Consider the following 57671-nt stretch of genomic DNA (forward strand, 5'->3'; position numbering starts at 1 on the left):
ATAAAAAAGAAAATGTATTTTAAGATTTTCATAGCTTTTAAATTTATCTTTTTTATTAAAAAAACTTTAATAATAGCTAAAGTAGCTTATAGATAATAGATTAAGAAATTAAAAATCGCTATCAGTAACGATTTGGTAATGGTTCTAAATTCATTAGAGCTCTTTCAATTTCCTTGTAAATCAGTACACAAAGATATAAAATTTAGAATAAATTCTATTAATCCGAATTTTCATTTTATCAAGGAAAAATGTCCCCTCCTCAATTACTCTATTTCTATTCCGAAAACCATCATCATTTATTCATATAATTTCTAAAAACTAACGTTTGTATAGAATTACTATGAGCATAAGTCTTTTACTGACAGAATTATTTATTAAAATATATTCCTCGATTGAGGAATTGTTGTTTTAAAAACATAATGTTGAAAAGTAATTACAAAGCATTTAAAATCAAATATAATTGTGGTTTAAATTGATTTTGATTAAAATTCAAAATAGTAAAGTTATAAAAAACATATAAATATATCTCCAATTAAGGAAAATAAAATTAAGTTAAGTGTTTGAAATATTATTCACTTAAATGTTTTTATCATGGCTAAATTTATTTACAAAGATGTATTGTCACAGATACAAAAAGAAGAAAGAAAAGTTGCCTTATCTACGGATAACATTATTGAAGAGTGTTATAAAATGATAGGTTACCTACAAGAATTACTCCGTCAACTAAAGATGGATGTATTAAAACATGGTTTCGCTAAAGAAAATGAAGAAATAGATTTCTTCAAAAGAATCAAACCTCAGATTTTGGGCAAAATTGTATATTACAATAAGGTATCAAGAATTGAAACTACCTGCCCTGTTAGTGATGGTCATCTTTATTTAAACTATTATTCAAACCAAATGAAAAAGTTGAATAAAGAATTCAAAGACCACATTCTTATATCAGATTTTTATCGGTATTACAAATCAGGTAGAGTTGATAAAGATAATATTTACTTCAGATTAGGAAATATAAATTTCTATGATGGTCTAAATAGCTTTGTTTTTGAGATTGACACTCATTTTTCTACTTACTATGATTATAAAACTGCAAGAATCATAGCAAACGAAAATCTATACTTTTATTTGAATTCAAAAATTTGCAACAATGCACAGGAAGGACCGTCAACTGTAAATCTTATTTTGGATAATAGTGATATTCACTGGACAGATTCTAAGAGTGCCCTTATTGAATTGATTTATGCATTGTATGCTTCAGCATCAGTTTCAAATGGACGTATTAGTTTAACAAAGTTAAGTGCAATAGCCCAGGAATTGTTCAATGTGCAACTTGGAGACATTCATCATGCTTTTCACAGAATGAAGGACCGTGCTGGAGATAGAGCTTCATTTCTGAATCATCTTAAAAATTCTCTTGAGCAATATATGGATAAAGAATCTTAATGAAGTATATCTTACAGAGATAACGGGTGGTTTTGTTTAAATCCACCCGTTTTTTCTTGCCAAGTAGTTAGATATATACTACCAATATCCAAATTATTAAATGAGATAAATACAATCTCAACAACCTCTATATCAATCGATAATTAAAAAGTTAAAATTTGTTAAATATTCATTTTTAACATTATTTCTTGCTTGATACTTGGCTTTTCCTTGCACGATTTTTCAAAAAGTACTCTTCAATTTTGCCATGATAAACTATTGCAAAATGAAAATAATAACTATCGAAGAGGAAGCATGGAAACAGCTTAATAGCCGTATAGGTGCAATTGCCGAGTATCTGAAAAGATTAGAGAATACCAGTCATGATGATTTATGGCTTAACAACCATGAGGTATGCCAATATCTGCATATAAGTGAAAAGACTTTATGGCGTATGCGTACCAAAGGTGAAATAGCTTATTCAAAAATCTACGGTCAGTATTTCTACACTATTGGAGCTATAAAGGATATGCTCAATGCCAATGCTATACAAAGCAGCAATGAATATGTTGAGGAGCTTATGGCAAAAGGAAAAAGCTATATCGAGAAAGGCAGAAAACTAAAGGCAGATAAAAGATAGGTATAAACCCTTAAAGAATATCCCTATGAATATTGATAGAATGGAATTTTTGGCGTGGATGGAACGCATTATGGATCGCTTTGATATGCTTAGCGAACACATTGATGACCTTCAAAAACAACGCAACAGCATTGATGGAGAGGAATTACTCGATAATCAGGATTTAATGCAGATGCTTAAAATAAGTAATCGCTCCCTCCAACGTTACCGTACAATTGGCAAACTACGCTATTATACTATCAGCGGTAAATTGTATTACAAATTATCCGATGTACATCAATTCATTAGAGAAAGTTTTACTAAATGAACGCCAATGAACGCCAAATGCTGCCTTTGACGGCCACTTGATGCAAAGCAGCCAATACTTCTTTTACTTTCGGCACTGAACTTCAAAATATTAAAGAAATGAGTGAGCAAACAATAGACAAACAGAACGTTCCGGAACAATTATCGGACATACTGCTGGTACTGGATAAAGAGAAAAAGAAAATCCAGGCTGTAAAGAGCATCGATGAAAATGGAAAAATGGTAACCGTTGATCCTGACAAAAAGAATCAAAGTCAATTTATGCATGTAGACAAAAGTGGCGATTTCTTTTCCAACTTCTTTTCCAATTTTCTCAGCCAGTTAAAGAACCCTACAAACTTCTCCTTTTTCAAAGTTCCTGCACCTATCGCTATTGATATGGCAAATGAAATGCAGAAGCAGGTAGATAAGCCAACTCACGAAGGTGAAAAAGTAATGAAGGAACATGAGGTGAAAACAGAAACGAAACAGGATAGTAAACAAGAAAATCAAAATAATATGGAAACAACATCACAAACAACACCGGAAACAAGCGAATACCGCTTTAAGCCGGAACAGATCGATTGGGAAACCATGAACAATCTTGGATTAGGCAAAGAACGCCTTGAAAAAATGAACCTTTTAGATCCTTTATTAAAGGGTTATAAAACCAACGAACTGGTTCCTGTAAGCGTGAACCTTGATGGTGCTATTGTTCGTACGGATGCTCGTTTATCCTTACAAACAAATCAGGAAGGAAAAGTAGTAGCGGCAGTACACGGTATCCGTAAAGAACCCAACTTAAACTTTGAATTTTTCGGGCATAAGTTTACCGATGAAGACAAGAAAAACCTTCTCGACAGCGGAAATATGGGACGTGTGGTTGATCTCAAAAATACCAAAACAGGAGAAATGATGCCCTCCATTATCAGTGTAGACAGGCTGACTAATGAATTGGTTGCTCTACGTACAGATTTTATAAAAATTCCAGATGAAATCAAAGGAGTAAAATTGGATGATGCCCAGAAGCAAACGCTGATGGAAGGAAAACCACTTCAGTTGGAAGGAATGATTTCTAAAAAAGGAACTGAGTTTGACGCAACGGTACAGTTCAATGCGGACAAACGCTATGTAGAGTTTATGTTTGACAGAAGCAATACCAATCAACAAGCCCAAGGAAATAAACAAACAGAGGGCACTCAGCAATCACAATCTAAAGAGCAAGGTCAATCACAGGAAGCTCCGAAATCATTCAGAGGTAAAGAGCTGGACAATGAGCAATACAACAAATTCAAAGACGGTCAAACGATTTATATCAGTGGCTTAGTTGATAAAAAAGGTAAGGAATATAACGGTTATATCACTTATAATAAGGAAAGCGGAAAAACAGGCTTTGAATTTCCTAACCAGTATAAAGAACGTACACAACCTACCGAAGCCCATAAAACACAAACTGCGGTTAATTCTGAAGGTAAAACCAATGAAGCGACCAAAAACCTTAAAGAACCTTTGCAAAAAGGACAGCAAACACCGAAGGACAAAAAACAGCAGGAACAACAGGAGAAACCAAAAGCTCCTGCAAAATCCAAAGCAAGAAAAATGTAAACAAATATGAAGACAATCATTGCAGAAAAACCTAGTGTAGCAAGAGAAATAGCCAGCCTGTTAGGAGCATCCGATAAAAAGGACGGTTACCTGACGGGCAACGGCTATTTTGTTACATGGGCATTCGGTCATTTAATCGGATTAGGAATGCCCGAAGATTATGGAATCTCAGGATTTCAAAAAGAAACTTTGCCTATATTGCCCAATCCATTTATACTAACCGTTCGTAAAGTCAAAAAAGACAAAAGCTATACCGCCGATACAGGAGCATTAAAACAATTGAAAATTATTGAGCAGCTTTTTAATAAGAGCGATAGCATTATTGTAGCTACCGATGCAGGTCGTGAAGGCGAACTCATATTTCGCTATATCTATGAATATTTCAAATCCAATAAACCTTTTGAAAGACTTTGGATAAGTTCTCTTACCGAAAAAGCCATCAAACAAGGCTTTGATAATCTGAAATCCGGAAAAGAATTTGATGGATTGTATCAGGCAGCACAAGGCAGAAGCCGTGCCGATTGGCTTGTAGGCATCAATGCTACACAAGCACTTTCTATCGCTGCTGGGAATGGTATCTATTCTCTTGGTAGAGTACAAACACCAACACTGGCTTTGATATGTAAACGTTACTTGGAAAACAAAAATTTCTCGGTAAAGAAATACTGGCAGATACAGCTATTGCACCACAAAGAGCTGATAGATTTTAAAAGCCTTTCTCAAACCAAATGGGAAGATCAAACATTAGCCAATGAAACGTTGAAATCCATTCTACGAAGCAATTCGGCTATTGTTACTTCGGTAGAAACCAAAAGTATTACAGAGCAACCACCTTTATTATTTGACCTTACGGGATTACAAAAAGAAGCCAACAAAAAGTTGAGCCTGTCAGCTGAAGAAACGCTTAATATTGCTCAAAGCCTTTACGAAAAGAAGTTTATTACCTATCCACGTACAGGAAGCAAATACATTCCTGAAGATATGTGGGCAGAAATCCCCAACCTTGTGAGATCCTTGCTAGACAGGGAAACTTGCAAACAAGCTGTAACCAAAATGAAATGGGGACGTTTCAATAAGCGTATCGTAAATGATTTGCGTGTAACTGATCATCACGGGTTACTAATTACAGACAAAACACCATCTGCATTAAATGTAAAGGAAAATGCAATTTATGATATGATTGCCTTTCGCTTGCTTGAAGCCCTTTCCGGGGCCTGTATCAAAGAGATTACCGATGTTGCTTTACAGGTAACCCATTATGATTTCACTACAAAAGGCTGTAAGATTATTGAAGCTGGATGGAGAGCCATTAGAGGTAGTTTTTCTGATGAAGATACCGAAGCCATTCAAGACTTACCCGAACTGAAAAATGGCGATGAACTTAAAATAAATGATGCTACAGTTCTTGAAAAGAAAACCAAACCGCCAGTACTTTATACCGAAGCGGGACTTCTATCAGCTATGGAAAGTGCCGGAAAAGAAATCGAAAAAGAAGATGAACGGAAAGCTTTACAACATATAGGTATCGGTACTCCGGCTACCAGAGCAGCCATCATCGAAACATTGTTTACCCGTAATTATATCCAAAGAGATAAAAAATCATTAATCCCAACCGAAAAAGGGTTACAGGTCTATGAATTGGTTAAAGACCGAAAAATTTCCGATGTAGCAATGACTGCCGAATGGGAACTGGCATTGCAGAAAATAGAAAATAACGAAACCGATGCAAGTGCGTTTCAAAAGGAAATGGAAACTTATGCTTCCACTATTACCGATGAATTATTGCAAACTTCCATTGCTCAAAACAACCTGCCTAAACTGGTTTGTCCGAAATGCAAAAGCCAGCAACTCATTATCCGTGATAAGATTGTCAAATGCCCAGATGAGAATTGTGATTGGGTACAGTTTCGTAATGTATGTAGTGTGCAAATCGGTATAGGCGATATTGAAAAACTTGTCAATAATGGAAAAACTTCCCTTATCAAAGGAATGAAAAGCAAAGCCGGAAAGAAATTCGATGCCTATATCGTGTTGGATGAGGATTGCAAAACCTCCTTTGAATTTGAAAAGAATAAATCTAAACGGAAATAATGGAAAATAGTATCATTCCACAAAAAGATATAGAAAACAGAATTTACAGCATCAGAGGAAAACAAGTAATGCTGGATACCGATCTCGCTAATATCTATCAGGTTGAAACAAAGGTTTTCAACCAAGCAATAAAGCGTAATGCAGAACGTTTTCCCAAAAATTTCTGCTTTCAGCTCACTTCCGAAGAATGGGAAGTTTTAAGGTCACAAATTGTGACCTTAAATACAGGAAGAGGTCAGCACCGAAAATACTTACCCTTTGTATTTACGGAACAAGGAATAGCAATGCTTTCAGGTGTACTAAAAAGTACCGTTGCTATTAGAGTGAGTATTGAAATAATGAATGCTTTCGTAGAAATGCGAAAAATGCTAATCAGTAATGCTGCTTTATTTCATCGCCTGGATAAAATAGAACTAAGGCAATTAGAATCTGACCAAAAATTTGAAGAAATCTTTAAGGCTTTGGAAAGCGACAAGCTTCACAGCGAAAAAGGTGTTTTCTACAACGGGCAGGTTTTTGATGCTTATACCTTTGTTTCCGATATTATCCGACGTGCTAAAAGTTCCATTATTCTTTTGGATAATTATGTGGACGATACGGTACTTACTTTATTAGGCAAACGTAGTGATAATGTTACTGCAACAATTTACACCAAAAATATCAGTAACCAGTTAAGGCTTGATTTGCAACGTTACAATAGTCAATATCTACCTATCGAAGTGGAAATTTTCTCCAATGCACACGACCGCTTTTTAATTATTGATGATACCGAACTTTATCATATCGGGGCATCACTCAAAGACCTTGGCAAAAAATGGTTTGCCTTTTCGAGAATGGATATTGAAGTAGCCAGAATGCTTCAACTTTTAAATCCATAACAAATAACCCTCCGAAATTTGGAGGGTTTATTGTTTTAAGCTTTTGATGCTTCTAAAGACGCCTTTCTAAATTCTTTCAATAGCTTTTCAAGCTCCAAAGATGATTTTCTTGCTCTTGTACCTGCGGCTTTGTTTCCTTTTTCTGCCTGTAATTCTGCATCAGCTTTTAATGCTTCAAAGCTTGTACTGATTTTTTCGATTAGTTCTTTCATTATGATAATGGATTAAAATTTGACAATACAAAAATAGAGAATTAATTCAATTCGGTTATTCACCCGTGGATTGGTTTTCATTGCTTATTGGTTCAAAGTCCAAACGATTGCTTTTTCTTTCGTTGCCCTGAAAATGGTATTATGCTTTTCTTGGGGTTCGTCAGAATAATTCCATTTGATATTTGGATAATTTTATGTTTTAAAAATGCTGGCTAACTCTTTCGTATAAGGCGAAACATCCTCTGCGTTCGAGCCTGCAAACCAAATTCGTTTTCCCGTAGTAGGAAATTTTGTTAAATTCTCTTTTGCTGTTCTTACCAAATAATGATTGTTCCACCAAAGTGAAGGGTCAAATGCGATATAGTTATCAAACATTTCAGGAGTAAGGAAGAAAGTTTCCATTACAAAAAGCCCTGAAGCAGATTCGCCAATGATACTTTTTTCGCTTGTAGTTCTGTATTTTTTGTTGATTTCGGGAAAAAGTTCATCTTTTATAAATGCTCTGAATTTTTCCGAACCTCCCACAATTGGGGCAATTTCTTTGTTTTTTTCCACTTCGGTATAACCTGTCAGATCTCTTCTTCTCTGGGTGTTCTCAATGCCTACAAGAATAAGTGGTTTTATTTTTTTCTCCTTAATAAGTTCAGCCAGTGTGTTGGCTATGTGCGGAAAATCTTCTTTAATTCCACCGTCAGCCATATACATAACCGGTAAAGAGTCGGAGGTTGTTTTGTAATCTTCAGGTGTCCATATATTGATGGTTCGTTCCTCGCCAATTTGTTGGGATTGAATTTTAAAAGTTTCGTGTTCCGGAATCGGGTCGTTTGGCTGTGAAGCATTAGAACAGCTTGTCAGAAAAAGAATTGCTGACAAGAAAGCGAAATAAATGTTTTTCATATTTTTTGAAATTTGCTTTAGTAAAAATACAAATTAAATCCCTCGTTATTTAACTTCTTTACGCCAAATCCTGCCTCTTAACGCCAAACACTACCACTTTTTTAGAAGCACTTATCTGTTGCTATAATTTTAGGTTTTCATCAAAATTCTAAACAAAATATAGCATGGATACACAGCAAAAAGACCTTTCGTATTTTAAGTTACGACTACAGGAATTATTAAATACCAGTTTTCCCGAAAAAGCCTTTGACACAAAATTTATAGACCAGCGTTCCTCATGGGCTGCCAATGCTTATGAGGGTGCTTTTCAATCAGGAAACTCCATTGAGCAATGTAATGAAATAGCCAATTACATACTTTTTGAAGGCTTGCACTTCTCCAAGTTTGACACCATATTTCAGGTGGTTTGTAATGAGTTCGATACCATCATGGCAGATGAAGAGTTGCGACCATTTGCCCTGAAAATGTTTTCTGTCTGTGAACCCGTTTTCAAAAACTATCAACTAACCGATGATTTCGCTTATAACACAGAGTACGACCTGCTCTATACCGAAATAACAGGAACCATCGCAATATGGATTGAGGAAAATGGGCTTCAGTAAAAAGTTCCATCTCCAACAGAACATTTATGCCCTAAGAACAGCTTTTAAACTTGATAAGGAGAAACGGACACCCACATCGGGCGAAAGACTGCTAATGATGCAATACAGCGGATTTGGCGGTCTAAAGTTCGTTCTGAATCCTGTAGCAAACGAAATAGACATCAACAATTGGAGGAAAACAGACCACCAATTCTTTGAAGCTACAAAAGAATTGCATCAGCTTTTAAGAGAAAATTCAGCACACGAAAAAGAATACCGCCGCTATGTGGACAGTATGCGAAACTCTGTACTTACCGCTTTTTACACACCTCCGCCACTGATCAAAGCATTGGCAGATGTGATGAAAGAAAACGGCATTACCGTCAATAAAATGCTGGAACCTTCTGCCGGTGCCGGTGCATTTATAGAAACGTTCAAGGAACGCTTTGGAGCTATACGGGATATTTCTGCTTATGAAAAAGACCTGCTTACTGGAAAAATTCTAAAACATATTTACCCGGATGTGAATACACACGTTCGGGGTTTTGAGGACATACCTGAAGCAGATAAAGAAAGCTATGATTTGGTTACCAGCAATATTCCTTTTGGTACCGCTTCCGTCTTCGACCTTTCCTATACAAGAGGAAATGATCCCGCAAAAGCATTAGCAGCAAAAGCCATTCACAACTATTTCTTTCTTAAGGGAAGCGATATGTTGCGTGATGGTGGTATTCTGGCATTCATCACTTCGCAGGGTGTATTGGACAGTCCTGCCAATCAGCCGATACGTGAGGCACTGATGAAAGAAAACAATCTGGTATCCGTTGTCCGGTTACCAAGCAACCTCTTTACCGACCATGCCGGAACCGAAGTAGGCAGTGATCTGGTCATCTTACAAAAGAATAAGAACAAAAAAGAGCTCACCGAAAACGAAAAAGATTTCTGTCAATCCATTGATGCTAAAGACGACCGGAAAATAAACGCCTGGGTCATGTACTCAGCTTGTACGGTCTTTGATGAGATTATCGAAAGTACAGACCAGTACGGACGTAAACAGCCTATCTATCTGCACAGCGGAGGTGCCCAAGGTATTGCGGATGATGTAACAAAATTGCTCAGGGAAGATTTCGGGAACTATCTGAACCTTGACTTATACAACGGTAAAAAAACGGACACTCCAATACAACAAGCAAAGGTTCCGCTACCTGCCCCTAAAATTGAACCAATTATTCAACCGGAAGTTGCAAAGCAACCTTTGCAGGAACAACCTAAACCAATTCAATCAAAAAATGTAGCTCCTCAACAGGAGGTACAACTGAATTTGTTCGACCTTTTTGAAAGTCCACAGCCCGTTGCAATGGTTCCCTCGACACCAACGGTCAAAAAGAAAACAGCTACCAAAAAGAAAGCGGTAAGGAAAAGCTATCAGGGCAATCTGTTCAACGGAACGATGCAGCAAACCTACACACCAAACCAAAATATCCCAAAAGCAGAAACACCCTCAAACGGACAGCAAGAGGTTATAGGCGATCTGTTTTCAGGGTTGAACGGTAACGGCAAATCTGAACAAATCCCCATACAAGTTATACCAACAGAACCCGAACCATACACCGAACCGTTGCAGGCTTTTCACAGAAACGATAGCCTGGTATCGTTCAAAGGGGCGGTTGGCTACCTGAAAAATATAAATGTTTACAGGGAAAACGCTGTGTTTCATCCTTTGGCTATACCGCAAAGCCAAAAATTAAGAATGGAAGCCTATGTCAACCTGCGTGATACGTATATTAATCTCTATCATAAAGAAGCTGAAAAGCAAACTGAACAGGAGGAAGAACGAGACAAGTTAAACAGTTTATACGATGCCTTTGTAAAAAAATATGGCAACCTGAACAATGCAGATAATATCAAACTCATCAAAACCGATAGTGCAGGAAAGGAAATTCCTTTCCTGGAACGTGTGGTAGGCGGTGTTGTACACAAATCGGATATATTCCACCGTCCGGTAAGTTTTTCTACGACCACGCTTGCAACTGATAATCCCGATGAAGCCTTATCTGCATCGCTCAACCGATACGGAACGGTTGATTTGGATTATATGTCGGAGATCAGCGGAATGCCTGCTGATGAACTGAAGAATGCCCTGCACGGGCGTATCTATTACGATCCTTTGCAGAAAGGTTATGAAATAACCGAAAGATGGATTGCCGGAAACGTGGTTGAAAAAGCAAGCGATGTACGCAACTATGTAGAGAACTATCCTGAAGACAAAGAAGCAAAGGAAAGTCTTTCGGCTTTGGAAGAGGCTCGACCGAGGCGTATCGAATTTGAAGAACTGGATTTTAACCTCGGAGAACGCTGGATACCGACAGGGATTTATGCCCGCTTTGCTTCGCATCTGTTCGATACGGATGTACGTATCCATTACTCCGAAACTACGGATGATTTCAATATCAATTGCAATAGTAAGAACGTCCACATCTGGGATAAGTATGCCATCAAATCGCAAAGCCGTACCTATGACGGTATTGCCTTGCTGAAACACGCTTTGGTCAATACCACACCTGATATTACCAAAAAGGTTACGATTGATGACAAAGAAGTCAAGGTGCGGGATATGGAAGCCATCCAGATGGCGAATACCAAGATTGATGAAATCCGTACGGCTTTTACCGACTGGTTGCACGCACAGAACGATGAGTTTAAAAATCGTCTGACAGACCAATACAACGATACGTTCAATTGCTTTGTACGTCCGCAATATGACGGCAGTCATCAGGAGTTCCCCGGACTGGACAGAAAAGGTCTGGGCATTGAAGACCTGTATTCAAGTCAAAAGGATGCCGTATGGATGATAAAACTGAATGGCGGAGCGATTTGCGACCACGAAGTAGGTGCCGGAAAAACCCTGATTATGTGTACCGCTGCCCAGGAAATGAAGCGGTTGGGAATGGTACATAAACCTATGATTTTAGGACTGAAAGCTAATGTACACGAGATAGCGGAAACATACCGTAAAGCTTACCCTCATGCTAAAATCCTCTATCCGGGAAAAGAAGATTTTACCCCACAGAAAAGACAACGGATTTTTGGCGACATCAAGAATAATGATTGGGATTGCGTGATACTCACGCACGATCAGTTCGGGATGATCCCCCAATCACCCGAAATGCAAAAAGAGATATTGGAAGGTGAGCTACAGAACGTGGAAGACAACCTTGCTTCTCTTGAAGCACAGGGCAATGAAATTTCAAGGGGAATGCTTAAAGGCGTACAGATACGCAAGCAGAACCTTGAAGTAAAACTGAAAACACTCGAACACGATATTGAAAACAGAAAGGATGATGTAGTTGATTTTAAAATGATGGGCATTGATCATTTGTTGGTTGATGAAAGCCACCGTTTCAAAAACCTGATGTTCAATACCCGCCATGATCGGGTTGCCGGATTGGGAAATATGGCAGGCAGCCAAAGGGCAATGAACCTGCTGTTTGCCATCCGTACCATTCAGGAACGAACTGGAAAGGATTTGGGAGCTACTTTTCTATCAGGTACTACTATTAGCAATTCGCTGACGGAATTGTATCTGCTTTTTAAATACCTGCGACCACAGGCATTGGAAAAACAGGGCATCAATTGCTTTGACGCCTGGGCAGCGATCTATGCACGAAAAACCACCGACTATGAATTTTCGGTAGCCAACAATATTGTCTCCAAAGAGCGTTTCCGCTTTTTTATCAAAGTACCGGAGCTTGCCCAGTTCTATTCCGAAATTACGGATTACCGTACCGCCAAAGATATTGGTATAGACCGACCGGAAAAAAATGAGATACTCTACAACATACCACCGACACCGGAGCAGGAAGTATTCATCAAAAAGCTGATGGAGTTTGCCAAAACGGGCAATGCAGAACTGTTGGGAAGACCACCATTATCACAGAGTGAAGAAAAGGCAAAGATGCTGATCGCTACGGATTATGCCCGTAAGATGTCACTGGATATGCGGATGATAAACCGTAAGTATGAAGACCATCCCGACAATAAAGCTTCTCATTGTACCGCCAATATTGCCAAATACTACAACAAGTTCAATGCACAGAAAGGAACGCAGTTCGTATTCTCCGATCTCGGCACCTACAAGCCGGGCGAATGGAATGTGTATTCGGAGATTAAACGCAAGCTTGTAGAAGACCACGGTATCCCCGCACATGAAGTCCGCTTTATTCAGGAAGCCAAAAACGAGAAACAGCGTAAACAGCTTATCAGCGATGTCAATGAGGGAAAAATCAGAGTACTGTTCGGTTCTACGGAAATGTTGGGAACTGGTGTAAATGCACAAAAACGTGCCGTTGCTGTGCATCACCTTGATATCCCTTGGCGACCATCAGACCTTGCCCAAAGGGACGGACGGGCTATCCGAAAAGGAAATGAGATTGCGAAATTCTTTGCCGATAACAAAGTGGATATTTTCATCTATGCTGTTGAGAAATCACTGGACAGCTATAAATTCAATACACTATACAACAAGCAGGTTTTTATCGGTCAGCTAAAGAGTAACAGTATGGGTAAACGTACCATTGATGAAGGGGCTATGGACGAAAAAACCGGAATGAATTTCTCGGAATACGTGGCGATTCTTTCGGGAAACACAGACTTATTGGAAAAAGCAAAATTGGAAAAACAGATTGCCGGACTGGAAAGCGAAAAGCAGGCGTTCAATCGTTCCAAATACAGTTCTAAATACAAATTGGAGGATGTTACTTCCATGCTTGATGGTGCACAATCGAGATTGGAACGGATGAGCCTTGACTGGAATAATCTGGAACAACGGATACAGAAACATTCGGACGGCAGTATTGTCAATCCTGTTCAGTTAGATGGTTTGTCGGCAAATGCCGATGTAAAACAGATTGGTGCAAAGCTCAACCAGATAGCGGATAAAGCCCGAACCGGTGGCGATTATCAGGAGATAGGCAGTCTGTATGGATTTCAATTATTGGTCAAAACCGAAGTTTCTGAAAAAGAGGGCGTGGATATTCGGGTAAACCGTTTTTTGATACAGGGTGAAGGCAATATCAAATACACCTATAACAACGGTATCATGGCAAAAGATCCTGAAACGGCAGCGATGAATTTTCTAAAGGCATTGGAAAAACTGCCCGGATATATAGAGCAGGAACAAAAGAAAATAACCGAACTTAAAAAAGATCTTCCTGTACTTCAGGAAATCGTAAACGGCACTTGGAATAAAGAAACCCGACTAAGCGAACTCAAAACAGAATTGGCTGCGGTGGATAGAAAGATCATGTTATCTATTGCTCCTGAAGGCAAAGAAGAGCAAACCGAAAAAGAAGAGACTACAAAGGTTTCAGAAAGTATTGTCCGTACAAAAGGTGTTCACTTGTCAAGAGGTGTGTTGTAAGAAAATTGTATTATTCCTGCAACACACCTGCATTCTGCTTATTAAGATTGAGTATTTGTTCAAATGCAATTGCAGCGTTGTGTACCTGAACCGCCCAGTCCTCAGCAGCATTGTCATCAGCTCCGTCAGAAATATATTTAAGGCTAAGAAAAGGAATACTTTCTTTCATAGCCACCAAAGCCAATGCATAAGCTTCCATATCCACAACGTTGTAAATTGTTTCGGAATGTGCCATTTCAAAACTATCACCGGTACCACAAATTCCTTCTGATAATCCCTCCATTTTCAGACCGTATTCAAGAATGGGCGGTAATCCGGACAAAGGTGTTTCGTATTGCACATATCCTAATCCCCTTACATCCATATCCCTTTGTACAAATTTTGTACAACATACTATATCGCCTTTTTGAAAGTGATTACTTCCGGCAGAACCCAAATTGATAATTACCGAAGGTCTTTTCTGTTGTATGGCTTTCATCAGCTCATAAGCGGCACTTACTTTACCGATTCCGCATATCAGATGCGGATAGGTATTAAATACTTCGGCTGCTTCAGATGCCAGTGCAAATGTGAACAAAACATCTTTAACAGGAAAAGTGTTCTCAGGATTTATTATTATCATAATAAGACAATCATTACATTAAAGGATTAGCTTAACAGTACGAGTACAATACCGATTAATGCAGGTAATGCCTGTTTTACAAATATACTAGTAGATGCGGTAACGGCTCCAAAAGTACCCGCTACAAAAACACATATCAGAAAAAACAAAGCAATATTATGTTGCCATACAATATCCGATATTAAAAGCGACCACAATAATCCTGCTGCGAGAAAACCGTTATAAAGCCCCTGATTGGCAGCCAACCCCTTTGTTTCGTGAAACAAGTGGCGAGGTAACGTCTTGAATGTTTTTTTGCCTTTTGTTTCCCAGGCAAACATCTCTATCCACAAAATATAAAGATGTTCCAAAGCGACCAAACCAATCACAACTTTGGCTATTGTTCCTATAATTCCTTCCATTTAAAATAGTGTCTGTAGTATGATATTTGATGTTTAAAAGGAAAATCCGACTTTAAAGCCGGATTTCTAAATCTATTTATTCACTCCCGCTTTTTCGTAAGCTTCAAAAATAATATCTCTTATGGCATTTTCGATGCGTTCCTTTCCGGGATCTTCATTGATGTCGATTCCACAAAATGCACTACCATTGGTTTTAGCATGTAACGAAAGATAATAGATACCACCAATAAGCAAAGCTAAACGGGCTCTCAGGTCAGTATTGGATTTCTCAAAATCAGGCATGATAAGTGAAAATAACTGTTCACCAATGTCTTCACGTCGGTCAGCTATTTTTCGTAACATTTTATTGGTTTCACCTAATTCCCAGTGGATAATCTTTTGCAACACTTTGTCTTTTAAAAGAACATCTAACTGATTTTGTAATAAACCTTCAATTTCATTTTTGCCTATATCCTCCGGATTTTTCAACAAATCATCTATATATCCCTTTGCTGCAAATTTCCAGAAATCTTTCTGACGAACGTATTCTTCAATCAAATTGTCAATTCCACCAAAATATGTCCATACCAATTTCTTATCCACACCAGCAGCAATAGCGATGTTGGGAGCAGTAAGCCCCGGATAGCCTTTTTTTTGAATTACTTTCCCTACGGCAGCTACCATCCTTGCCATTGTTCTGGATTTGTCCCGAAGGGGACCTGATAAGGTTTTTCTTGTTTTAGGGGTTGTATCTTCTGTATTTTCTATTTCAGTTTTTTTCTTTCGTCCCATTATTTCTCTTTTATACAGACTTTGCAATATCTAACTTTTTATTGACATAATCAAATACATTCAGCGCTTTATCAAGATGTTCTTTTGTATGGGTTGCCATCAGACTCATCCGTATGCGTGAATCTTTCAATGATACTGCGGGATACATGATAGGATTGGTATAGACACCATTTTCGAGCAACATTTTCCCTGCAAGGCTATTTTTATAAACATCCCCGATTTTTACCGGAATAATTGCTGATTCGGTATCTCCGATTTCCAGACCAATATCCAAAAGTCCTTTTTTATAATAATTAATATTTTCCCATAATTGCTTTTGCCATTGTGGTTCTTCATCTATCAGGTCTATGGCACGGCTTACACCGATTACGTTGGGCGATGCTGATGCTGAAAAGGCATATTGACGTGATTGAAATTGCAAATAAGAAATCAGATCAGGATTATTAGCCACCAAATAACCGCCTACATTACCAAATGTTTTACTAAATGTACCGGTGATGATATCTACCTGATCCAGTACATCAAAATATTCCATAGCACCTCTTCCGGTTTCTCCTATGACACCTATACCATGTGCATCATCTACCAATAATACACCACCGTATTTATGTGTTATCTCTAATATTTCTTTTAGCTTGGCAATGTCGCCATCCTGCGAATAAACTCCGTCTATGATGACCATCTTGGTTCTGTAAGTATCTTTTGATGCTGCAAGGATACGTTCAAGGTTTTCAATATTATTGTGTAGAAAACGTTTTACAGTAGTTCCCATTATACCTTCATATACGGAAGAATGCACAGCCATATCCACAATGGCAATATCTTCTTTTTTTAGCAGACAAAGCAGAGAAGCACTGTTTGACGTATAACCGGTAGTATATACAATAGACGAACCTTGCGGACGTTTGAAGAAAGCGGATATTTTATCTTCCAGCTCTTTGTGGTAATCAAAATAGCCACCAATAAGTGGCGAAGCTCCTGCACCTGTTCCATATTTTTCAATACCGGCAATCACCGCTTTTTTTACTTCGGGATGCTGGGTAAAGCCCAGATAATCGTTGCAGACAAAACTGATGTAATCTCCTTTCTTGATGTAACCATCTTCCGCCAGTTCTATTTCGGGACCGCAACCTGAAGTGGCAAGCAGACGGTAGTTCATAAATTCGTTTTCACGCAGGTAGTTCAGGTATCCCTCGTGAGCTTTTGCTCTTTCAAAAATGTCAAAATCCGGAATGTTTTCAAAATCTTTAAAACTTGCTTTAGTAAAGTCAATATCCATGCCTAATGTTTTATAAAAAGTTAACAGGTATAAATTTATATTATTTTCCTTTTACGGGGAAATAAAATTAAATAAAATTCAACCTTAAATTACTGATTTAAACGTTAAATAAGCATTTTTTATATGGAAAAACCACACGAAATATTTTTATTTATCTCTGTTCGGGGTAATATCTAACTGCCTAACTCCAATTGATTCTTTACCAAGTTGTAGTATTCGTTTTTCAATGCTACCAGTTCCTGATGGTTGCCTTGCTCCACAATTTCACCGTGTTTAAGTACAATGATCTGGTCTGCGTTTTTCACTGTAGAAAGGCGGTGAGCAATAATTAAAACCGTTTTACCTTTAAAGAAGGACTGAAGATTATCGTGAATGATTTTTTCATTTTCCGCATCCAAGGCAGAGGTAGCTTCATCAAAGAATATATAGTGTGGATTCTTGTAAACCGCACGGGCAATCAGGATACGCTGTTTCTGACCTCCCGATATGCCGTTTCCAGCCGCTCCAATCTTTGTATTATATCCTAAAGGCAAACTTTCTATAAAAGATTCTATGTTCGCCACTTTAACCGCATGATCTAATTTCTCTCTGTCGATATTTTCATCACCAGTAGCAATGTTCCGCTCTATGGTATCAGAAAAGATATAACCGTCTTGCATGACCACACCGCAGTTTTCACGAATACTTTTCGGGGATAAAGTAAGTATATCATCACCATTGTAGGTTATTATTCCATTTGAAGGATCATAAAATCTTAAAAGCAGTTTCATAAGGGTAGTTTTACCGCTGCCGCTTGCTCCCACAACGGCTGTAACTTTGCCTTCGGGGATAGATAATTTTATATCCTTTAGAACAAAAGGGGATTTTGGTCCCTCATACTGAAAAGAAATATTATCGAGTTTAATGCCTTTCAATGTTCCATTTGAAAGATATCCAGATTTAATATTCAAGGGTTTTAATTCTTCTTGTTCTTCTTCTGGATGGTTTTGCACTTCGTTGAGTCTGGAAAGGCTTAGCTTGGCATCTTGTAGTGAACGAAAGAAAGTAACAAGTTGATTTATCGGAGAATTTAATTGACCAATAATAAAAGAAACAGCTAATAATTGTCCTAACGATATCGTATCTTTTACTACTAATGTGGCGGCTATAAATGTCACTAAAATATTCTTAATTTGATTTAAAAATTCAAATCCAGAAAGTTGTAATTGATCTATTTTTAAAATACGTATATTAATTTTAAATAGCCTATGTTGAATCTTTTCCCATTCTTTTCTTTTAAATTCTTCAAAATGATTAATTTTCATTTCTGTTACACCATTAATTATTTCATAAATACTTTCTTGGTTTTCACCTCTTTGCTGAAAGCGAAAATAATCTAAAGATTTTCTCTTCTTTAACCAATAAATTGACCACATAAGAGAGATAACAGTGAGAAAAGTATAAGTAAGCATAATGCCTACATTATAAGTCCAAAGTACTCCAAAAAACACAAGGAAAGTAATCATCGAAAAGAAAGTAATTAAACTTTGTGATGTTAGAAATCCTTCGATACGCTCATTATCTTGTATTCTTTGATTAAAGTCCCCCTTCATTTTTGTATCAAAAAATTTAAGTGGAAGCTTCAAAACCTTTGACAGAAAATCAGATATAATGGCAATACTTACATTTGTTCCTATATACAGCATTATCCTATTCCTGATAATATCAATTGTAATATTTCCGATATATAAACTTAATTGAGCAAGTAAAATCAGTGTAATTACATTGAAATCTTTTCCATTTACTCCTTTGTCTATTAAAGTTTGTGTAAGAAATGGAAAAATAAGTGAAACACCACTTCCTAATAATAGTAAAACAACGAGGATAGAAATTCTCTTTTTATATGGTTTTAGATAACCTAAAATTTCTCTAAGTTTGATTTCAGCCTGTTTGGGAGGTACTATTGAATAAAATTCTTCATTTGGGTTTAAAAATAATCCAATGCCTTGATTCTCTTCTGAAATCCAAGACTTTTTGAAATCCTTTTCAGAAAGCTTAATGATTCCGTGAGAAGGATCTGCTATGTGATAGTAAAAACTGTCTGAGTACCAATCCTTCGTAATCTTTTTTAAGACAACAAAATGATTTTGATTCCAATGTAATATACAAGGAAACAGCTTTTTTTGTTCAAATAATTCTTGTGTTGTTAATTTTGCAGAAAATGTATCAAAACCAATTTTTTTAGATGCTTCACTTATACCTAATAGAGATACTCCTTCACGCGAAATAAATGAAATTTCTCTTAAATAGTCGAGAGGGTACTTTTTCTTGTATTTTGACGCCACCATTGCTAAACAAGCTGGTCCGCAGTCCATTTGATCATGTTGTGGAATAAATTTCATCAACCTCTATATTATTTAGCATTAATAGAAACTTATTTTTTATAACCTCTGTCTTCCTTTCTTCGTCAAAATCATACATACAGTACTCTTTAGAATGTTCTAATGCTTGTTGGCTACATCCACCATTGCAGATTGGCAATAATCTACACGATAAACAGGGAGGGTTTTTAAATTTAACATCAATTCTTTTATAATATTTATCATTCCATTCAATATCTCCATTTTCATTAAGAATTCCTTCTTTGTCATTTTCATCAAAGTTCCTAGCGGTACACTTAAACACATTTCCATCATAATTTATAGTAGCATGGTTCTTTTTATCTGCATAGCAAGAATTTCTTACGTAATCTACATTACTAATAACAGAACTTACTTTAAATCCAGCAGTTGAAAACATATTCATTAAGCTTAAAACTTCTTCGCGACTTTCTTTTGTGTCTTCTGTCTGCCATACTCTTTGAAAATCAACTCTCATATTTTTTCTTGCAGAGGATTCCAAAAAAAGAACATCATTATAAATATCAGATACGGTATGTAATTTATCCTTTGTATAATTTATACGTAGAGAAACATGAAAATCATTAATGCATAATTTAAAAATATTCTCCAAAATCTCTTTGTATGAACCTTTGTTTTGATGTACATATCTAACCTTATTATGTTCCTCTTCATTACCATCTAAAGTAATCTGAAATCCATTAACTCCATAATTTTTGAAATCACAAATCATCTCATCATTGATAAGGTAGCCATTTGTTGTAAAAGTGCAAAAGAATTGAACTTTTCTCTTTTTACATATTTCGTAAGCATATTTAATAATGGGGAGTACATTCTTCTTATAATATAATAAGGGCTCTCCACCAAACCAAGATATTGTAAATGATTCGAGAGAATTATGAACTCTTTTGTCGATCAGAGATATAATTCTTTCTAGTTGTTTGTTATCTAAGATTGAGTTTTTTATATGACTCTCGTAACAATACCAACATTTAAAATTACAATTCATTGTTGGATTTATTGTTAGATGGAAATGGTTATCATTTAAATCTATTTCTTCTCTTAAATCTTTTACTAATTGAACTTCATTACTTTCTTTCTCTACAATTAAACCGTTTTCAATTAAAATATCATATAGTTCTTCATGATATTGTGGGATTTCGTTTAGCTTATCCTCTGTTGCAGCCGCCTGAAATAAATCATGCACTAATGGCTCCAAAAGAAGGAATTTATTTGATAGAGAGTTGTAAACAACCCATTTGTCGTTGTAAAAGAAACTGGTATTAAATTGACTACTTTTCATAATAAATTGTGGTGTTAATAAAACTCTATGTGATTTTTACAATCACATAGAGTTTGTTTGTAGTTTAACGAAATTGAAATTTTATCCAACTGTAATTGGACAGTTGCTCTTGTTGTTAAAACAAAGACCATCATTAACGTCATTGCAAGTTCCATGATTAATACAAGTTCCTGTATTATTACCTAATGTAGGGTTTGTTCCTGTTGCGACAACAGAGATACCACCTTTTAACTTGCCCATTTCATTTTCTTTCAAATTTTCCATTTTTTCGGCAAGTTTTTTAAAACTATTTTCTACTTTCATAATAGATACTTTTTAATGATTAAACCTACTCGTTGCTGGCTTTTCGGTCTCCGCCAATAAAACTAATCAAGAGAACTACAAACCTTACGGTTTTAGCCCTGGGAAATTATGGCAAGTTCCAGAGTTTGTTTCGCCAGAACAATCTCCATTATTTACACAAACGCTAGTGTTAGTCCCTACGATTGTAGAACCACTCCCGCCTTGTACAACAGAGATACCGCCTTTTAACTTACCCAATTCGTTTTCCGTTAAGCCATTCATCTTTTTTGCAAGGCTTTCGAAACTTTTTTCAACTTTTTTGTCCATTGAAATTGAATTTTTATTATAACACCTACTCGTTTTTGGCTTTTCGGTTTCCGCCATTTCTACTTATAGCTATAAGTTCTTCAATATTTTATAACCTTCTACTTTCTTCATCATTTCCTCCTTGTCGCTTCACACTTCTTATTTTCTGATTACCAAAATTGTACGAAACAGATAGATTAAAATATCTATTGTCATTATAAACATTGGCAATCCTTCTTAATCCTCCGTTATAGGTTGTGATTATATCAGGATTACTGGTTTTGAAAATATCATAAACATTGGCAGCAATCTGCAACTTCTTGTCCATAAATAGAGCTCTCACGCCTAAGCTTGCTGAATATCTACTTTCTTGTCTATGTAGTCCCGAGTTGTTGGGCGAGCTATACCAAAGACTTAAATCTGCGAACAACGTCTTACTTTTATTTAGTATGAATGAATTGTTATTAGTTAATGTATATGTAAACCCATTTTGTTCATTTCCTATAAGAGATTCATCTATATCATTGTTAAATTCTGTATCAGAATAATATACTTGTGTATGTAAAAAGCTATTAAACCATGTAGATTTTTGGTATTGGTAAACGACACCTATCCCATAATTATATTTTTTAAAATAATTCTGTCTTGTTAAAGTCACAACATTTGTATTTGGATCAATCAGAGGCATTTGACCAAACCCATTGTCTGTTATAGACATAAATAATATGGTAGTTAAAACCCCTTTATAGATATGGTTTAATTCAAAATTATCAACAAAAGCTGGTTGTAGAAAAGGGTTCCCTTCCGAGTAATAATAATCATTTACATACCACCGAAATGGATTGATTTCCCAAAATCTTGGTCTTTGGATTCTCTTCCCATAACTAAAAGAATAGGTGTTGTTATTATTTGGTGTATATGTAGTGTATAATGACGGAAAGAACTTATAATAATGGTTTTTATTAGTTTGGTTTAAGGTAATGGAAACTCCTTCAGTATTAGTGTTTTCGTAACGCATCCCTGCTTTAAAGTTCCACACACTATTTAATTTATGAGCAATCGAAAAATAAAGTGATTGAGTGTTTTCTTTATATTGGAATCTATCACTTTGGTTTAAGCCTGAAATCGGTGTACCAGTTGTTAAATCAGTAAATGAAATAGAATTATTGTTATCAATATAACTTATTTTCCCACCATAATTTATACTGAACTGTTTTATAGGATGTACAAAATCTGCCTTAATACTATAGATATTTATATCTTGATGACTATAGTTGTTAGAGATAGAGAAATTATCTCCCTCATTACCGTCTGCAAGTATTGTCCTTGTATGAAAGTCTCTATTCTGTTTTTCATCGAACTTTAAATAATCAAGGTCAATATTTAATGTTCTTCCCAAAGTGTCCATTTTTATAATGGTAAAAGCATTTAAGGAATGATTGAAATTCTCTCTTATATTATTACCTCCTGCAAGTACAAGTGAATCTAACTCACTAAAAGTGTTTGTTATTTGCGTTCTGCTGTTATCTTTAATGTTCGGGGTTGCAATCCCACCAACATATTGCCCTCCTATCGTAATTTTATCTGTGGCGTCATACTGTAGCGATAATCTTGAAGAAAGGTAATCTTTTCTATCTTTTCTCGTTGTTATTCCATTCCATAGCTGAGAGGGGTATTCTATTATTGAACTTTCTCTTACTCCTTCATATCCTTTTTTTCCGTTTATATCTAAAGTTATAGAAAGATTGTTCTTATAATAAGCGAGGTTTCCACCACCTGAAATTGCAGAATAAGTAGTTTGTGTATATGCACTATGCAATCTGCTACTCCATAAATTTTCCCGTTTTTTATAAATAATATTAATAAGACCGTAGTTTCCTTCCGAATCATATTGAGAAGGTGGATTTGTAATTACTTCTATTGTTTTTATATCATCAGATGAAATAGAGTTTAAAAAATTTGTGAGACCACCACTTGGAATCGTTGTTAATCTATTATTAATCATTATTTGAGTTTCGCTCTTTCCAATTATTGATACATTATTATTAACCACAGAAACTCCAGGAGTAATTTTCAAAATCTCTGTAAGATTAGTGCCTTCATGATGTGGTGAGTTCCCAACATCAAATACTAAACGATCTACTTCTCGTTTAATGAGTTTTCTATAAGAGCTCACAACAATCTCTTCCAATATTACAGATTCGTCAATCTCAATTTCTCCCAGATCTATATCTTGATTAAGTACCAGGTGCTGGTTAAAGTATTCAGTTCCGAATTGCTCCAAAATCAACCTATAATTACCTTTCTCGGCTTTAAACAAGAAAGTACCCAAACTATCAGTAGCTATTCTTTCAACAAAAACGGTATCATTTTTCAACAAAGTGGCATGAACAAACTCCACAGGCAACTTGTCTTTATTTACAACTTTTCCCTTAAGAGTTTGCTGCTGTGCAGAAGCAATGTTTATACTGAGAAATGAGATAACGAAGTAAAAAAGTAATACGGATGTCTTTTGGTTAATCATAATCATAGATGTTTTAATAGCGACTAATTTTATTTATATTTCCTTAATCAAAGAAATATAATTATTATTATTTAGCCAAAAATAATTCATAAGAATTTAGAAAAACATATCAATTATTATTTAGACTAAATAATAAAATAATTTATAATCATATATTTATAAAGATTTTGTGTGATTTTATATACGTAAAAATTAAGTTAACAATAAGCCTTAAAAATAACACTTAATTGAATTTTTAGCTTATTAAATTCCTTGAGCAAGGAATTAATGTAAAACAACAACATTAAGAAACGGGTGGCAATAAAAAAAGGCAACTCAATAGTATTATTGAATTGCCTTTTAGGTGAATGTTGTGAAATATGAATCAGGAGAAAATAGACTGATACTGCCTGTAATCAGAACTTAGTCTGCTGAGTGACGGTATTGTGCTTCAAAGTCAACGTGTATCATAGTTACAAAAATTAATACATCTAAATTCCCTGTTTCGAGATAAATAATCAGTATTAGTGATTTTTATGTAACATAGAATTACTCTTGCACCAAATGCTGTAAATCCGGATCGTTCTTGATTCGTTCCAATTCATTTTCCACTATATGCAGAATATCCGATTTTATCTGTCTGTAATTGCCTTCTATATGCTGTTTCATCTTATCCTCACCCTGTTCATCAACAAAGGATAGAATTTGCGGTATCTTTTGATAGGCTTTCGTTTCTGCGGCTACTTTCTCATTATCTACTACGATTTCAGCGTGAAAGATTTTTTGGTCGATACGTTCATCGAAGTTATCCGATACTGAACCTACAAACATACCCTGTGTGAGCGTTGAAATTTTGGAAGCCGGAATAAGGCTGTCCAACTGTGTGGATATAGAAGTAGATTTATCATTGCGGTTAATGGTCATACTCTGACGTTTCTGCAATACTTTCCCGAAACGTTCCGATAGGCTTTTGGCTGTTTCTCCAACTACCTGACCGGAAAAAATATTACCTACCGTGTTCTGAATTACTTTACTTTCCTTATCGCCGTAATCCCTTGTTAGCTGACTAAAGTCCTGAAATCCCAGGCAAACTGCGACCTTGTTACTTCTCGCTGTGGCGATAAGATTGTCCAGTCCCCTGAAGTAAATTGTGGGCAGCTCATCTATGATTACCGAACTTTTAAGCTGTCCTTTTTTGTTGATGAGCTTTACAATTCTCGAATTGTATAAACCCAAAGCTGCCGAGTAAATATTTTGTCGGTCGGGGTTATTACCCACGCACAAAATCTTCGGTTCTTTCGGATTGTTGATGTCCAATGAAAAATCATCTCCGGTCATTACCCAGTACAAACTTGGTGAAATCATTCTTGATAACGGAATTTTAGCCGATGCAATCTGTCCCTGAAGCTGGTCTTGTGCTCCGCCTTGCCAGGCATCCATAAAGGGAGATAAATAATTTTCCAAATCAGGATATGACGTTAAAATCGTAAACACGTCCGAATATTTTTTGTTCAGCAATTCAATGGCGTGTGGGAATGTACAATACTTGCCATTATCATAAATTTTTAAATACCAAATGATAGCAGCTAATAAGATAATTGGAGATTCTACGAAGAAATCTCCTTGCTTCTGTATCCAGCTTCGGTTAAGATTAAGCATTATGGTATATGCTGCTTCGTAGGCATCAGAAATATCGGTCATAAAATCAGGGTTAAGCGGGTTGCAACGATGGCTCTTACGTGGATCATCAAAATTGATGACGTAAAATTGTGGCTGTACTTTATACTTATCCCTGTGCTTCAGTAAATGATTGTAGGCAATGGTTGAAAGGTCGTCAAACTTGAAATCGTAGATGTACATTGAGAAACCTTTCTCAATCTGCTGCTTGATGTAATTGTTTACAATGGCATACGATTTTCCGGAGCCGGGTGTTCCTAAAACAATCGTTGCCCGAAAAGGATTGACGATGTTTATCCAGCCATTATTCCATTTGTTCTTATAATAAAACTTTGTAGGAAGATTGACAGAATATTCGTTTTCCATCAGTTTGGTTTCCTGCTGAAAACTTTCGTTCTCGTTATTGAAAACATCGTCCATTAGATTGTTGTTTAACAAGCGGTGCATCCATACCCCGGCCATCAGCAAAGCGATGTAACCCAGACCAAGTGTAAGGATGTAAAAGAACGTGCCAACAATTGGCGAAAGTTTTAATAGTGGTGTATTGAGAAAAAACAGTACAGAACCAATTCCTAAAGCCACATATATTTTAGTCCAGGTTATCTTCTCGTTCTTTACGCCTTTGGTTCCGAGGCAACTCAAAGCCAGCAGTACAATTGCAAAAACTTTCGTGTAAAGAGTATGCGAAAACAGTCCTGCCGTTCGGTCAAAATTGCCTAATATCTTATTGATGATTTCCAGTGTCCAGCCACGTTCTAAAAAGAAACCATAACAAAACCAATAAAGATGCATCAGTACCAAAAGGATACTTACTGCACGCATAAAAGCCATAATCTTGGCTAAACCTCTTAAATCGTCTTCTCCCTGCATTTTTTTTAAATTAATGTTCGGGCGTGAATTTAGAGGTTGTATTTAGTGGCTATGAGAATGTGGCGGTCATTGGCTGTGAAAGGCAGCGTTTGTCGTTAAACTCTAATTGCATACATAACGAATTTTATAAATTTGCAATAAGAAATAAACCTAGATATGAAGATTTTAATTTAAAACAAAAATGAAAATGATTCACAGAATACCAGTTTCAGAATTTCCAAATTTCAAATATGAAGATCAGGATGTAATTAATGCATTTCTTTGGTTAAGAAGTTTTTTATCAGATGAAGATTGGAACCAAAGAAAAGAAGCGATTGAGAACAAGTTAAGTTATGATTTTAGAATATCAAATCCGTTTTCTGAACCACTAACAGAAGGAACTTTATTATTAGATAATAATGATCAGATAGGTTGGTATCTGTATCTTGTACATACCTTACTGTATGAACCTCATAAGTATGAATATTTTCAGGGAGCTAGGATAATACCGATTTTCAAACGCTTAGGTATGAACCTCAATGAAGTGAAAAATATTGAAGGTATCCAAAAAAAGGTTAGAGATCTTTTGAAAAAAAGAAGAGCAGAAGCAGATGCTATTTTATTTGAGATATTAACTGCTTTATTGTGGGTAAGAAACGGCTGGCAGGTAAAATTCTTAGAAGAAGGAAAAGGTGGTAAATCGCCTGATATTTTGGCATCTAAAAATAATGAAGAATTACAGGTAGAATGTAAAAGACAACGAAAAACAGCAGATTACACCTATAAAGAAACTGAAAAAAGGCTAAAAATGGTCTCTTATTTGAGAGAGGAGCTTTTAAAGCATAACATTTTACTTGATGTAGAATTTCATGTAGAGCTTATTTCTCTTCCCGATACATATTTAAAAGATTTACTTCTTAATAAAATTCAGGAAATAAAGAAAGCTGGACTAATAGTTTCTAATAATGAAGTTACTATTTATGCTTCGTTTATAGATATAAATAGAATAAGCAAGTATCTTGAAAAGAACTTTGTAAAAAACAATTCACCTCAATTATGCGATTTGATTGCTCAAAAAGCTGTTGACTATTCAGGATTTACTTCAGGATTTTCTGGTAATTTTTTTCGTGTAGGAGAAGGAGAAGCTAATAATTTATATATCGCAGAAATTGCAAATGCTTTTGGTGTGAATTGTAGAAGTATGGCACCAGAAGCAGTTACAGCTAAAGCCCGCGACACAAAAACACAGATTATGGGTGCTATTAAACAATTTAATACGGAATCCGAGGGCGTTATTCATGTTGGAATGGAAACATATGACGGACAGGAAGTAGAAATGGAGCGGTTAAAAAAAACATCTAAAACTTTAGAATCAATAAATCCTTCTGAAACCAATTTACGTTATATATATTATCACTTTTTTCAAGCTTACACAAGACCTGATCAAATATGGATATTTGATGAAACCGTAGATAAAGTTTCTTCACTAAAACAAGCCGTATTTCCGCTTGAAAATTCTTTTTTAGTGGTAGATGGTGATGATGACTCTTTAATGGATATATCTCATTGGAATCGTGAGTTACCTTAAATTAACAATAAAAAACGGACTCTTTTGTAGTCCGTTTTTTATTGTTAATTTACATCATTAATCGATATTTAGAAATGTATTCTGTACCATTATACCAATAATTTCAGTCCTAAATTATAGCTCCAATACAAAAATTTTGGAGCAGATGGTGTTTTGAATTGGTAAATACCATAAATATAGAATGACGAAAATAAAAATGCTCCCCAACTAAATACAAGACACCATACATCCTGACGTTTTGTAATGTGAAACATACCGGCAACTACAGCTTTAATAATAAATGCCGGAAAGATGCAACATAAGATTATACAGATAATCCATGGCAATATCCATAACTTATTGTTCTTTGCCCGAAATCCAATGATTATACCCTTCAGGAAATAAACAATACAAAGTATAAGATAGGCAAAAATCAAAGACAAGCCCCAGATTTTTAATTGATCCGTTTCCCCTTTCAGCAATTTTTGAGACAATAAATATCCGGAATAAATAAATATACCAAAAACAGCTGCAATCTTTAAAAACAGTACCAAAAAGCCCATAAGCATAGACATTACTCCCATGGAAGCCCGTACTTCTTCATCCTTTCGGGCTAAGTATTCTTCTTCGGTTTCATTCGGGTCACTCCAATTCATGCTTTATTACTTTTTTATTTGATAAATATACTGAATTTATTTTTCCCCTTTCAAGGAAATAAAACAACAAAGTATTTTAACTGTTGGGAGGTGGATTATTTTAGATTACCGCTTCTGCCACCTCTTTTTCGTTTTCTTTTCTTTCTCATCTTATTGGCAAAAGCCTGTGCTTCATAATCTTCGCCCAGTGTTTCAGGCATAAGCAAACCGCCCAATCCTTCTATTAAACCATCTTCGTGTTTGGTCGTGTTTACGAAGTCAAATAATTGATGTGGTTTTTCATCAGGTAAATCTTCCTTATTGTTAGATTGTGATACTTTAGGTTGAGGTAGTACTACCTCTTTTATTTCCGGTTTGATATTATTATTCCAGTAATCATTAAATGTATTGGCAGAAAGTTCCTTACTTAAATGGGAACCATTCCATACTGTTTTGGAATTATGATCAATGAAAGTTATTCCGTAGATACGACCTGCATCATTTCTACGAACCACAACATTAATGCCCTGTTCTCCTAATTGCTTTTTAAAACTCAGCTCATCTTTTGTGGATTGCAAGGCAATAGTAACGGCAGATTGTAAAGTCTTTCGGGTTGGATGGTCTTTCAAATCTGTTTTGCATTTCGCAAAATGCAATTCCAATGCAGGAAGCCCGGCATCTTTGCCAAATAACGAAGCTTTGAACGGATGTCCGGCTCGGTCGCCTTTATCATTCAATGGAATGTATAACAAACCCTGTTGAGGTTTTCCCCTTAATTCACCTTCTACTTTTTCGGTAGTGATATTAAATAGTGAAAGTAAAGCGTTGTATTCTCCCAAAGTTTGAAATTTATAATAGTTGGGTAAGTGTCGAACTACCGAAGCAATCTGGCTTTTAATGTCGCCTGCTTTATAATCTACCGGACGGAAAATCTTATCATTCTGATTACGCTCTTTCTCTGTTGCAGGTATCAATCCGTGCTGTTTTTCCAGTTCCCTACACAGCTTCATTGACCGCATTTTTTCGAATTTATCCGAAATCTTTCTGCCTTCTTCATCCACACAGACCGATACGATATGAATGTGTGTCCGGTCAATATCTGTATGCTTAAAGACCACAAAAGGCTGTTCACCATAACCCATTTCACTCATATATTGTTCTGCCATTTGCCGAAATTTATCATCACTGACTGTATCTTTCGGGTCAGGATTTAAGGAAATATGTATCGTATGCTTTTCAGTCTGGCGGTTAGCGATGAGGTAAGTAGCAAAAGATTGGGCTAATTGTGCAACGGAATATTGCCCGTTTGCGGTTTCAATAATCTTATTGGCAAGCAAAATCTGTCCGTTTTCATGTTCAACTTTAAGATTATTGTATGCCAGGGCACCGTATATATTTGCACTTCTCCCAATCTTTGCTATCATTATTACCTCTGTTTTTTCAGGTTTTTTACCTCAAATTCATCAATCAGTTCAATGATCTGTCGGCATAACATCGCCATTTCAGTAGTTTGTTTTTCAAGTTTAAAAAGGTATGCCGATGCCTTTTTCTCCGAAAAATTCTTGTACAACAACTTTACAATCTGGTTATAATTAACCCCTACATTTCGGAACTGTGTGTGAAACGATGTCAACCGCATATAAAAATCAACCGTTCCTTTGTCAATCTGAATGGTCTTCACCGTCTTATCAAAGAGGCAGGACTTGATAAAATGTGCCTTAACCTGCATATCCGATTTGTCAAAAAGGGCAAGGAAACGAGCATTTTCTTCCTCATTAAGAGAAAGGGAATACCTGAATATTGCCGGATCTGTTTTAAGTGGACGACCTATGGTCTTCTTCACTTGTCTTCTGTTGTTTTCGTTCATAATTAATCCATTTTTAATCTATACAAAACCTCGACTTCGGAGAGTGTTTTTCAGCCCCCGGCAGGGCAAGTTGTTCTGCATCGGAAAATACTTTTGAGATGCTGAGAACACAACTTGCCGTGTTCCGTTGAACACAATAATCCGCCCTGCGGGACGGATTAAAAGTAGCAGGGAAAAACGGCTAGATGCCGTTCCCGGTTATTTCCGATTTTTCAAAAGTTTGAAGCATGTATCCGTTAGTAAAATTCATTTTACAAAGTAAAGCCCTCTTTTATAGAGTATTGCTATAACGTATTTGGACAAATACTGCCTTTGAAAGCCAAACAGTGCCAGCTCTATAAAAGTGGTAGAACAATATTGGTTATTTGTACCTGAATGTTGGCAGGAAGTCTATCAGTCCTTCAATCAGAGAGGTCTGAATGATAACATTCAGCAAGGCAGATATGTCTGCATTCCTGCTATCAGGAATGCAAGAACGCGGGAAGGATTACAAGAGCGAGTGCCTGTATGACTACAATCAGTAAGGCTCTCCTGAATGAATGATTGCAGGATAAGATACAAGCCCACAATCCTGTCGGATAAGGTGCTGGGATGACAGCCTTCTTGCTGTAAAGCATAAATGCAATCACGAGTTCCGACAAGCAACGTTGACTGATGGCTATCCTGCAAGGAAGCTAGAATGAAATCGGGAGCTCCTGAGAGAAAGACCGCAAGATTGCCTGCCTGCAATTGAGAATGTAAACTTTAATTTTTTAAGATATGGAAACAAAAAAGAAACCTCTGTTTATTGCCTTCTCTTCCCAAAAGGGAGGTGTAGGTAAAAGTACTTTTACCACTCTTGTAGCCAGTACGCTTCATTACCGGCTGGGTTATAATATTGCTGTATTCGATGCGGATTTTCCGCAGCACAGTCTAATCAAAATGAAAGACCGTGACTTAAAAATGATAATGGAAAACGAAGCTTTAAAAAAGATGGCGTATAAACAGTTTACCACCATCAACAAAAAAGCGTATCCCATTATGCAGCACAGATCGGATAGCGTATTGGAAGCGGCTCACGAATTTGTGAATGCGTCCGTGATTCCTGTTGATGTTGTTTTTTTTGATTTGCCTGGAACCGTGAACACACCCGGTATCCTTAAAGCATTGGCAGGAATGCACCACATTTTCACCCCCATAACCGCAGATCGTGTGGTTATGGAAAGTACCCTTGTTTTCACGCAACTTTTACAGGATGTCATTATGAAAAAAGGAGAAACAGACATAAAGACCATTAACTTGTTCTGGAACCAGGTAGATGGAAGGGAAAGCACTCCATTGTACGAATTGTATAATAATCTGATCAAAGAACTTGGATTAAGTCTGATGCAGAGCCATGTAAAAAACAGTACCCGCTTCCGCAAGGAAAGTGAGGTGGACAGTAAAACCATTTTTCGGTCAACGCTTATGCCACCTGATGAACGTTTGATGAAAGCCTGTCAGTTAGACTTGTTTATGAAAGAATTTCAAAAAATTATTCAATTGTAGTGCTATGGAGAAAGAAAACAAGAAAAAAGTTACTCCTGACATTGATGAAGAGTTAATGATGAACCTTATGGTTGATGGGGTAAAGAAAGAAGGTCTCAAGCTCCCTCCGGAGCCAATAGAAGAAAAACCCAAAGAGGAAATAAAACGAGAGTTTACAGAGCAGGTACAGGAGAAACCAGCACAACGGGAAAGAACAAGAACAAAGAAAAATCCCGATGAAAGCTATGGCGACCGATTTCTGAAAACCCACTCGATGACAAAACGTGGAGATAAAAGTATTTATATCCGGCAGGAATACCACGAACGGCTATCCCGTATTGTACAAGTCATCGGTGGCGATAAGATACCGTTGTATGCATATCTCGACAATATACTGGAACATCATTTTGAACTGTTCGAGAAAGGAATTACAGAAGATTTTAATGAGAAGTTTAAACCCATTTTTTAAAATACAGAATTATGAAAAAACAAATTAAGAAAACCAAAAAGCTTAATGATAACGAGCAGTATCAGAAGGATTTTTTACAACCAACAGGCTTTGTATCAAAAAACGGAAAATCGGTCTATATAAGCGAAGAGTTTCATCGGTACATATCTCGTATTGTATTCGTTATCGGTGATGGAAAAGTCACCATTACAGATTACCTGTATAATGTGCTGAAACTCCATTTTCAGGAGTTCGGAGAAGAAATAAAAACATTATATAATGAAAAAGACAAACCAATTCTTTGATTATGGAAATTGTAATAGTAATATGCCTGTTTATGGTCATCATTCTTTTAGTGAGTGAGAAAATCGTCATTAAAAAGATTACCTATAAAAAAGAAGATAAAGTATCTTCTGCACCCGATTTGCCCGAAATTATGGGTAAACCAAAGCCAGTAAAAAGCCATTCGCAGCCAAACACTGCCAATGAAAGCCAAATACAGGAACCTGAGATAAATCCCGATAATTTAGACATTGAATATGACGAGAACGAAGAAGTCAATATTCAAATTCCGCAGGAAGAGCTGGACGAAGTTTTCAGTAATATGCCTGATTTGGAAGAAGAGGAAGAAGAATGGAACAGGTATGGAATATCCGGCAGCGATAACGGTTATGCCCAGGGGGTTACCTTTGAAGAACTAAGCTCCGTGGGGGTGTTGCTCCAAAAAGAAAATTTGGAACCAGCCCAAAAGGAAACAGCGGTAGATATAGTTCAAAGATTACAGGGAACCGAATTATTCAGCCTGCTGGAAAGTTTAATGGAAGGTGCTTCCAGAAAAATTGCCGAGCTTTTGGACAGTAATCTTTCATCTGAAACGGAAACCGGTTCTTCCACTTTGCGGAAAAATGATTTGAATGATTTTGACATTGGGGAATTTGTATAACTCTCCAATGTCAAAATATTATGTACTATTTAAAGTTGCCAATTTAAGACATTATCTAACGGATGTTGAGCTTGGGAATTTGAAAAAACTTTACGCTCGTTAATTAATGATTTCTCTAGTCTATCAGTAATCTTTGAAATATATTCATTTAGACTTTTCGTTCCTTTTATTACGTAACCAACCTGTAAATAATCGGGTAGGCTTTTTTCAGCGATATCTTTTAAAGTCAACACCGACAATTTAATACGGTCTTCCTTAGATACTAATTTCTCTTTATCAAGAATTGAAGCATGACCATAACCAACTTCAAAAGGCACCCACTGAGATTTATATGTTTTTTCAGAAATAACCACCATCATATGAGTACTATTCTTAATTCCATCTTTAATACTCTCGGTGATTTTGATTGGATCTCCAACTGATGAAGCATATTGCAATTTGCTATCCTCTTCATCTAAATAGTAATCAATTCCTGCATTCTTTAGATAATTAGCTATTTCTTTACAAGCGTTTTTGTCTTCTCTTTTATGGCTTAAGAAAACGCACGGTCTTTTTGAAACAGTGTTGTCTTTTAATGAATTTGTTAACCAAGTAATATTCTCAAATAAATTCGCCCTATTTAAACCTTTTTCAATCATATTTACATCCTTTTTTGAGCTAACCACATTGTATGTTCTCTTGACATAGCGTTTTCTGAATCTAAAACATATTCTGAAAATTCATTTTCAGAAAAGTTTTTGTTTCCTTCTGCTTTAATTAAATTCAGTTCAGAATTTGCTGTAGTATATGCTTCCTTATTTTCCTGATATTTTTTTACTTGTAACCAGCTAAATCCACTTGCCGCAATAGTAGAGAATACTCCAACGAAATTATAATCTGAAGAAGGATATTTTATTAAGAAGCCTATAGAAATCAGTGCTAAAAATTGAAGTATTATAATTACTAAAAACCAAACATCATATTTTAACTTACTGTCTTCAGCTTTTGAAGAATACCAATTAATCTGATTTTGGATCCTATTATTCAGGTAATATGCTTTTTTATCATTTAATGATAAATTGCGTACTCTCTCCATCTCATTAGTGATAATTGGTAAATTCAATTGTTTAGGGCTTAATATATTGTTAAGGTCACTAAACTCATTGTTAATTTCTCTTATTCTTTGAATAAATCTTCTATCTGCTTCTTCTTTTGGAATATTGGTTTCAAAATATTCAGAAGACATTATAAATCTCCAGGTCAAAGTTTTACATGATTCAGCAAGTGCACGACCTCTGTACCAAACATCTTCATACTTTTTTGCTTTTAGAAAAATAGATATCAGCATGGCAAGTAGAAGCAGTATACCTGATATTAGGTATACAATGTTTTTTGATTCCTCAGTTTGATAATTGTAAACCGAAAGAATAGCAGATAAAACCATTAGTAGTAAATCCAGTCCAAATAAACGAATATACCAAAATTGTGCCTTTTTAGATGTAGTATCTCCAGCAACAAAATAGTTAGGATAATTATTATCGTCTATCATGGCTTTACTTTTGTTTTATTTGAAATTGGTTGACTTCTTTTATCAAATGCCCTGTCAATATACGTTTCTGGATCTGAACAGAAATCTTCCCATTTTACAAGTACACAGTATCTATCTTCTTCTCCCCATGCACATTTATTATTAGGGATATAGTAATTGTAAGAGAATTCTTTTATAACGGTATTTTCATTAATTCGAACAGTGCTGTGTGTACCTCCACATTTTGAACATGAATAACTTGATCCGTATATCTTTTCTGTCATTGAAGGTAAGACAACACCTAAAATGCCATTTTTAGTATTGCCAATACCATTATATAATGAAGATTGCAATTCTCTTTTTAAAAAATTTTGGTTTTCAAAAAGTAGGTTTTCAGCTGACTTTTCACCAATCAAAAAAATTGTTACAGTAGAATCTGACAAATATTCCTCGCGAATTTTTCTCATTATATAATCTTCATCCTCTGAATCTATGGCTTCATGTAAAGATTTGTCGATCATATCTATATCTAAATAGTCATGGATGTACTCTTTGTAATCCATATCTTCTGTTTTAAACGAGATAAAGCATTTATGTGCCATCGATATTTATTTTACGTGGTTTCTAATTGCTTCAACGATACTTTCCGTGTTCCATTTTACATCAACAACAGATCTTGAATAAACTTCTTGAGATATGCGTTCCTGGCCTCTTGGTATAATACCTATAATTGGAATATTCAAAGATTTTGCTGTATCTAATTCCCATGGCATCCATTCACTATGCGATGCATATATCCCTGCCAATGCTAATACTACATCGGAAGATGAAATTTTTGCTTTTAACCTAGCTTTGATATATGTAGCATTTTCTGAATTTATTGGAACATCCTTAGACGCTTCTGTAAATTCAACATTGAAATAACCTCTAGAATTTAAGAGATTTTGTAAATCAGTAAGGTCATCAGAATAAGACCATGAATGACTAATAAAAATTTTGTAGTTTTTTGCCATGTTAGTTATTTAAGTTTTGAATATTAGTTTTTGAATCGTTGTATGTTTCAAGTTCCCAGTCTAATGGAGATTTTTCCATAAATAAGGTTTCATTTTTTTCAAAATCAGCTATGTTATTTAGAGCAAGATGACAATTAGCAAGAGTCGCATAAATCCACTTTAAGTCACTTCTTATAAGGAAGTCATCATCTAATTCCAGAATATTAATAATTTCTATTATTTTACGACGAGTTTTTCTTGCCTCTAATTTACAGTAGATTTTTTCCTCTTCATCATCAATATGAGATCCTTTTAAGTCCAAACATAACGCATAGTTTTCGCCAGTATAATAATCAGAATTTATTGCAAATCCTTTTTCATAATATTTGATAGCTCTATCTAAATAATCTATTTCAGACTTGTCAAGCATCCACAATCTTTTGTAGATAGCACCAGTAATTCCTAATGTTTCAGGATCATTGGTAGTTCTTCCGTCGGGTTCAAGCTGAGATATGATAGTGAGTGCATCTTGTAAAGCAATTTTTTCTGAGGGAGTTTTACTCTTATAAGTACATAAAGCAAGTTGCTGGATAAAATATGAATCATTACTAATTTTATCACTAGCTTTTTTCCAATATTTAATAGCTTCAATAAAGTTATTTTTTGACATTTCAACTTTAGCTTGCTCAACTAGTGCAAAAATTAATTTTTCTTTTTCAGCCAGTTCTTTAATCAATTGGATGTATTCGTCTTCAGGTAGCACATAGGGTTTGACAGATTGAATGTGTTGAAATAGAGGACTGTCCACTTCCTGAGCCTTCTCAACGCTCAAAATTAAACCTGTAAGAGCTTCTTGACATCTCGTCGCCTCAGTTGCAGAAATATCTTCTCCCATGTGAGAGTATGTAAAAGTCTTATTATGATTAATATCGAACGGAATATTACCGTCCTTTTCTTTCATAACGATTGTTGAAAAAGGCTTAGCCGCATGCCTAATACCCAACTCATAAATAGCATTAGGATTAAATGTTGTGATGTCAGCAATTACTAAATCTGAATAAATAAGTAAACCATACATACTTCTGTCTATTAATCCAGACTCTTGAACCTCATCTCCTCTGACGCATTCATATCCCGCTGCAATAACAGCAGGTTTTATTATATTATGGTAAGTCTTGTCAAGATCAAATGTCTTTCCTAGAGTAGGGTCTGTTTTTTTTCCATATCCCATTATAACAAAGCATATTTTTTTCATTTAGCATTTGGTTTGATCATATGTATTTGTATATCAAAAAGATGCCCACTGTTAAAGAAATGTCAATTTGTCGGAAATTGGATTTCCTAATCAGACTTTTTGTCTATAAAGCCAATGACAGCCAAATGATGCCTTTGACAGCCACTTTATCAGAGTGCTTTGATTTCCGAAACACCTTTGTTCCGAAAGCCCACAAGGTGTGGGCAAACTGTAACAAATTAATGTGTTTCAATTATGGAAAAACAAAGAAAAAAAGTTTTGCTGACAGCCGTGGCTATGCTGTCAGCAATTGGCGTGTTCGCACAGGGAAACGGTTCGGCAGGTATCAACGAAGCTACCCAAATGGTAACTTCCTATTTCGATCCCGCAACCCAGCTTATTTACGCCATCGGTGCCGTCGTCGGATTGATCGGAGGGGTTAAGGTGTACAACAAATTCAGTTCAGGTGACCCCGATACGAGCAAAACGGCAGCTTCGTGGTTCGGTGCCTGTATCTTTTTAATCGTAGCAGCTACCATCCTGCGTTCATTCTTCCTTTAATCCTTTGCCTTATGAATTACAATATCAACAAAGGCATCGGAAGAACGGTGGAATTTAAAGGACTGAAAGCACAGTACCTGTTCATTTTTGCAGGTGGTCTTCTCGGTACGCTTATTCTCGTGATGATACTGTATATGGCCGGCGTAAATTCTTACGCCTGCCTGCTGCTCGGTGCCTGTGGTGCTTCATTGATTGTATGGCAGACCTTTTCACTGAATAGCAAATACGGTGAGCATGGATTGATGAAAATAGCTGCCAATAAAAGGCATCCCCGCTACATCATCTGCCGTAAACCCGTACACCGCTATTTAAAATTCACTTCTAAAACGAAAGCCGTATGAGAAATGTATCAAAGACCACCACGTTGGAAAGTAAGTTTCCACTCCTGGCAGTAGAAAACAACTGCATCCTTTCCAAAGATGCAGATATTACCGCCTGCTTTGCAGTGCAATTACCCGAATTATTCACCGTAGCATCGGCAGAGTATGAAGCCATTCATTCCGCCTGGCACAAGGCTATAAAGACTTTGCCGGACTTTACGGTCATTCATAAGCAAGACTGGTATATCAAAGAAAACTATGCTCCCGATCTGGCAGCCGATAACCAAAGCTTTTTGGCAAAGTCTTATCAACGTCATTTCAATGAGCGACCGCTCTTAAATCACTACTGTTATTTGTTCCTGACCAAGACGACCAAAGAGCGTATGCGGATGCAAAGCAACTTTAGCTCGCTTTGCAAAGGCACACTTATCCCGAAAGAAATTAGGGATAAGGAAGCGATACACCGATTTATGGAAGCTGTGGCTCAGTTTGAGCGTATCGTGAACGATAGCGGTTTCATAACGCTACAACGCCTTACCGAAGATGAAATCATTGGTACGGACGAAAAGCAGGGTTTGTTGGAGCAATACCTAACGTTATCAAGGGAAGCGGGAACACCAATGCAGGATATTGGTCTGGGAGCTGAAGAAGTGCGTATCGGAAACAAAAGGTTAAGTCTGCATACCTTATCGGATACGGATGATTTACCCGGAACAGTATCGGCAGATACCCGTTTTGAGAAGCTGTCTACCGACCGTAGCGACTGCCGTTTATCGTTCGCTGCTCCTGTGGGATTACTGTTGAGCTGTAATCACATTTACAACCAATATTTGTTTTTGGACAACAGCGAAGCCAACCTGCAAAAGTTTGAGAAGTCCGCAAGGAATATGCATTCTTTAGCTCGGTACAGCCGTGCTAATCAGATTAATAAAGAATGGATAGAAAGGTATCTGAACGAAGCCCATTCTTTCGGTCTATCTTCTATACGGGCACACTTCAACATCATAGCCTGGTCGGAAGATCCCGCGGAACTGAAACAGTTGAAGAACGATTGCGGTAGTGCCTTGGCACTGATGGAATGTAAACCCCGACACAACACGACGGACGTAGCCACTTTGTATTGGGCAGGAATGCCAGGCAATGCAGGAGATTTTCCAAGTGAGGAAAGTTTTTACACGTTCATTGAACCAGCCTTATGCTTCTTTACGGAAGAAACGAATTACCACAATTCGCCCTCGCCGTTCGGTATCAAAATGGCTGACCGCCTGACCGGAAAGCCTATCCATTTGGATATTTCCGATTTGCCGATGAAGCGTGGTATTATCACGAACCGCAACAAATTCATTTTGGGTCCGTCAGGAAGCGGGAAATCTTTTTTTACCAACCACATGGTTCGACAGTATTACGAACAAGGTGCTCACGTGCTGCTCGTGGATACGGGTAACTCGTATCAGGGATTATGTGAACTCATCAAAGGAAAGACCAAAGGCGAAGACGGGGTTTACTTCACTTATACCGAAAACAACCCGATTGCCTTTAATCCATTCTATACCGATGATGGCGTATTCGACATCGAGAAAAGGGAAAGTATCAAGACTTTGATACTCACGCTATGGAAACGAGACGATGAGCCGCCAACCCGTTCTGAAGAGGTTGCACTTTCTAATGCGGTTTCCGGTTATATCGAACGTATTAAAAACGAAGGGGTTTTTCCGTCATTCAATGGCTTCTATGAGTATGTGCAAGGCGATTACCGCAAGGTATTGGAGGAAAAACAGGTAAGGGAAAAAGACTTTGATATTGCCAATTTTCTTAACGTACTCGAACCTTATTACAAAGGTGGAGAATATGACTACTTGCTGAACTCCGACAAGCAGTTAGACCTGCTTTCCAAACGCTTCATTGTGTTTGAAATTGATGCGATCAAGGATCATAAAATTCTTTTTCCCATTGTGACGATCATCATTATGGAGGTCTTTATCAACAAGATGCGAAGGCTGAAAGGTATCCGAAAATTAATACTAATTGAAGAAGCCTGGAAAGCCATTGCGAAGGAAGGTATGGCAGAATATATAAAGTATTTGTTTAAAACGGTTAGGAAGTTTTTCGGTGAAGCAATCGTGGTAACGCAGGAGGTGGACGACATCATCCAGTCGCCTATTGTCAAGGAAAGTATCATCAACAATTCTGATTGTAAAATACTATTAGACCAACGCAAGTATATGAACAAGTTTGATGATATACAGGCTATGCTCGGGTTAACAGATAAGGAAAAAGCACAGGTACTTTCCATCAATATGAACAACGACCCAAGCCGATTGTACAAAGAGGTTTGGATTGGCTTAGGTGGTACGCACTCGGCAGTCTATGCCACCGAAGTTAGCTTGGAGGAATACCTTGCCTACACCACGGAAGAAACCGAAAAAATGGAAGTGATGCAGCTCGCATCGGAACTCGACGGTAACGTCGAACTCGCCATCAAGCATATCGCTATGCACAGGCGTGAACAAGTAAATCAATAATTATTAATCATTTAAAATTTTAAAACAATGAAAAAAGTAATGTTACTGGTGTGTACGGCACTAATGCTTGCCGTAGCACCCTCCGCAAAAGCCCAGTTTATAGTTGCCGATCCGGCAAACCTTGCATCAGGTATTCTCAACTCTGCAAATGAAATCATACAGACTTCCTCTACGGTAAGTAATGTGGTGAAGAATTTCAAAGAAGTTGAAAAAGTCTATAAGCAGGGAAAAGAGTATTACGATAAGCTGAAAGCCATCAACAATCTGGTAAAGGATGCCCGTAAAGTGCAGCAGACTGTTTTGCTGGTGGGCGATGTATCTGAAATGTATGTTCAGAATTTCGGCAAGATGATGAACGATCCCAATTTCACACCACAGGAACTGGTCGCTATCGGCAATGGCTATTCGGCACTGCTCAATGAAAGTACCGAACTGTTGAAGGAATTAAAGCAGATTATCACTTCTTCAAGCCTTTCGCTGAATGATAAGGAGCGTATGGACATCATTGACCGTGTGTACAAAGAAGTAAAGGAATACCACAGCCTTGTCCGCTATTACACCAACAAGAATATTTCTGTAAGCTATTTAAGAGCGAAAAAGAAAGACGATGCTAAAAGAGTGCTTGATCTCTACGGAACTTCTAACCAAAAATACTGGTAAATCATGGAATGGAATAATCTTCACGAAGTCCTGCGGTCGCTCTACGATGATATGATGCCGCTTGCAGGCGATATGGCAGCAGTGGCAAAAGGTCTTGCGGGATTGGGTGCATTATTCTATGTGGCATTAAAGGTTTGGCAGGCTTTAAGCCGTGCCGAACCTATTGATGTGTTTCCGCTTTTACGTCCGTTTGCTTTAGGACTGTGTATCATGTTTTTCCCGACCATCGTATTGGGAACAATCAATGCAGTATTAAGCCCTGTGGTTACCGGAACCCATGCCATATTAGAAAATCAGGTACTTGACCTGAACCTCTTGCAACAACAAAAAGACCAGTTGGAATATGAAGCAATGGTCAGAAATCCCGAAACCGCTTACATGGTATCGGACGAAGAGTTTGATAAAAAGCTTGAAGAGCTGGGATGGTCGCCCTCTGACATTGGAACAATGGCAGGAATGTATATGGACAGAACCGCTTACCAATTGGAAAAAGTGATAAAGGACTGGTTTCGAAATTTATTGGAAATACTCTTTCAGGCAGCCGCTTTGGTGATTGATACCATACGAACGTTTTTCCTGATTGTGCTTTCTATACTCGGACCGATAGCCTTTGCCATTTCCGTGTGGGATGGATTTCAGTCCACGCTCACCCAATGGATCACGAGATATATCAGTGTTTACCTCTGGCTTCCTGTTTCCGATTTATTCAGCTCGATGCTCGCAAGGATACAGTCACTCATATTGGAACGTGATATTCAGATGCTCTCAGATCCAACCTACATCCCCGATACCAGTAATACGGTGTACATCATATTTATGATCATTGGAATTATCGGATACCTTACCATTCCAACTGTTACAGGCTGGATTATCGAGGCAGGCGGTGCAGGAAACTATATGAAACAAGTGGACAGCTATGCAAAGAAAGCAGGAAATGTAGTAAGTGCCGGTGCCGGTTCAGCCGCAGGTAATATCGGTGGTCAGCTAATGAAATAATGTAAAATAATTAATCATCTAAAAAATGGAATTTAAAACACTAAGAAATATAGAAAACAGTTTCAGACAGATCAGGCTTTATGCCATCGTGTTTGCTGTTCTCTGCATTAGTGTGGTAGGATATGCCGTATGGCAGTCCTACCGTTTTGCAGAAGAACAACGCCAAAAAGTGTATGTGCTGGACAATGGGAAATCACTAATGCTGGCACTCTCGCAGGATGCCAGTATCAACCGCCCTGTAGAAGCAAGGGAACACGTCAGACGTTTTCACGAACTGTTCTTTACGCTTGCTCCCGATAAGAATGCCATCGAAAGCAATATGAAACGGGCATTTAACCTTGCAGACAAAAGTGCCTTTGATTACTACAAAGACCTTTCTGAAAAGGGCTATTACAACCGCATCATATCAGGTAATGTACAGCAACGTATCGAAGTGGATAGCGTAGTCTGCAATTTTGATACTTATCCGTATGCGGTAAAAACCTACGCCAAACAGTTCATTATCCGTTCGAGCAACGTAACCCGACGTAACCTGATTACTTCCTGTTATCTGGTAAACTCTGTCCGTTCCGACAACAATCCACAAGGGTTTAACATTGAAAAGTTTGCCGTAACGGAAAACAGGGACATCGAAGTGATTGAACGCTAAAACCAGAAGTTATGAAACAGTTACTTGATTTAGACACATTCGCCAAAACCCTGACAGATAAGGGATATGACGGTTACTTCCATACAGAAGCAGCTTATACCGATAAAATCAAAGATAGTATCAGCCGGTTTTTGGAGGCTTGTAATGCCGGAGCAGACAAACCGATGTTACCTAACATTATGATGCTGAAAACCTATCTGGAATGGTATGGCGACGATAAGCCAAAGGTAGAATGCAATATGTGGGTGAAGTATGAAAACGGTCTTTTCGATGTGCAGAAAATGATTATTGAAAGAATAGATCAGTACGGGCTACTATTGAAGCAATCGAAATTAACAGATCTGTCTACAAATTCGGTTCCGACAAGAAAAGAAGCCATTGCACAGGTTTCCGAAAAGCCCAAAGAACAGTTGTCTAACCAAGACAAACGGTTCAGAATGCGATAACCGATAATCATTAAAGTATGAAAAAATTAAGAGCAAATATGGACAGGTACTTTGACCAATTGGACGACCGCTGGCGGGAACTGCCTGTGCGGAAACAGCACCAATATACCCTTTACTTTTTTTTTGGGTATCTGCTACTTACCGCAGGGGTCATTGCCAAAGTATGGTATGATGCAGGAAATTCCAAAAATGACCTCCAAATCGAACATATCGAAAACCCTGTCCTCAAAAAGAATGAAAATCCTGCAAGCTTGCAGGATAGTATATCAACCATTTTAAAAAATAAGATTTATGAAAGAAAATGAGAACAAAAAAACGGTGGTTCGGGTAACAGAGGGTAATCCGAAAGAAACCGCTGATGTGCTGCAAGACAGTACACAGAATAAAGCCGAAAAGCTGAAAAAGCCACTCATATTCGGTTTGATGGGAATTGTCTTTGCTGGGTGTATGTACCTCATATTTAAACCATCGGAAGACAAGAGCGAAATCGAAAACCTTGGACTAAACGATGCCGTTCCGCAGGCTACAGAAGCAGGGATGCAATCGGATAAGCAAAAGGCATATGAGCTGGAAATGCTGGAGCAGAAAAATCAGGAAAAACGAAATGCCCTGACAACGCTTTCAGATTACTGGAATACGGACAGCTCACTAAATACGGAAGAAGAAATGCCCGAAGAAGAGGAAAGCTATGATATGGGTGGTGGTAGCAATACCCGAAGATCCGGCAATTCAGCATTGAACAGTTACCGCAATGCACAAAGTACATTGGGTTCATTCTATCAGGATAATAATTCGGAAACAATGGAGCTTCGCAGGCAATTGGACGAGCTAAAAGAGCAATTAGCAGAAAAAGATGTGCCAAAAGCTGCAACCATCGATGACCAACTTGCCCTAATGGAAAAGTCTTACGAAATGGCTGCAAAATATCTTCCCACAGGTACGAGTACACCCGAAGCTCCGGCTGTTAAGGGAGAGGCTAATGCCATGACAGCTTCAAATGTTTCCAATCAAAAGGAGCATTTTGTAGCATTTACAGCTGCAAGAAAGAACACCGTTTCCGCTTTGTACCGTGAGCCTTCCGATGCGGAGTTTTTAGACAATTGGAGCCAGACCAGAAACCGTGGTTTTTACACTGCGGGTTCTACAGAGCAAGTGGTACAGCCGAAAAACAGTATTAAAGCCTGTATACACGATGCTCAAACAGTTGTTGGTGAAACGGGCGTAAGACTGCGACTGCTGGAAACAGCCCAAACACCTCAACGTACCATTCCCAAAGGAACGATTGTAACTGCTAACGGCAAATTTCAGGGCGGACGTTTGCAGCTAAAAATCACTTCCATAGAATTGGAGGGCAATATCATTCCGGTGGATATTACCATTTATGATCTGGACGGACAGCAGGGCTTATACGTTCCGTATTCACCTGAAATGAATGCCCTTACCGAAATGGCGGGTAATATGAGCCAGACAGGTGGAACCAGCCTGATGCTCACACAAAATGCCGGACAGCAGGTAGCAGCTGATCTTAGCCGTGGTGTAGTACAAGGAATTTCGGGCTATTTCGCCAAAAAAGTAAGAACATCAAAAGTTACACTGAAAGCAGGACATCAGGTCTTTTTGGTATCAAAAAAATAATGTTGAACTCAAATAAATAAAACAATGAAAAATCATTTAAAAACCTTTTGGGCATTTGCCCTTATACTCGGCTTCGCCGTACAATCTTATGCTCAGGACAGTATAAGAACCAAACTTGAATTAGGCACGATAGAACCCTATAAAATGGAAGTGACTTATGATAAGACTTCGCACCTGATTTTCCCGACCGCCATTCGTTATGTGGATTTGGGAAGCGAATATCTGATTGCCGGAAAAGCAGAAGATGCGGAAAATGTATTGCGTGTAAAAGCAACAGTTAGGGACTTTGAAACCGAAACCAATTTTTCAGTCATTACCAATGACGGGCGTTTTTACAGCTTTAATGTGTATTACAGTGGATATCCCGAAGCGTTGAGCTATGACCTGTTAACGATGCAAAAAGCAGTTGATAAAGCCAATGGGAACGATGTACTTTTCGAAGAGCTGGGTAACAATTCTCCGTCATTGGCAGGTTTGCTGTTGGAGACCATTTACAAGAAGGACAAACGCATTGTAAAGCATATCGGGGCTAAGAGCTTCGGTATTCAGTTCATACTGAAAGGTATTTATATACACAACGGCAAATACTATTTCCATACGGAATTGAGAAACCGTACCAATGTACCGTTTCAGATTGATTTTGTCAATTTCAAAGTGGTCGATAAAAAGGTTGCCAAGCGTACCGTAGTACAGGAACGCCCGATGATACCGCTTCGTACTTACAAGCCATTGGATGAGATTGGCGGAAAATTGACAGAGCAAAATGTGTTTCTCTTAGACCAGTTTACCATTGCCGATGACAAGGTGCTGTTGATTGAAATTTTCGAGAAAAACGGTGGCAGGCATCAAACACTTCAGGTGGAAAATTCGGATTTAATCAAAGCTCGTTTGATAAACGATATGCACCTGAAATTTTAATAACCTTTTAAAACAAGAACAATAAAATGAAAAAGTATATCTATACCGTGATGCTCATAATCCTGGGCATCACAACCAGTCAGGCACAACGAATGTTGCCTAAACAAAAAGGATTGGAAGTAAATGTTGGTGTATTGTCCGATGATAAGATCGGGAATGATTATTACGTCAATATCGGTATGACCGTGAACGGTAAAAATGGTAACTACCAACTTTGGGCGTTGGAATACACGCATCAGTACCACGACTACAAAAATCTCCGCATACCACAGGAAACTTATACTGCCGAAGGTGGTTACAGTTTATTCCTGTTAGGCGATGCCCGTAAAAACATTGCACTGAATGCAGCTATAACAGGCGTAGTGGGTTATGAAACCATTAACAGTGGTGAAGCAATGTTGTATGACGGAGCCAAGATTTTGAATGAAGACAACTTCATTTACGGAGCTGGTGGAAGGCTCGCTTTTGAAACCTACCTGTCCGACCGTTTTGTATTAGTCCTGCAAGGACGTACAAAGGTAGTATGGGGTACGGATATGAAACAGTTCCGACCATCAGCAGGTGTAGGATTAAGGTTTAACTTTTAAAAACATAAAAATAATGACTTCATTTATTAATATTTTCAGAATAGGATTACTGCCGATATACTTTATATTGGCAATCCTCACAGCTTCGGTTTCTTTGGTATCTTGTAGCAAAGATGATGACCTCGAAATACAGAACGATTTTCCTTTTGAGGTAAACGTAATGCCCGTACCCAAAGATGTTGCCGATGGGCAGACGGTAGAAATACGCATTACCATACAACGAACAGGGAACTACACGAACACACAGTATTTTCTTCGCTATTTTCAGTTTGACGGTACTGGAACATTGCAGTATTACAATGAACCACCGTATTTGCCTAATGACCTATATCCGTTGCCAACGGAACAGTTTTGGCTGTATTATACTTCGGCATCAACGGTATCACAATCCTTTGAAGTTTGGATTTCAGACAGCTTCGGGAATGAAAAGCAATTAAGCTTTCAGTTTAATAGTAGTGATTAAGAAGAATAAGAAAGTGAAATATGTAAAAGGAACGCTATTATTTTTATAGCGTTCCTTTTTATTGCTTAATAATTACCAATACAATTAATAAAGGATCAATAAATATTCCTTAAATAAGGAGTTATATCTATTAAAATTATTATAAAATTCTATATTACAGTTGTTTCTAACTATTTTTTTTCTTTGATTAAAGAAAATTTTATTAAATTTGAGTTCATCATTAGTAGCTACGATGATTAAATATTGTTTAACGATTAAATATTTTAAATTATGAGTAAAGTACCGTTTAATCAAGAAGGTCTGGATAAAAAAAGAGAAGAAATTACATCATTACCAGAAGACCAATTGAGAGCACAATTAAAGGAAATAAGATTCAATACCAGAAAATGGACTATTGAAAACTTTGAATTGAATGAAGATCAACTGGATTATTTTAATCAAATGCCAGATGAGATGGTCGCACAATTAGGACTTAATACTGCTATTTGTTTTGATTATGACTTAAAACTTACGTTAGAGGTTCCCGATGTATCATCACAGGCAACAGCAAGAATCCGAATCTGTAAGAATACAGATGTAAGAGGTCAAGTCAGAGGACATTGGTCAGAAGGTGAAAGTCCTAAAATTGACTCTTGGAGTGTTACCGTAGGATTTTCATTTTAATTAACTTTGATGAAAAAGAAATTGATTATTCTTAAATTCGAATAATCAATTTCTTTTTTAAATTTTCATTATGAAAAAAACAGCAAAATATATTTTAGTTTCTTTAGCCTTTTTATTATTTCATACAACTTTTTTGTATGGCCAAAATTCTTTGAGTGCAAACCAAGGATATGTGGAGCCACAAAAATATCTAACAATGATCCCTTATAAGCAAGTTAAAGGAAAACTTATAGTAGAAGTAATTATCAATAACAAAATTAGAAAATTTATCCTCGATACCGGAGCTTCAACGGTTATTTCAGAAAATTTATATAAAGAAATTAATCCAAAATTATTAGGAAGAGTAGAAGTAATTGACCAGTCAGGTTTAAAAGATACGCTAAATGTAGTTTCATTATCAGAAACAAAGATTAACGAGCTTGCTTTTAAAGATATTCCTGCTTTAGTTTCAAAAGAAGCTAAAATGCTTTTTGAATGTTTTGATGTAGATGGTCTTATAGGAAGTAATTTACTTCGTAATTCAGTGGTGCAGTTTGATTCTAAAAACAAAACCATTACATTGTCTGACAACTCTAAATCATTGAATTTAAAAAAGAAAGATGCAAATGAAATGGAATTAAGCCCTAATCAGAGCAATCCATTTATTTGGATAAAACTTAAAAAAGGAAAATCTTTTGCTAATGAAAAAATTTTATTTGATACAGGTGATGACGGTTTATATCTAATGTCTATTAATGCTTACAAGCATATCATTGGTAAAAAGTTAGATGTAATTGAAACTATAGCCGAAAATGAAGGGGCTTTTTCGGCAGGTTTGCACGGAACAGCAGAAAAATTAACTAATTATGCTGTCAGTATTCCGACAGTAGAGGTTGATGGTTTAAAGTTGAATAATATGACAGTAAAAACATCTTATACAACTTCAAGATTCGGTTCAGAAATTTTGAAATATGGAAAAGTGACATTAGACTATAAAAACAAAAAATTCTATATAGAACCTTATGATGGTTCTTCCGAAATAAATGTAGCTGAAGGAATATGGGCTATTGATCCTATTATTGAAAATGAAAAAGCAGTAATAGGGATTGTCTGGGATAAAACGCTAGAAAATAAAGTAAATGTAGGGGACGAAATTTTAAAATTTGATAACATTGATTATCAAAATATGGACTTTTGTGAGATCGTAAAATCTAATAATAAAGTTAATAAAAAAACTGCACTACTTGTTTTGAAAGATATAAAAACAGGAGAAATAAAAAGTATTGAAATAAAGAAATTGTAGTACAAATTCTTATTCATTTTGATGTTTGGATTTTGAACAGCTTCGGGAACGAAAGCAGATAAGTTTTCAGCTTTACAATAACGACTAGTAGAAACTAATATATTAACAAAAAAAGGAACACTATTAAAATAATAGTGTTCCTTTTTTTACAAAGCAATAACTCAAATATTATATTTTAAAATTAATTATATTCATTGTTTAGAGATTTTTAAATTTTGATTAAAACGCTTTTTTATAGCTTTATACGCATAAATATTTTTATTAAATAATTCTTTAACAAAAGAAATATTTTTTAATTTTGTATTAATTAATTTAAACATAATTATACATGAAAACAATTCAATATTGTATTGGAGTTTTTTATTACTACTAACAATGGTTAGTTGCCAACAAGATGATTTATTAAATGAAACCGGAGATGGGTCTTTTAATAATGAGGTTAATTCTAAATCAAGAATAGCAGAAGGAATTATTCCTTTTACTGTGGAGAATGTTCAAAAGGCCTTACCTACAGTGCTGCAATACTACAGCGAAAATCGACCAGAGGTTGCTAAACGTTTCGGAAACTACAAGGTAAATACAACACATGTTTACTATAAATTTACTCCACAGGATAGCTTACAACAAGCTGCTTTAATGGAAAATGAAGACCAATTTCAACTTACAACACATGCTTTCGAATTTACACCCGTTGAAAGAACAGAAGACGCAAAAGATGACGAAATTCCTGTATTCTATGCTTTGGTTGAAACAGATATCAGAATTCCGGATGTGCCATATGAGGTAATAGCCAACTTACATTTTACAGATGAGGATAAATTGGAAGATGCTCCTCATAACTATGATGAAGTAGAGTTTAAACAAAATCTTATGTATGAAACCCGAAAAATTGCTGGTCATTTAGACGATGAGGAACTTGCAGAAGGCTATATGAATTACCGTGAAGGGTTTGAAGAAGATAAAGCACAAAAAGGTAATGTATCAACTAGAGGTTTGTTTGGTAAAAAATGGAGACCATCAGGAAATATCCGTGTAGAAGAAGATATAGTTCGCTCGAATAATAGTAGTAGAAACCATTTTGAGCCAGTAAAACGTGCTCGTGTAAATGTTTTGAAATGGGGATGGTTACAAGTTGAACATGGAACTACAGATAATAACGGAAATTTTACAACAGGAACAACCTATACTAAAAATGTGCATTATAAAGTAAAGTTTAAGCACGATTATGTAACTGTTAAAGAAGGTAATTTTTATAATACGGCTGATTATTTTTCAGGAAGTCATAAAAGAGCTCCTTTAAATATTACCTTTGTAAATAATGCAGCTTTGTCTCATTATCAGTTTTTTGCATTGATACATAATGCTTCATACGATTATTATAGCCGTTGTTTAAGCCAATATGGGCTTCATAATCCCGGAAATTTAAACATTACAGCTTTATACAATGGTTCTGGCTCTAATTCTGGTGCACAATGGTATCCTTTTAACTCTGCTATAAGAGTTTCAAGATCAGGAGGCGGTGTATACCGTGGTAGTGATGGTATCTATGCGACAACAGTACATGAATTGACACATAATGGTCATAGAAAAATGGATCCTGGAATGTTCAGCCTTTTTCACCTTTCAAGTAAAACCAGATTATTAATGACCGAATCATGGGCAGAGGGCGTAGAGACTATATTGACTAATGAACGTTACCTTACAATATATAGCACAAATGGGTATGGAAGATATACAGCAACAAGAACATCAAATACTATTAATAATTTAACCAGAGGTTGGAATGGAAATAAGCAATTTGAAAAAATTCAAGAGATGGATGAATATACGCCATTAGTGATAGATTTAGTTGATAATCTTAATCAAAACACCTTAAACAATGCCAATAACCTACCTGTAGATAGAGTATCAGGCTATACATTAAGCCAAATTCAAGCAGCACTAAAAGGGTCAAGAAATCTTAATGAATGGAGAGATAAATTGGTAAATAACTATAACAATCCTACGGAACAGTTTATTGATGATGTATTTGACTATGCTCAATTTGTAAGAAATAATAATTTATAAAAAATATTTAAAATGATAAGAAATTTGATTTATTTAGTTTGTTTTAGTTTTTTCTTGAGCTGTAATGTTGAACAAGATCAATATTTGTATAAGGTCAATTTCAAGAATACATCTAACACGCCTTTTCATTTGCTTGTATTAGGAGATACATTAAATCGTTCTGAACCAGCAAATGACACATTGATTAATGTATTGCTGAACAAAGGTGAAATTTCTCCATATTTTTCTTATAAATCTCATTTTTTTGAGGGGTTTAAATATGAACTAACTTACGTTAAAGTTCAATTTACTAATGAAAACAAAGGTTATGTCTGTACTAAAAGTACACCCTCAAGTGATTTATGTTTTATGACAAAAAGCAGCCCTATATACTCGACGGGTGAAGTTTTTATAGGTAATGATAAGATTTATTCTTATGAAATTACCCAAGAAGATTACGAAAACGCTCATGTATTGCCATAGTGTTTAATTAGACAAAAGGGTTGCAAAATCAAAAATCTCGTAACCTTTTTATCCCTTAATCAATCTAAATTTATGAAAAATGTACTATTAATATTACCTGTTTTATTCTGTGTAAGTTGTACTACAGAAGAGCCTACACAACAATACACCACTGCTATTAGAAATACATCTGATAAACCTTTAAAAATCTTAATTTTAGGTAATGGCGAAAACCGTAACACACCTGTTTATGACACTTTAGTTAATACTACATTAAATGCCGGTGATGTTATTTTAAAAAGCAGCTATAAAACACCTAGTTTTGCAGGATTTCACAATGGTATTTATAGTATTGACATATACTATACAAAAATATCTTTTTTAGATAACAATAAAGGTTATATATGTGAAAAAGACAGCTTAAACAACCTATGTTTTCATAATAAAGTTAGTTTAACAGAAGCTTATTATGAGCATGATTTCACTTTTGAAAATGGCATATATTATTATGATATAACTCAAAAAGACTACGAAAACGCTCACGTATTACCTTAATATTTTCTGAAAACATTTATACCTCGTTAGAGAAATTATACCGAGAATGATAAAATCGGATAACCAAAAAGGTTATCCGATTTTTTTGTTAGTAAACTGCCAAACACTGCCTTTCAAAGCCAATGACTACAACATTATGCATTCTCTTAGAAAGCCTTTCTAAATTGAACTTTCATTGAAAAATTAAACAGAAATGGAAGTTATTGCAATACAAAAATCCATACTTGAAGGACTGACAAATGAGTTAAAAACACTTTTGGAACTGACCGAAAATACAACGAAGAAATACACACCAATTTTCAAGGAGGAGAAATGGCTCGACAACCAGGAAGTGTGCCTGATGCTGGGTATTACCAAAAGAAGCCTACAGACCTATAAAGACAAGGGCTTGTTGCCTTATTCCAAACTGAAGCGCAAGAATTATTTTAAACTTTCGGATGTACAGGCTTTGCTTAGAGCCGGACAGCCGTATAATACTAATGACAATGGATCTATTGACTAATGAAGCTGAAGAAATCATCGCTTATCAAGAAATGATAATACAGTTACGAAGCCGTATCGAAGAAATACTGAAAAACTATCGTCCTGTAATGAACGGCGAGATTTACCTGTCGGGCGAGGATGTATGCAAACTGTTACACATCAGTAAAAGAACATTACAGCAATACCGTGATGATAATATTCTGCCTTATATTCAGATAGGGGGCAAAATAATTTATAAGGAAAGTGATATTATAAATGTTTTGGAAGAAAATTATATAGCAAAAGGGAGTTTAATATGAAGGATAAGAGAAAGGTAATCAAATTGAATTGATTACCTTTTTATGAATTGCCTAACTAGTTTCTGCACAACTTTACAAATAATTATTCTCTACCAGCCAGGCCGTAATACGTTTTAGTGTAAGTGCATTAGGATCTATAGCTGATGTGTGGAAATCAACTTTCTCTTTTTGTAGAATTGATACAACTTTCCTTACATTATCACGAGCTGTAAAAAGTTCAAAATTCTGTGCATTGTTACCACCTGCAAAGCTCACTCTGGCAATCATAACGCCATCGGGTACAAAAAATTCGTACATATCCACGCCGTTTACCTGTCCCGTATGGTTAAAGAATCCGATTTGCTCACCACCTTGCTCAATCGTCTTACCCTCTCTTAGCTCAATCGGTCCTCTTTTATTCCTTGAAACAAGCATGTAATTAACTACCGTTCTCGGTGTCACACCCTTGGATGCGATCAGGTCAGCTACCTTATCAGCGTTCAGGCTGTCTCCCTCCACAACCTGTCCTTTTCCGATCAGGTTTGCAAATCCTTTCTCCATTCCCAAAGTAGGAATGCGGAATATTCCTACCTGATTGGTCGGTACAAAAGTAAAACGGTAATACATACCCATATTGTCATTGGGATCGCTTTGATATTCGGTACTTAATACCGCAATTACCAACTTCTCACCATTCATAGAATACAGGTTGAAATTTTTGGTAAGTCCAAGGTTTTCTTTCTGTACTTCTACCTTTGCGACGGTTTTGCCGTCAACGCTTATCATGTTCTTTTTGTATTCAACTTTCTGTGCCGACATAGAAATGGTGATGCAAAGCACAGTCATCAATGTAAAAATTTGTTTCATTTGTAGATATATTGGGGTTATTTCTTATTGTAATAGATTATCAGCAAATCTTTTTCGGTAATGGGTTGATAGGTATTTACTTCTGCTCCTACAATGTTTTTGTTTCGTAGCTTCTTAAATCTGAATTTCTCTTTTTTGATAATATCAACAGCCTGAACGTATTTTTCTTTTTTGTAATCAACACCAAGCAGCATAATTCCCTCCAATGCCAACAGGTTGACTTTGCTGTCATAATCAATTCCATTATTGTAATTGTTCAGATAATCAGTTACCGCTTTTTCTTTGGATGAAATTTCTATAATTTCCGGTCTTCCCAATCCACAGATGCCAAAGATTTGAATGTATTTATTCTCTGTTGGATGTTTTTGGTCATATTTAAACTTACCCAATAGTAATTCGGTTTTGGTTTTAGTGTTTACGGAATTTGAATTGAGTACGGCAAACAGATTGATCTGGTTTTCTATCAAATAGATTCTTTTGTCTTTTGATGTCTGAAAATGTTGAAACAAATCCTGCGTTTTGGCTTCTGCAAAAATGGCATTCCAGATAGAATCTTTTTCCTGTTTATTTAAAACATAAGTATTTTTATGGATTGGCGGAATAGATGATTCTGGTTCTGGGTATTTACCATTCAAAGTTGAAATGATATTGACGAACGAATCTTTTGCTACCACAAGCGAATTCTGCCCGAAAGCGATATCTGATAAACTGTCCGAAGGATTCTTCAGATTTAAAATAGTTTTTCCGAAGTTCGGACAACAAGCACAATTTACCTGACAGCAAATATGACTATGAGCACAATCGCGTGAAGACAATCGAAGTTTATCTTCAAAATTTATGGAATCATTCTGCCCGAAACTAAAATGCGACAGGGAAAGAAGGATAAGCAATGTGAGTATGTATAGTTTATTCTGCATTATTCATTTTAATTTTTATGAGTTCGTTGATTGAGGTTTGAGAACCATAATAAAATCCTTTTCCTATATAATCTACTTCAAAAGTTCCGTCCTCCTTGTTTCTGTATATATGCAAGTTAGGCGTATTAAAAGAAAACATAATTTTCTTACTGAAATCATATTTTATATATGGCAATGATGATGAAACAAGATAAAACATATAAATTTTATCCTCTTTTTGAGAACTAAAAACAATTGTAGGAAAAGACGGAGCTGCCCACCACTCGTGATCCGCTTTCAATATTAAAGAGTTTGAAGACAAGTCAGTTTCAAAATGTATTTTGTTGAATTTACTGCGATCCGTTTGAGAATAGAATACTTCAATATGCTCAACAGAAATATCCTTATCAAAAGTTATTTTTAGATTTATTAATCCACCATCATTAGTCTGCCCGAAAGCAAAATACGATAGAGAGACAAGAATAAGGATTATGTATAGTTTATTCTGCATTATTCATTTCAATTTTTATGAGTTCGTTGATTGAGGTTCGGGAACCATAATAAAATCCTTTTCCTATATAATCTACTTCAAAAGCTCCATTCTCCTTGTTTCTGTATATATGAACGTTAGGCGTATTAAAAGAGAATAGAATTTTCTTGTTGAATTTATCTTCTACATAAGGTGGCGAATATGATGAAACGAGATAAAACATAAAAATTTTGTCTTTCTGCGGATAACTAAAAACAATTATTGGAAATGAAGGAGCAGCCCACCAATGATGATAACCTTTAATATTCAAAGTGTTATCGGTATTGTCTTTAGTGTAGTACATATTTTTAAAATCACTGCCATCATCTTTTACGTAGTACACGTCAATATCCTTTATTGAAATTTCCTTATCAAAAATTATTTTGAGATTTATTGTTCCGCTGCCGTTAGTTTGCCCGAAAGCGAAATGCGACAGGGAAAGGGAAAGGAGGAAAAGGATTATGTATGCTTTAGTTTTCATAGCTATGTGTTTTGAAAAAAGAATGAGTCCTATTAAATTTTGCTTTTTGCTTACCTGCTTTAAATTTTTTGAAAATGATTTCTGTATAAGACTCTTCTACAGGTTTTTCGGTGTGCATTAATTCAATTTCGTTCGTCTTTTTGTTTTTTCTGTAAATAATCGTTCTTAAACCGTTCTGATGAATTGCAGAACAAGGTCTGCTAAATTGTTTTGTCAATACAAGTTTATTTCTATTGCCGATTTGAACAAACTCACTATCGTTAGGAATTTCTAATAAGCTGAAATCTTGTATATAATATTCTAAATCTATTTTCCCAAAATCTTGGTCTTCAATAAAAAAACGATATTCATATTTTATCGTATCTACTTGTTCCAAAGCTATACGATAACGACAAACCGGTCCCTGCCCGAAAGCAAAATGTGATAGAGAAGTAAGGAAAAGGATTATGTATGCTTTAGTTTTCATTTTATGATGGATATATTATTATAATTAGAAGAATCTTTTATATCAATGAAAGTTTCAGATGTCCTTTTGCCTTTCTTGAATTTACTAAACTCTATTTTCATTCCGCATCTTGGATTTGCTATATCTGCATACATTAAGTCTATTTTACCCGTTTTTTTCTTTTTTCTAATTGCTATTACAGTTAATGGTCTATCATTAGGAACAACAAAGTTTACAAGCCAACTATCCACAAATAAAGTGTTACCTTTTTCTGATTTTAAATAGAAAGATCTTTCTCTGCCGGAAAAATTTGGAGCATACATATTTCTGTCCCATCCATAAAGCTCAATGGATTTTTTAATATCCTGAAAATTGGGTTTCTCAGGTTCATTTAAAAGAATGAATTTATAATCATATAATTCGCTGTTTACTTTTCTGATAGAAATATCAAAATGACAATCTGGACTTTGCCCGAAAGCAAAATGCGATAGAGAAATAAGGATAAGGAATATGGATAGTTTAGTTTTCATTGTTTAGACTTATTTCTTTTGAACAATTATTTCTACAGGTTTGTATAGTCTCCTGCCACTGTATGTATGATAATCTTCGTTATGATAATTTCCGCACAAATGAAATTTATCTACTTCGTAGAGTTTAATAAGTTTATAATAGGGAAGATGATATTTTGAAGTATTTCCAGTTTCTTCGATTTTTAAATAATAATCTTCAACAGAAAAATTAACACCACAGACCCATACATAATTATCTTTTGCAAACGGATATCTTATTTCTTTTGCATTTTCAAAATTGTTATACTCGGTGCTAGATTTTTCAGGATTTTGCCAGAATACAATTTCATTGTCATTTCTGTCCAAAACATTATTTCCCTCACTATCTACAATTGTGACTTTTAAATTTGGTATGTTATTTAAATTTTCTTTTTCGTGAATAGTAACTACTATGATTGATGCAAAATCATAAGCACAATGTTGCCCGAAAGCGAAATGCGACAGGGAGATAAGGAAAAGGAATGTGAGTAATTTAGTTTTCATCTTGTAATTCTAATTTAACGAGTTTGTTCATTCTTCTTAATTCGTATTCGTCTTTTCTTCGTTTATGTACAGATTTATCTGCTTTTACTTCAATGATTTCATAAGGAGAGGAAATCTTTAATTTACCGCCTGCTATATATCCATTTAAGAACTCTGAAAGAGCAATCGTTCCTAAATCATACTTTTGAAAACTTCCTTTTGCATTTTCAAAATAAACAGGAACCAACTTAAAGAATTTTCTTTTTTCATTATTTCGTAAATCGTGTTCTAAATTTACTTTTAGATAAATTTCGGGACACTGTACATAATGTATATCACTTTGACCACCAATGCTACCATATCCTATGGTTATCGTGTATTCATTTTTGGAAGTGTCAAATTTTAGTTTGCTACCGTTATAACTTGCTAAAGCATAATAACTGTCTTCGTACAATATTTCAAAATCTAATAGTTTACTTTGTTTTTGGTCTTTTATATCAGTTATATCTACTTTGAATTTAACCTCAAAGCTCCAAAAAATACCGTCCTGCCCGAAAGCGAAATGCGACAGCGAAATAAGGAAAATGGTTATGTATAGTTTAGATTTCATTTGATTTGAGATACTATTGATTTTAATTTACTATCGTTAATGTTGGGGTTTATGGTTTCGTAATTTTCATTCATCTGATAACGAAGCTGTTTATAGATTTTTTCATACTTGGGTAATTCATTGTAGTTGTACTCTTTCATATAATAAATTAGTTCTGTGAGATAAACAAAAGAATTTTCTTTTAGC

Annotated in this window: 60 protein-coding genes and 1 pseudogene (1 of these 61 running past the window's edge); 32 read left to right on the plus strand and 29 right to left on the minus strand. The window is 36.1% G+C overall.

The window, feature by feature from the left end:
* Positions 1–591: 591 nt before the first annotated feature.
* The 6 genes from EG240_RS10440 (at position 592) to EG240_RS10465 (ending at position 6921) form a co-directional block, all read left to right on the plus strand.
* Positions 592–1443, plus strand: coding sequence for an RteC domain-containing protein (locus EG240_RS10440; protein ID WP_125019346.1), 852 nt, complete (start codon positions 592–594; stop codon positions 1441–1443).
* A 265-nt stretch (positions 1444–1708) separates the two neighbouring features.
* A complete protein-coding gene (locus EG240_RS10445; RefSeq protein WP_125019347.1) occupies positions 1709–2062 on the plus strand; it encodes a helix-turn-helix domain-containing protein in 354 nt (117 codons plus the stop codon).
* Between the two features lie 25 nt (positions 2063–2087).
* Complete coding sequence (locus EG240_RS10450) at positions 2088–2369, plus strand: helix-turn-helix domain-containing protein (RefSeq protein WP_124898923.1); 282 nt, start codon at positions 2088–2090, stop codon at positions 2367–2369.
* A gap of 98 nt (positions 2370–2467) precedes the next feature.
* Positions 2468–3952, plus strand: coding sequence for a DUF3945 domain-containing protein (locus EG240_RS10455; protein ID WP_125019348.1), 1485 nt, complete (start codon positions 2468–2470; stop codon positions 3950–3952).
* 6 nt (positions 3953–3958) lie between these two features.
* A complete protein-coding gene (locus EG240_RS10460; protein WP_125019349.1) occupies positions 3959–6043 on the plus strand; it encodes a type IA DNA topoisomerase in 2085 nt (694 codons plus the stop codon).
* The gene (locus EG240_RS10465) at positions 6043–6921 is read left to right on the plus strand and encodes an ORF6N domain-containing protein (RefSeq protein WP_125019350.1); all 879 of its coding nucleotides are present in this window, start codon (positions 6043–6045) and stop codon (positions 6919–6921) included. Before EG240_RS10460 ends, EG240_RS10465 begins: the two co-directional genes overlap by 1 nt.
* Positions 6922–6956: 35 nt before the next feature.
* Here the strand turns inward: EG240_RS10465 and EG240_RS10470 are convergent, their stop codons facing one another.
* Both EG240_RS10470 and EG240_RS10475 read right to left on the minus strand, forming a co-directional pair.
* Complete coding sequence (locus EG240_RS10470; RefSeq protein WP_125019351.1) at positions 6957–7133, minus strand: histone H1; 177 nt, start codon at positions 7131–7133, stop codon at positions 6957–6959.
* Positions 7134–7217: 84 nt separating this feature from the next.
* A pseudogene (locus EG240_RS10475) lies at positions 7218–8030 on the minus strand (alpha/beta hydrolase).
* Positions 8031–8194: 164 nt separating this feature from the next.
* Between EG240_RS10475 and EG240_RS10480 the strand changes: the two are divergent.
* Both EG240_RS10480 and EG240_RS10485 read left to right on the plus strand, forming a co-directional pair.
* Positions 8195–8632, plus strand: coding sequence for a DUF1896 domain-containing protein (locus tag EG240_RS10480; protein ID WP_125019352.1), 438 nt, complete (start codon positions 8195–8197; stop codon positions 8630–8632).
* Entirely contained in the window at positions 8619–14030 is a 5412-nt protein-coding gene (locus EG240_RS10485) for an N-6 DNA methylase (RefSeq protein WP_125019353.1), read from the plus strand. Before EG240_RS10480 ends, EG240_RS10485 begins: the two co-directional genes overlap by 14 nt.
* Positions 14031–14040: 10 nt before the next feature.
* Here EG240_RS10485 and EG240_RS10490 read toward each other — a convergent pair whose 3' ends face one another.
* From EG240_RS10490 to mobC, 10 genes are all read right to left on the minus strand, one after another.
* Positions 14041–14652 (minus strand): 5'-methylthioadenosine/S-adenosylhomocysteine nucleosidase family protein, encoded by a 612-nt coding sequence (locus EG240_RS10490; protein WP_125019354.1) that lies wholly within the window; start codon positions 14650–14652, stop codon positions 14041–14043.
* Positions 14653–14678: 26 nt separating this feature from the next.
* Positions 14679–15053 (minus strand): DUF1304 domain-containing protein, encoded by a 375-nt coding sequence (locus tag EG240_RS10495; protein WP_235830367.1) that lies wholly within the window; start codon positions 15051–15053, stop codon positions 14679–14681.
* A 72-nt stretch (positions 15054–15125) separates the two neighbouring features.
* Complete coding sequence (locus EG240_RS10500; protein WP_235830368.1) at positions 15126–15725, minus strand: TetR/AcrR family transcriptional regulator; 600 nt, start codon at positions 15723–15725, stop codon at positions 15126–15128.
* A gap of 109 nt (positions 15726–15834) precedes the next feature.
* Entirely contained in the window at positions 15835–17103 is a 1269-nt protein-coding gene (locus EG240_RS10505) for an aminotransferase class I/II-fold pyridoxal phosphate-dependent enzyme (RefSeq protein WP_125019355.1), read from the minus strand.
* Between the two features lie 173 nt (positions 17104–17276).
* Positions 17277–19457 (minus strand): peptidase domain-containing ABC transporter, encoded by a 2181-nt coding sequence (locus EG240_RS10510; RefSeq protein ID WP_235830369.1) that lies wholly within the window; start codon positions 19455–19457, stop codon positions 17277–17279.
* Between the two features lie 4 nt (positions 19458–19461).
* A complete protein-coding gene (locus EG240_RS10515; protein ID WP_125019357.1) occupies positions 19462–20784 on the minus strand; it encodes a radical SAM/SPASM domain-containing protein in 1323 nt (440 codons plus the stop codon).
* Positions 20785–20865: 81 nt separating this feature from the next.
* On the minus strand, positions 20866–21087 hold the full coding sequence (locus EG240_RS10520; RefSeq protein WP_125019358.1) for a hypothetical protein: 222 nt from the start codon (positions 21085–21087) through the stop codon (positions 20866–20868).
* Between the two features lie 84 nt (positions 21088–21171).
* Complete coding sequence (locus EG240_RS16500) at positions 21172–21348, minus strand: hypothetical protein (RefSeq protein WP_158612017.1); 177 nt, start codon at positions 21346–21348, stop codon at positions 21172–21174.
* A gap of 133 nt (positions 21349–21481) precedes the next feature.
* A complete protein-coding gene (locus tag EG240_RS10525; protein WP_158612018.1) occupies positions 21482–23896 on the minus strand; it encodes a TonB-dependent receptor in 2415 nt (804 codons plus the stop codon).
* A 528-nt stretch (positions 23897–24424) separates the two neighbouring features.
* Complete coding sequence (mobC, locus tag EG240_RS10530; RefSeq protein WP_125019360.1) at positions 24425–26422, minus strand: conjugal transfer protein MobC; 1998 nt, start codon at positions 26420–26422, stop codon at positions 24425–24427.
* 181 nt (positions 26423–26603) lie between these two features.
* On the opposite strand from mobC, the gene EG240_RS10535 reads away from it, so the two are divergent.
* Positions 26604–27989: a hypothetical protein gene (locus tag EG240_RS10535; RefSeq protein WP_125019361.1), complete on the plus strand. Its 1386-nt coding sequence runs from the start codon at positions 26604–26606 to the stop codon at positions 27987–27989.
* An 89-nt stretch (positions 27990–28078) separates the two neighbouring features.
* On the opposite strand, the gene EG240_RS10540 is transcribed toward EG240_RS10535, so the two are convergent.
* From EG240_RS10540 to mobA, 3 genes are all read right to left on the minus strand, one after another.
* A complete protein-coding gene (locus tag EG240_RS10540) occupies positions 28079–28624 on the minus strand; it encodes a hypothetical protein (protein WP_125019362.1) in 546 nt (181 codons plus the stop codon).
* Positions 28625–28719: 95 nt separating this feature from the next.
* Positions 28720–30027 carry a conjugal transfer protein MobB gene (gene mobB, locus EG240_RS10545; protein ID WP_125019363.1) on the minus strand — a complete coding sequence of 436 codons (1308 nt, stop codon included), beginning with the start codon at positions 30025–30027 and terminating at the stop codon, positions 28720–28722.
* A gap of 2 nt (positions 30028–30029) precedes the next feature.
* Positions 30030–30470 (minus strand): conjugal transfer protein MobA, encoded by a 441-nt coding sequence (gene mobA, locus EG240_RS10550; protein WP_125019364.1) that lies wholly within the window; start codon positions 30468–30470, stop codon positions 30030–30032.
* 759 nt (positions 30471–31229) lie between these two features.
* Here mobA and EG240_RS10555 point away from each other — a divergent pair.
* The 4 genes from EG240_RS10555 to EG240_RS10570 are packed head-to-tail and all read left to right on the plus strand — an operon-like array spanning position 31230 to position 33367.
* Entirely contained in the window at positions 31230–31997 is a 768-nt protein-coding gene (locus EG240_RS10555; protein ID WP_125019365.1) for a ParA family protein, read from the plus strand.
* Positions 31998–32001: 4 nt separating this feature from the next.
* On the plus strand, positions 32002–32445 hold the full coding sequence (locus tag EG240_RS10560; RefSeq protein WP_125019366.1) for a DUF3408 domain-containing protein: 444 nt from the start codon (positions 32002–32004) through the stop codon (positions 32443–32445).
* A gap of 11 nt (positions 32446–32456) precedes the next feature.
* Positions 32457–32729, plus strand: coding sequence for a DUF3408 domain-containing protein (locus tag EG240_RS10565; protein WP_203229308.1), 273 nt, complete (start codon positions 32457–32459; stop codon positions 32727–32729).
* 2 nt (positions 32730–32731) lie between these two features.
* Complete coding sequence (locus EG240_RS10570; RefSeq protein WP_125019368.1) at positions 32732–33367, plus strand: conjugal transfer protein TraD; 636 nt, start codon at positions 32732–32734, stop codon at positions 33365–33367.
* Positions 33368–33396: 29 nt separating this feature from the next.
* Here the strand turns inward: EG240_RS10570 and EG240_RS10575 are convergent, their stop codons facing one another.
* From EG240_RS10575 to EG240_RS10595, 5 genes are read right to left on the minus strand one after another with little or no spacing between them, the layout of a single operon-like run.
* Positions 33397–34032, minus strand: a complete 636-nt coding sequence (locus tag EG240_RS10575) for a toll/interleukin-1 receptor domain-containing protein (protein WP_125019369.1) — start codon at positions 34030–34032, stop codon at positions 33397–33399.
* Entirely contained in the window at positions 34008–34895 is an 888-nt protein-coding gene (locus tag EG240_RS10580; protein WP_125019370.1) for a DUF4231 domain-containing protein, read from the minus strand. The genes EG240_RS10575 and EG240_RS10580 overlap by 25 nt, the downstream gene beginning before the upstream one ends.
* Positions 34892–35476, minus strand: a complete 585-nt coding sequence (locus EG240_RS10585) for a TIR domain-containing protein (RefSeq protein WP_125019371.1) — start codon at positions 35474–35476, stop codon at positions 34892–34894. The genes EG240_RS10580 and EG240_RS10585 overlap by 4 nt, the downstream gene beginning before the upstream one ends.
* Positions 35477–35482: 6 nt before the next feature.
* Entirely contained in the window at positions 35483–35887 is a 405-nt protein-coding gene (locus EG240_RS10590; RefSeq protein WP_125019372.1) for a TIR domain-containing protein, read from the minus strand.
* A 1-nt stretch (position 35888) separates the two neighbouring features.
* Positions 35889–37121 (minus strand): TRAFs-binding domain-containing protein, encoded by a 1233-nt coding sequence (locus EG240_RS10595; RefSeq protein WP_125019373.1) that lies wholly within the window; start codon positions 37119–37121, stop codon positions 35889–35891.
* Between the two features lie 234 nt (positions 37122–37355).
* Between EG240_RS10595 and EG240_RS10600 the strand changes: the two genes are divergently transcribed.
* From EG240_RS10600 to EG240_RS10690, 19 genes are all read left to right on the plus strand, one after another.
* Complete coding sequence (locus EG240_RS10600; protein ID WP_078677414.1) at positions 37356–37661, plus strand: DUF4134 domain-containing protein; 306 nt, start codon at positions 37356–37358, stop codon at positions 37659–37661.
* Between the two features lie 11 nt (positions 37662–37672).
* Entirely contained in the window at positions 37673–38002 is a 330-nt protein-coding gene (locus EG240_RS10605) for a DUF4133 domain-containing protein (protein WP_125019374.1), read from the plus strand.
* Positions 37999–40503: a TraG family conjugative transposon ATPase gene (locus tag EG240_RS10610; RefSeq protein ID WP_125019375.1), complete on the plus strand. Its 2505-nt coding sequence runs from the start codon at positions 37999–38001 to the stop codon at positions 40501–40503. The genes EG240_RS10605 and EG240_RS10610 overlap by 4 nt, the downstream gene beginning before the upstream one ends.
* A gap of 27 nt (positions 40504–40530) precedes the next feature.
* A complete protein-coding gene (locus tag EG240_RS10615; RefSeq protein WP_124898884.1) occupies positions 40531–41163 on the plus strand; it encodes a DUF4141 domain-containing protein in 633 nt (210 codons plus the stop codon).
* Between the two features lie 3 nt (positions 41164–41166).
* Complete coding sequence (gene traJ / locus EG240_RS10620; RefSeq protein ID WP_125019376.1) at positions 41167–42159, plus strand: conjugative transposon protein TraJ; 993 nt, start codon at positions 41167–41169, stop codon at positions 42157–42159.
* A 25-nt stretch (positions 42160–42184) separates the two neighbouring features.
* A complete protein-coding gene (gene traK, locus EG240_RS10625) occupies positions 42185–42808 on the plus strand; it encodes a conjugative transposon protein TraK (RefSeq protein WP_124898882.1) in 624 nt (207 codons plus the stop codon).
* A gap of 11 nt (positions 42809–42819) precedes the next feature.
* Entirely contained in the window at positions 42820–43254 is a 435-nt protein-coding gene (locus EG240_RS10630; RefSeq protein ID WP_125019377.1) for a hypothetical protein, read from the plus strand.
* Positions 43255–43271: 17 nt separating this feature from the next.
* On the plus strand, positions 43272–43559 hold the full coding sequence (locus EG240_RS10635) for a nitrogen regulatory IIA protein (protein WP_125019378.1): 288 nt from the start codon (positions 43272–43274) through the stop codon (positions 43557–43559).
* A complete protein-coding gene (gene traM / locus EG240_RS10640) occupies positions 43546–44889 on the plus strand; it encodes a conjugative transposon protein TraM (protein WP_125019379.1) in 1344 nt (447 codons plus the stop codon). Before EG240_RS10635 ends, traM begins: the two co-directional genes overlap by 14 nt.
* A gap of 24 nt (positions 44890–44913) precedes the next feature.
* Positions 44914–45807 carry a conjugative transposon protein TraN gene (gene traN, locus EG240_RS10645; protein ID WP_125019380.1) on the plus strand — a complete coding sequence of 298 codons (894 nt, stop codon included), beginning with the start codon at positions 44914–44916 and terminating at the stop codon, positions 45805–45807.
* Positions 45808–45833: 26 nt separating this feature from the next.
* Positions 45834–46394, plus strand: a complete 561-nt coding sequence (locus EG240_RS10650; RefSeq protein ID WP_125019381.1) for a conjugal transfer protein TraO — start codon at positions 45834–45836, stop codon at positions 46392–46394.
* A gap of 13 nt (positions 46395–46407) precedes the next feature.
* Positions 46408–46857, plus strand: a complete 450-nt coding sequence (locus EG240_RS10655) for a DUF3872 domain-containing protein (RefSeq protein ID WP_125019382.1) — start codon at positions 46408–46410, stop codon at positions 46855–46857.
* 270 nt (positions 46858–47127) lie between these two features.
* Positions 47128–47520, plus strand: a complete 393-nt coding sequence (locus EG240_RS10660) for a hypothetical protein (RefSeq protein WP_125019383.1) — start codon at positions 47128–47130, stop codon at positions 47518–47520.
* Between the two features lie 70 nt (positions 47521–47590).
* The gene (locus EG240_RS10665) at positions 47591–48802 is read left to right on the plus strand and encodes a retropepsin-like aspartic protease (RefSeq protein WP_125019384.1); all 1212 of its coding nucleotides are present in this window, start codon (positions 47591–47593) and stop codon (positions 48800–48802) included.
* A gap of 513 nt (positions 48803–49315) precedes the next feature.
* Positions 49316–50869, plus strand: a complete 1554-nt coding sequence (locus EG240_RS10670; protein ID WP_125019385.1) for a hypothetical protein — start codon at positions 49316–49318, stop codon at positions 50867–50869.
* A gap of 12 nt (positions 50870–50881) precedes the next feature.
* Positions 50882–51331, plus strand: coding sequence for a hypothetical protein (locus tag EG240_RS10675; protein ID WP_125019386.1), 450 nt, complete (start codon positions 50882–50884; stop codon positions 51329–51331).
* 72 nt (positions 51332–51403) lie between these two features.
* Entirely contained in the window at positions 51404–51865 is a 462-nt protein-coding gene (locus EG240_RS10680; protein WP_125019387.1) for a hypothetical protein, read from the plus strand.
* A 193-nt stretch (positions 51866–52058) separates the two neighbouring features.
* Positions 52059–52367: a helix-turn-helix domain-containing protein gene (locus tag EG240_RS10685; protein WP_125019388.1), complete on the plus strand. Its 309-nt coding sequence runs from the start codon at positions 52059–52061 to the stop codon at positions 52365–52367.
* Positions 52351–52647, plus strand: a complete 297-nt coding sequence (locus EG240_RS10690; RefSeq protein WP_125019389.1) for a helix-turn-helix domain-containing protein — start codon at positions 52351–52353, stop codon at positions 52645–52647. Before EG240_RS10685 ends, EG240_RS10690 begins: the two co-directional genes overlap by 17 nt.
* Positions 52648–52719: 72 nt before the next feature.
* Here the strand turns inward: EG240_RS10690 and EG240_RS10695 are convergent, their stop codons facing one another.
* The 9 genes in view from EG240_RS10695 to EG240_RS10735 are tightly spaced (at most 17 nt apart) and all read right to left on the minus strand, a layout consistent with a single transcriptional unit that may run on beyond the window.
* Positions 52720–53493 (minus strand): hypothetical protein, encoded by a 774-nt coding sequence (locus EG240_RS10695; RefSeq protein WP_125019390.1) that lies wholly within the window; start codon positions 53491–53493, stop codon positions 52720–52722.
* Positions 53494–53510: 17 nt separating this feature from the next.
* Positions 53511–54410: a hypothetical protein gene (locus EG240_RS10700; RefSeq protein WP_125019391.1), complete on the minus strand. Its 900-nt coding sequence runs from the start codon at positions 54408–54410 to the stop codon at positions 53511–53513.
* Positions 54400–54900 carry a hypothetical protein gene (locus EG240_RS10705; RefSeq protein WP_125019392.1) on the minus strand — a complete coding sequence of 167 codons (501 nt, stop codon included), beginning with the start codon at positions 54898–54900 and terminating at the stop codon, positions 54400–54402. Before EG240_RS10705 ends, EG240_RS10700 begins: the two co-directional genes overlap by 11 nt.
* Positions 54890–55399 carry a hypothetical protein gene (locus tag EG240_RS10710; protein WP_125019393.1) on the minus strand — a complete coding sequence of 170 codons (510 nt, stop codon included), beginning with the start codon at positions 55397–55399 and terminating at the stop codon, positions 54890–54892. Before EG240_RS10710 ends, EG240_RS10705 begins: the two co-directional genes overlap by 11 nt.
* Entirely contained in the window at positions 55389–55865 is a 477-nt protein-coding gene (locus tag EG240_RS10715) for a hypothetical protein (RefSeq protein WP_125019394.1), read from the minus strand. Before EG240_RS10715 ends, EG240_RS10710 begins: the two co-directional genes overlap by 11 nt.
* A complete protein-coding gene (locus tag EG240_RS10720; protein WP_125019395.1) occupies positions 55862–56374 on the minus strand; it encodes a hypothetical protein in 513 nt (170 codons plus the stop codon). Before EG240_RS10720 ends, EG240_RS10715 begins: the two co-directional genes overlap by 4 nt.
* Positions 56375–56383: 9 nt before the next feature.
* Entirely contained in the window at positions 56384–56896 is a 513-nt protein-coding gene (locus tag EG240_RS10725; RefSeq protein ID WP_125019396.1) for a hypothetical protein, read from the minus strand.
* Positions 56886–57485, minus strand: coding sequence for a hypothetical protein (locus EG240_RS10730; protein ID WP_125019397.1), 600 nt, complete (start codon positions 57483–57485; stop codon positions 56886–56888). Before EG240_RS10730 ends, EG240_RS10725 begins: the two co-directional genes overlap by 11 nt.
* Positions 57482–57671, minus strand: partial view of a hypothetical protein gene (locus EG240_RS10735; RefSeq protein ID WP_125019398.1) — the 3' portion only. The gene runs 710 nt beyond the window's last position; 190 of the gene's 900 nt are visible here — the last part of the coding sequence; its start codon lies beyond the right edge, outside the window — the gene reads right to left on this strand; the stop codon is at positions 57482–57484. The genes EG240_RS10730 and EG240_RS10735 overlap by 4 nt, the downstream gene beginning before the upstream one ends.

Origin of the sequence: Paenimyroides tangerinum, from assembly GCF_003865405.1 — a bacterium.
Lineage (GTDB): Bacteria > Bacteroidota > Bacteroidia > Flavobacteriales > Flavobacteriaceae > Flavobacterium > Flavobacterium tangerinum.

Coding starts and splice junctions, on each gene's coding strand:
- EG240_RS10440 (WP_125019346.1), top strand. CDS start 592: ATGGCTAAATTTATTTACAAAGATGTATTGTCACAGATACAAAAAGAA.
- EG240_RS10445 (WP_125019347.1), top strand. CDS start 1,709: ATGAAAATAATAACTATCGAAGAGGAAGCATGGAAACAGCTTAATAGC.
- EG240_RS10450 (WP_124898923.1), top strand. CDS start 2,088: ATGAATATTGATAGAATGGAATTTTTGGCGTGGATGGAACGCATTATG.
- EG240_RS10455 (WP_125019348.1), top strand. CDS start 2,468: ATGAGTGAGCAAACAATAGACAAACAGAACGTTCCGGAACAATTATCG.
- EG240_RS10460 (WP_125019349.1), top strand. CDS start 3,959: ATGAAGACAATCATTGCAGAAAAACCTAGTGTAGCAAGAGAAATAGCC.
- EG240_RS10465 (WP_125019350.1), top strand. CDS start 6,043: ATGGAAAATAGTATCATTCCACAAAAAGATATAGAAAACAGAATTTAC.
- EG240_RS10470 (WP_125019351.1), bottom strand. CDS start 7,133: ATGAAAGAACTAATCGAAAAAATCAGTACAAGCTTTGAAGCATTAAAA.
- EG240_RS10480 (WP_125019352.1), top strand. CDS start 8,195: ATGGATACACAGCAAAAAGACCTTTCGTATTTTAAGTTACGACTACAG.
- EG240_RS10485 (WP_125019353.1), top strand. CDS start 8,619: ATGGGCTTCAGTAAAAAGTTCCATCTCCAACAGAACATTTATGCCCTA.
- EG240_RS10490 (WP_125019354.1), bottom strand. CDS start 14,652: ATGATAATAATAAATCCTGAGAACACTTTTCCTGTTAAAGATGTTTTG.
- EG240_RS10495 (WP_235830367.1), bottom strand. CDS start 15,053: ATGGAAGGAATTATAGGAACAATAGCCAAAGTTGTGATTGGTTTGGTC.
- EG240_RS10500 (WP_235830368.1), bottom strand. CDS start 15,725: ATGGCAAGGATGGTAGCTGCCGTAGGGAAAGTAATTCAAAAAAAAGGC.
- EG240_RS10505 (WP_125019355.1), bottom strand. CDS start 17,103: ATGGATATTGACTTTACTAAAGCAAGTTTTAAAGATTTTGAAAACATT.
- EG240_RS10510 (WP_235830369.1), bottom strand. CDS start 19,457: ATGGACTGCGGACCAGCTTGTTTAGCAATGGTGGCGTCAAAATACAAG.
- EG240_RS10515 (WP_125019357.1), bottom strand. CDS start 20,784: ATGAAAAGTAGTCAATTTAATACCAGTTTCTTTTACAACGACAAATGG.
- EG240_RS10520 (WP_125019358.1), bottom strand. CDS start 21,087: ATGAAAGTAGAAAATAGTTTTAAAAAACTTGCCGAAAAAATGGAAAAT.
- EG240_RS16500 (WP_158612017.1), bottom strand. CDS start 21,348: ATGAATGGCTTAACGGAAAACGAATTGGGTAAGTTAAAAGGCGGTATC.
- EG240_RS10525 (WP_158612018.1), bottom strand. CDS start 23,896: ATGATTAACCAAAAGACATCCGTATTACTTTTTTACTTCGTTATCTCA.
- mobC (WP_125019360.1), bottom strand. CDS start 26,422: ATGCAGGGAGAAGACGATTTAAGAGGTTTAGCCAAGATTATGGCTTTT.
- EG240_RS10535 (WP_125019361.1), top strand. CDS start 26,604: ATGAAAATGATTCACAGAATACCAGTTTCAGAATTTCCAAATTTCAAA.
- EG240_RS10540 (WP_125019362.1), bottom strand. CDS start 28,624: ATGAATTGGAGTGACCCGAATGAAACCGAAGAAGAATACTTAGCCCGA.
- mobB (WP_125019363.1), bottom strand. CDS start 30,027: ATGATAGCAAAGATTGGGAGAAGTGCAAATATATACGGTGCCCTGGCA.
- mobA (WP_125019364.1), bottom strand. CDS start 30,470: ATGAACGAAAACAACAGAAGACAAGTGAAGAAGACCATAGGTCGTCCA.
- EG240_RS10555 (WP_125019365.1), top strand. CDS start 31,230: ATGGAAACAAAAAAGAAACCTCTGTTTATTGCCTTCTCTTCCCAAAAG.
- EG240_RS10560 (WP_125019366.1), top strand. CDS start 32,002: ATGGAGAAAGAAAACAAGAAAAAAGTTACTCCTGACATTGATGAAGAG.
- EG240_RS10565 (WP_203229308.1), top strand. CDS start 32,457: ATGAAAAAACAAATTAAGAAAACCAAAAAGCTTAATGATAACGAGCAG.
- EG240_RS10570 (WP_125019368.1), top strand. CDS start 32,732: ATGGAAATTGTAATAGTAATATGCCTGTTTATGGTCATCATTCTTTTA.
- EG240_RS10580 (WP_125019370.1), bottom strand. CDS start 34,895: ATGATAGACGATAATAATTATCCTAACTATTTTGTTGCTGGAGATACT.
- EG240_RS10585 (WP_125019371.1), bottom strand. CDS start 35,476: ATGGCACATAAATGCTTTATCTCGTTTAAAACAGAAGATATGGATTAC.
- EG240_RS10590 (WP_125019372.1), bottom strand. CDS start 35,887: ATGGCAAAAAACTACAAAATTTTTATTAGTCATTCATGGTCTTATTCT.
- EG240_RS10595 (WP_125019373.1), bottom strand. CDS start 37,121: ATGAAAAAAATATGCTTTGTTATAATGGGATATGGAAAAAAAACAGAC.
- EG240_RS10600 (WP_078677414.1), top strand. CDS start 37,356: ATGGAAAAACAAAGAAAAAAAGTTTTGCTGACAGCCGTGGCTATGCTG.
- EG240_RS10605 (WP_125019374.1), top strand. CDS start 37,673: ATGAATTACAATATCAACAAAGGCATCGGAAGAACGGTGGAATTTAAA.
- EG240_RS10610 (WP_125019375.1), top strand. CDS start 37,999: ATGAGAAATGTATCAAAGACCACCACGTTGGAAAGTAAGTTTCCACTC.
- EG240_RS10615 (WP_124898884.1), top strand. CDS start 40,531: ATGAAAAAAGTAATGTTACTGGTGTGTACGGCACTAATGCTTGCCGTA.
- traJ (WP_125019376.1), top strand. CDS start 41,167: ATGGAATGGAATAATCTTCACGAAGTCCTGCGGTCGCTCTACGATGAT.
- traK (WP_124898882.1), top strand. CDS start 42,185: ATGGAATTTAAAACACTAAGAAATATAGAAAACAGTTTCAGACAGATC.
- EG240_RS10630 (WP_125019377.1), top strand. CDS start 42,820: ATGAAACAGTTACTTGATTTAGACACATTCGCCAAAACCCTGACAGAT.
- EG240_RS10635 (WP_125019378.1), top strand. CDS start 43,272: ATGAAAAAATTAAGAGCAAATATGGACAGGTACTTTGACCAATTGGAC.
- traM (WP_125019379.1), top strand. CDS start 43,546: ATGAAAGAAAATGAGAACAAAAAAACGGTGGTTCGGGTAACAGAGGGT.
- traN (WP_125019380.1), top strand. CDS start 44,914: ATGAAAAATCATTTAAAAACCTTTTGGGCATTTGCCCTTATACTCGGC.
- EG240_RS10650 (WP_125019381.1), top strand. CDS start 45,834: ATGAAAAAGTATATCTATACCGTGATGCTCATAATCCTGGGCATCACA.
- EG240_RS10655 (WP_125019382.1), top strand. CDS start 46,408: ATGACTTCATTTATTAATATTTTCAGAATAGGATTACTGCCGATATAC.
- EG240_RS10660 (WP_125019383.1), top strand. CDS start 47,128: ATGAGTAAAGTACCGTTTAATCAAGAAGGTCTGGATAAAAAAAGAGAA.
- EG240_RS10665 (WP_125019384.1), top strand. CDS start 47,591: ATGAAAAAAACAGCAAAATATATTTTAGTTTCTTTAGCCTTTTTATTA.
- EG240_RS10675 (WP_125019386.1), top strand. CDS start 50,882: ATGATAAGAAATTTGATTTATTTAGTTTGTTTTAGTTTTTTCTTGAGC.
- EG240_RS10680 (WP_125019387.1), top strand. CDS start 51,404: ATGAAAAATGTACTATTAATATTACCTGTTTTATTCTGTGTAAGTTGT.
- EG240_RS10685 (WP_125019388.1), top strand. CDS start 52,059: ATGGAAGTTATTGCAATACAAAAATCCATACTTGAAGGACTGACAAAT.
- EG240_RS10690 (WP_125019389.1), top strand. CDS start 52,351: ATGGATCTATTGACTAATGAAGCTGAAGAAATCATCGCTTATCAAGAA.
- EG240_RS10695 (WP_125019390.1), bottom strand. CDS start 53,493: ATGAAACAAATTTTTACATTGATGACTGTGCTTTGCATCACCATTTCT.
- EG240_RS10700 (WP_125019391.1), bottom strand. CDS start 54,410: ATGCAGAATAAACTATACATACTCACATTGCTTATCCTTCTTTCCCTG.
- EG240_RS10705 (WP_125019392.1), bottom strand. CDS start 54,900: ATGCAGAATAAACTATACATAATCCTTATTCTTGTCTCTCTATCGTAT.
- EG240_RS10710 (WP_125019393.1), bottom strand. CDS start 55,399: ATGAAAACTAAAGCATACATAATCCTTTTCCTCCTTTCCCTTTCCCTG.
- EG240_RS10715 (WP_125019394.1), bottom strand. CDS start 55,865: ATGAAAACTAAAGCATACATAATCCTTTTCCTTACTTCTCTATCACAT.
- EG240_RS10720 (WP_125019395.1), bottom strand. CDS start 56,374: ATGAAAACTAAACTATCCATATTCCTTATCCTTATTTCTCTATCGCAT.
- EG240_RS10725 (WP_125019396.1), bottom strand. CDS start 56,896: ATGAAAACTAAATTACTCACATTCCTTTTCCTTATCTCCCTGTCGCAT.
- EG240_RS10730 (WP_125019397.1), bottom strand. CDS start 57,485: ATGAAATCTAAACTATACATAACCATTTTCCTTATTTCGCTGTCGCAT.